Origin of the sequence: Bifidobacterium sp. wkB338 (genome assembly GCF_003688325.1) — a bacterium.
Lineage (GTDB): Bacteria > Actinomycetota > Actinomycetes > Actinomycetales > Bifidobacteriaceae > Bombiscardovia > Bombiscardovia polysaccharolytica.
In genome coordinates this window covers 1-57,671 of sequence record NZ_NPOR01000037.1, presented here as the reverse complement: position 1 = coordinate 57,671, position 57,671 = coordinate 1, and the positions used below count along the sequence as shown (strand labels likewise).

Sequence of the window (57,671 nt, the reverse complement as noted above, 5' to 3'; positions counted from 1 at the left end):
ACAGGTCCAATCCGCCCTTGAATAGCAGTCCATAAGCAACGGGTATAGGCATTCTTCCGGGAATCGCTGAACTTTCGCTTCTTTCCTGTTAGATTGAACCCCAACCCCAGACCGTTCGGTCCTGGGAAGAAGAGGTTGAAGGGGAGAGGCAATGTCGGAAACAAGTTGGGATTGGGCGGCCCTGGTAGTGGTCGTCATTCTCTTTGCGGGGCTGGCCCTGCTGAGCAGAAAGACCAAGGTCAACTTCAGTTGGCGGGTCATTATAGCGACGGTGTTGGGAATCCTGGTGGGTGTGGGCTTCTCCGGTCACACGACCTATGTGGGGGCATTCGGCAACGTCTGGTCCGAGGTCATTTCGGCCCTCGTGGTGCCCCTCCTGCTCTTCAGCATCATTGCCAGCATCAGCCGTATCGGTGGGTCTGGTCGGTTGAAGAACATCAGTGTGAAGACCATCGTTCTTCTCCTGGTCAACACCTTCACAGCCGCCGTGATCGCCCTGGTTCTGGGGTTGCTTTTCCAGGTCGGCAAGGGGTTCAATCAGGCCCTGCCCAAGGGGGCCAAGCCTCACGAGGTGCCAGGGGTGCTCGATACTCTGGTCGGTCTCTTCCCATCGAATCTGGCGGACAACTGGGCCCACAACCAGGTCATTCCTGTCGTGATCTTCGCCATCCTCCTGGCGGTCTCTCTGAACAAGGCCGCCTCAACACCGCGCGGGGAGCAGAGCGTGGCCCCCTTCAAGGCTTTCGTGGACGCCGGCAATGTGGTCCTGTCCAAGGCCACTCAAATCGTGGTCGGCTTCACTCCCTATGCGGTCCTGTCCCTGATCGCAGCCGCCATTGGTCGCAGCAACCTGAAGAGCCTTCTGCCCCTGCTTGCTGTTCTTCTGGTGGCCTACCTGGGTCTGGCCATTCAGCTCTTCCTGGTCCAACCCCTGATCCTGGCCCTGGTCGGTAGGGTCAATCCTCTGCCCTTCTTCCGCTCCCTTTGGCCGGCGGGCGTGGTGGCCTTCACTTCAGAAAGCAGCATCGGCACCATTCCTGTCACGGTCCGTCAGCTGCGCTCTGCCGGCGTTCCCGAAGAGACGGCTTCATTCGTCGCCAGTCTGGGAGCCAATCTGGGCATGCCCGGATGCGCCGGACTCTGGCCCGTTCTTCTGGCGGTCTTCGCCATCAATGCTCAGGGGATTCCTTACACCCCCCTGCGCTTCGCCCTCCTGATCGTCTTTGCTCTAGTGGTTTCCGTGGGGACGGTGGGTGTGCCCGGCACAGCCACGATCACCGCCACCTCCCTCTTCACGGCGGCTGGCCTGCCCGTACCCTTCATCGCTATCATGCAGCCTATTTCCCAGCTGGTGGATATGGGCCGTACGCTGGTGAACGTGGCTGGTGCCGCCAATACGGCAGTCATCGTGGCCAGAACCGAGAACGAGCTGGACCTGGATCTTTACCAGGGCCGCAAGGTCTTCGACGACCAGGACATTGAAGCGGACGAGGAGATACAACAGTCAGCAGACTAGGGCCGGACGCGTTCCATTCCTGCGCACATGAGCAGGAAGGCGCCCACCCCGTGCATGTCGTTGATGCTGGTGGGTCGCTGGCAGTATTCCTCGTAGCTGCCGGGGCCGGTTCCTATGCAGATGTCGCCGATGAGGAGGTCATCTCCCTGCCACTCGAGGCTCGTTATGACCCCCTCATATCCCTTGTTGGCTACTTCCAGATAGGTCTTGTCCAGAATGCCTTGGTCTACGGCCTTGCAGATGGCGGCCACGAAGAGACAGGTGCAAGAGTTCTCGGGCCAGTTGCCCGCCTGGCCGACCTTGTCGAGAACCTGCCACCAACGGCCGTCGGGGCCCTGATAGCGGCAGACTGCGGTCAGCAGGTCGCGGACCAGGTTTCGCAGATCCTCGCGCCCCGGGTGGCTCTGCGGCAGCAGTTCCAGTTCATTAACTACCGCCATGGGCACCCAGCCGATGGACCGCCCCCAATATTCGGGCGAGAGACCTGTTACAGGGTCGGCCCAGGGTTCCTTACGATCGGGATCATAGGCGTGCCGCCAGAGCCCGGTTTCAGGTACGCGGGTTTTCCTCTGCATCAGGAGGGCCTGTCTGACGGCCTCGTCCACCAGATTCCTGCGTCCGAAGCGGGTACCGTATTCCACCATCATGGGGCCGCCCATATAGAGCCCATCCAGCCACATCTGCCGCGGTACTCCGTCGTTGTGCCAGAATCCGCCCTCGTCGTTCTTCGGATAGGCTTCAAGGTCGTCGGCCAACTGGTCCAGGCCGGTCTTGTACCGGGAGGATCCGAAATGGTCATAAAGGGGGAAGAGGAGGATGCCTGGCTGGATGTCGTCCAAGCATACGGGATCGTGGTTGAGCACGTGGCCCTGGTCATCCAGGTTGGATTCAATCCAACCCCTTATGTACTCCAGATAGGATTCGTCATTGTTGATCAGATAGGTTTGGTGCACTCCAGACAGAAGGACGCCCTGATGGTAGTGGAAATGGCGGATCGGCGGCAGGTCGGCCGGGTTCGGATACGTGCGGCGGAGTGTGTCGACCGCTGCCTGGGCATACTCCAGTGGTGTTGACGGGGTCTGAACCATGGTGCCTTCCTCGTTGATGGGCTGGTTTCATCGAACATCCTACTGTTTTGCAGCCCGGCCGTCTCCCCTGGAATATCGGTCCGGAGTGTTGCACATACGAGGTTGAAAGCGCCTGCAACTTTCTTGTCGCAGAAGTCGTTGCCTGATAGTTTGAGGCCAATCCAGCGGTGGTGCTGTTCGGCCGTACATCTGCAGATGCGGCATGCCCTACATAGTTTCCGTGAGCGCAACAGTCGGTGATGAGGAGGTCATCATGGCAGAGTTTTCCATGTCGAGGTTCTCTCTGAAGGGGAAGGTGGCCTTGGTGACCGGCGCTGTGTACGGGATCGGGTTTGCAATAGCCTCCGCCCTGCATGAGGCGGGCGCGACCATCGTTTTCAATGCTTCAAGACGCTCATCGGTGGACAAGGGGACCCAGGCCTACAGGCAGGCAGGTATTCCGGCCCGGGGCTATGTCTGTGACGTGACCGATGAGGGTGCCGTGGCCGACATGGTCGACCGGATTGACAGGGAGGTCGGCACCATCGACATTCTGGTCAACAACGCCGGCGTCATCAAGCGGGTCCCCATGCTGGACATGACTGTCGAGGACTTCCGCAAGGTGGTGGATGTGGACCTCATCGGACCTTTCATAGTTTCCAAAGCCGTCCTGCCGGGGATGATCAAGCAGGGGCACGGGAAGATCATCAACATCTGCTCGATGATGAGCGAGCTGGGTCGGGAGACCGTCTCGGCCTATGCGGCCGCCAAGGGCGGATTGAAGATGCTGACCCGCAACATCTGTGCGGAATATGGCGGGTCCAACATTCAGTGCAACGCCATCGGACCTGGCTACATCGCCACCCCGCAGACCGCGCCTCTGCGTGAGCGTCAGCCCGATGGATCCAGGCATCCCTTCGATCAGTTCATCGTTTCGAAGACGCCCGCAGCCCGATGGGGGAATCCCTCGGACCTCCAGGGTCCTGCGGTCTTTCTGGCCTCGTCGGCCTCAGACTTCGTCAACGGGCAGGTGCTGTATGTTGATGGCGGCATTCTGGCCTATATCGGCAAGCAGCCTCGGTAAGGCCGGGGGATCACAAGCTTTCGGGTTACTTGCGCGAGGGGATGCAGGGGTTCAGACGGGTAGTGAAATCAATCAGTGATGAGGGAGAGTAGGCGGAGCATGAAAGTAGCGTTGATCAACGAGAACTCGCAGGCCTCGAAGAACGCCCTGATTTTCGCGACCTTGAAGGAGGTCTGCGATCAGAAAGGGCTTCAGGCCTTCAACTATGGCATGTACGGCAAGGAGGGGGAGAGCCAGCTGACCTACGTGCAGAATGGCCTGCTGGCTTCGATCCTGCTCAACAGCAAGGCGGCTGATTTTGTCATCAGCGGGTGCGGAACTGGTCAGGGGGCCATGACGGCCCTGAACAGCTTCCCCGGCGTGGTCTGCGGGTTGGCCGAGGATCCGACTGACGCCTACTTGTTCAGCCAGATCAACGGGGGCAATGCCCTCTCGATCCCCTTCGCCAAAGGGTTTGGCTGGGGAGCCGAGCTGAATCTGAAGTTGATTTTCGAGCGTCTCTTCGCCGAGCCAGCAGGTGGCGGCTACCCCAAGGAGCGCGCAGTGCCGGAGCGTCGCAATGCCGGAATCCTGCATGATGTAAAGAATCAGGTCTACCGTCCGTTGCCAGAGGTGCTTGAGCGGATTGACCAGGGATTCCTTAAAGAGACCATTTCCGGCGAGCATTTCGCAGAGTACTTCATGGCCAATGCGGAGGATGGGAAGATCAAGGAGATGATTGCCGCTCGCCTGTGAAAGCCGCTTGGCAGGCGAGATATAAAAAGACGCCGTCGACAGGGAGGATTCCTTGCCAACGGCGTTTTGTCTGGTGCGAACGGAGGGAGTTGAACCCTCACGAGCATCAGCTCACTGCCACCTGAAGACAGCGCGTCTACCATTCCGCCACGTTCGCAGACAACTGGAAAGGCTAGCACGTTTGTCTATGCGGCGCAATAATGGCGTGTTGGCTCAGCCCTTGGATCCGTGGGCGTAGAACCGGGCCAGCGTCTCCCTCTTGTACTCGTCGAAATAGCCGCCGTCGATGGACTGGCGGATCTCGTCCAGTAGCCTGACAAAGAAGCGTTCGTTGTGGATGGTGGCCAGCGTGTAGCCGTTGAGCTCATGGGCGCGAAGCAGATGGTCGATGTAGGCCCGGGAGTAGTGGGTGCAGGTGTAGCAGTCGCAGTCTTCTTCGATTGGTCTGAAATCGGTCTTGAACTGGGCGCGCTTGATGTTCCAGCGGCCGTCACGGGTGAAGACGGCCCCGTTGCGCCCGCAACGGGCGGGGGATACGCAGTCGAAGGTGTCTCCGCCGTTCTCCACGCCCGCAAAGATATCGTCCACAGCGGCGATGCCCAGCACGTGTCTCGGCCGGGATTCGGGCATTTCGTCGCAGATCCAGGCGCAGGTCTGCCCCAGCAGCCGTTTCTCTATGGCACCCCCGATGCCCACGCCGTCGAAGTCCAGGGAGGCGATCTGGCGGGCGGCACGTCGGCGCAGATCCTCATAGTTGGCCCCCTGCACCACGCCGAACAGGGCCTGGTAGGGCTTGCCGGTCCGTGCCTGGGTCAGCCTCTGGTGCTCGTCCACGCAGCGTTTGGCCCAACGGAATGTGCGCTCCACCGACTGCTCCTGGTAGGTTCGGGTGTTCATCAGGGTGGTCAGCTCGTCAAAGGAGAACATGATGTCGGCGCCGATGCGGTGTTGGATGCCCATGGAGATCTCAGCCGAGAAGCGGTGCCGGTCGCCGTTGAGCGGGGACTTGAAGGTGACTCCGTCCTCGTCCACAAATGCCAGGCGCTCCTTGCCTTCGGCGATTACCTGGTCCGACTTCATGCCGGTCACGTCCATGGCCAGGGTCTTCTTGAATCCCGCTCCCAGCGAGAGGACCTGGAAGCCGCCCGAGTCGGTGTAGGTGGGGCCGTCCCAGTTCATGAACCGGGCCAGGCCTCCTGCTTGGTCCAGAATGTCGGGGCCGGGGCGTTCAAACAGATGGAAGGCGTTGGCCAGAAGGACCTGGGCGCCCAGCTGCCGCATTTGCTCGGGCAGGACGGCTTTCATGGCCGCCTGGGTGGCCACGGGGATGAATGCGGGAGTGTGGATGTCTCCGTGAGGAGTGTGGATGATGCCGGTGCGGCCGTAGCGGCGGCCATTGTGCCCCAGGCCATCGGGGCTGTCAGGCAGGCGGTTCAGGGTCTCGAATGAGAATGCGGCGCGGTCGCCGGGTCGGCCCGGCGTGGCTCCCAGCGGGTTGGTGATCAGGCTCATGGCTCCACTGTATCCAAGACATCCAACCGTCCTGTTGGCGTCCTGTGTACAGTCGATGTGACTTTCATACAATGTCCAGACAACATTCAGCATTTCGCCTCTAGACTTGGAAGCAATGCACGCGAGGACCCGCTTCGCCTGTCAGCCGGAAACAGCAAAAAGCGCGGGCGACGGGGTAGATTGACAAGCGTGACCGAATAGCAGGCAGCGGCATCGATCCGAAGGAGCAGAAATGGCTGAAGAGCACAAGGCCGACCCTTGGAGGGGCGGCGATGACGATCAGTCCTGGCAGCCAAGCCACATCGAGCGCGGGGCCGCCAGTCAAGAGCAGGAGACGGGAGCTTCCACAGACCAGACCGGCCCTGCTCAAGTCCCCGCGCCAGAAGAAGGGGATCAGCAGACTCAGGATTGGGACCAGAGGCCCACGACCCCTATTGCCATGCCTGGCGGCGATGCACGGCCCGCGACTACGGAAAACGGGTCGAATGGCGATAGCGGCACCGGCGCTTCAGCCTCCGCCTCCAGTGGCTCAGCCACGGGGCAGGATGCGCCGACGCAGCGGCAGCCTTATTATCGGCCTGCGCCCGAGTATGGAGCATACGCGCCAGCAGGCTCGCGTCCGCCTGCCAACAATCAGGGTCAGCAGCAGCCCAATCAGCAGCCTAACCAGGGATATGGCTCAGGTCCTCAGCAGGGCTTCTTCGGGCAGTACGGCCAGCCAGGCCAGTTCGGTCAGAACGGCCAGCCACGTCAGAACGCCGGCCAGAACCCCCAGGGCGGCCAGCCTTCCGGCCAGGGCCCCTATGTGCCTTTCGGATCCGGCGGCCTCAACGGTCGGCCTGGTCCCGCCCACAACGCCAGCAGCAACATGAGCGGCACGGGCAAGTACGTCTTCACCGCCGTGGTGGCTGCCCTGGTGGCTGCAGCTCTCATGCTGGGCCTGGGCTGGGCGGCTCTGTCCAACGGATGGATCACCCTGCCCTCGTCCTCCTCGCTGAGCGGAGTCTCCTCCAACTCCTCGGGCCAGGGCACAGCCAAGGTCGAGGGCGGGCAGGCTCCTGACTGGCAGGGCATCAGCAAGCAGGTCTCCGAGTCCGTGGTCTCCATCCAGGTGCAGACCAAGAGCGGGGTCGGGGCCGGATCAGGCGCGGTCTTCGACACCCAGGGCCATGTGGTCACCAACAACCACGTGGTCGATGGCGCCCAGGAGATTCACGTCACCCTCTCCAACGGGCAGATGTACACGGCCAAGGTGGTCGGCACCGACACTACTGCCGATCTCGCCATCCTCAGCCTGGATCAGGCGCCCTCCGACCTGAAGCCTGTGAAGTTCGCCGACTCCGAAAAGCTGGCCGTGGGCGAGAACGTCATGGCCATCGGCAACCCCCTGGGCTACGAGAACACGGCCACCACCGGCATTGTCTCGGCTCTGAACCGCCCGGTCTCGGTCATGGACGAGAGTAACAACAACCCCATCGTGACCAACGCGATCCAGCTGGATGCGGCCATCAACCCCGGCAACTCGGGCGGCCCCACCTTCAATGCGGCCGGCGAGGTCATCGGAATCAACTCCTCCATCGCATCCATGGCTTCCTCCAAGTCCGAGGCGGGATCCATCGGCATCGGATTCGCCATCCCATCCAACCTGGTCAAGCGAGTTGCTGATGAGATCATCAAGGACGGCAAGGCCAAGCACGTCTCCCTGGGCGTCACCATCCAGAGCAGCACGGCCCAGGCCGACGGGGTCACCCGCGGCGGCGCCAAGGTCACCAATGTGGTTTCGGGCTCCCCGGCTGACAAGGCCGGCATCAAGGTCGGGGACACCATCGTGGCCTTCAATGGCCATGCTGTCAACAACAACTACTCCCTGCTGGGCTTTGTCCGGGCTGCAGCCTTCGGCGACTCGGTCAAGATCACCGTGGTGCGTGACGGCAAGACCGCCGAGGTGAACGCCACCTTGGATAGCGAAGAGCAGAACGTTCAGGGCAAGCCCAGGACCAACAGGAAGAACTCGGGCGGCAGTGGCCAGGACGGCGACTCCGACCAAGGCGGTTCGGGCGACGACGATGACTCCATGGATCCCTTCCGCTTCTTCTTCGGGCAGTGATCCAGGACTGAACCCAGGGGCCGCATCCGTCACTTTGGCGGGTGCGGCCCCTTGTCATACTCGCCGACCATCGCTGGTCCTGGCGCGGTATAGGCTTGAAATGTCAAGAGCAGAAGAGAGCCGTGATCCGGCTACGGCTGTCAGGTAGACAAGTCCGGAGCGGGGAAGTGGTCATGTCAAGAATCCTGGGTTTCGCCAAGAAGGTCCCCATGCTTTGGGTGGTGCTGGTCTGCGGGCTGGTCATGGGCCTGCTCTGGCACCCCTATCGCCAGGCTGCCCAATGGCTGGTCGCCGTCCTGGTGGCCGTCTCGTTGGTGGATACCCTCAAGGGGATGATCGATGACGTGCGCCAGGGCCACGTGGGCGTGGACATCCTGGCCGTGGTCGCCATCCTCTCCACCCTCGCTGTGCAGCAGTACTGGGCTAGTTGGGCCGTGGTCCTCATGCTCTACTCGGGCGATGCCATCGAGCAGTACGCCGGGAACAAGGCGCAGAACAATCTGACCGTACTAGTCCAGGCCGCCCCCCAGGTGGCCCACGTGGTCCAGGCAGACATGCCAGAGGGGGAGCATGCCCTTCCCAAGGAGAGCGACTGGAGCACGGTGGATGTCGATAAGGTCCGTCTGAACGACCTCCTGGTGGTCAAGCCCGGCGAGACCGTGCCCGTTGATGGCGAGCTGATCAGCCCGACCGCCACCCTGGACATGTCCACCATCAACGGCGAGCCCATGCCCCGCAGGCTCTACCAGGACGCCCAGGTCATGTCCGGAGCGGTCAACGGTTCGGGCACCTTCCTGATGCGGGCCCGGCAGCTGGCGCGGGACTCCCAGTACCAGCGAATCCTCAGCCTGGTGCGCTCCGCCCAGAACTCCCGGGCTGCAGTCGTCAGAACAGCCGACCTGATGGCGGTCCCCTTCACCGTGGTGGCCTTCATCATCGCCTGCGTGGCCTGGATCATCTCCGGCGTGCCGACCCGGTTCGCCCAGGTTCTGGTTCTGGCAACCCCCTGCCCTCTGTTGATTGCCGCCCCTGTGGCCTACATGGCCGGGACGGGAAGGCTGGCCAAGGCGGGGCTGCTGATCAAGACCCAGGATGTGATCGAGAATCTGGGCCGGGTCTCGCACATCTTTTTCGACAAAACCGGCACGTTGACCGTAAAACGTCCCCAGGTGTCCAAGATTGACCTGCCAGACGGTGGGAAGCAGAAGGTGGATACGGACCGGATTCTGGCCATGGCGGGTGCTGTGGAGTCCTACTCGGTCCACATCCTGGCCAATGGAATAGCCGAGGCCGGGGCCGCCGCCCAGGAGCGACTGCGGGCACAGGGCAAGGGAGAGGCCCATCTGCATGCGCGGGAGGTTCAGGAGGACTCCGGCAACGGGGTACAGGGCCAGGTCGACGGCCACCAGGTCAAGGTGGGCAGGGCCCAGTTCGTGGCTGACGGGCATTCAAGTGATTTATTCGGCCCCCTGGCGCCTGATGAGATGGCCTCCTACGTCTCTATTGATGGGGTCTTGGCCGCCAGGGTAGTCATGAAGGACGTGCCCAGGTCGGATGCCGCCCAGACCATCACCCAGCTACGGGAGTTGGGCATCACCCGTCTTTCCATGGTCACCGGCGACAAGGAGGACTCGGCCCGGATCATCGCCGACCAGGTGGGCATTACAGACGTGCATGCCGGCCTCTTCCCCGAGGACAAGGCCAATCTGATCGCCAAGGCTTCCAGGGAGGAGCCCAATCGGCAGCCATTCTGGGACATCTGGCTGTCCAAATTCCTTGGTGAGTCAGTGACCAAATCCATCACCCTGATGGTGGGGGACGGTGTCAACGATGCCCCGGTCCTGGCCGCCGCCGACGTGGGCATGGCCATCACCGACGGGACCACTACGGCCGCCTCCGAGTCCGCCCAGGCCGTAATCATGAACGACGACATCGCCTGTCTGTCCAGGTCGATCACCATCGCCCGCAGGACCAAGCGGGTCATGCTCCAGGCGGTCATGCTGGGGCTGACCCTGGCCACGGTGGGCATGCTCTGCGCCGCTTTCGATCTGATTCCGGTGGTTGTGGGTGCCTTTACACAGGAGGCCATCGATGTGGTTTCCATTCTCTGGGCCCTGACTGCGCTGATGGACCGGGACTGAGGCCATTCGCGACGCTTGGTGAAAGTCCCGGGGATGGAGCCCGATCGACCCTGTTTCCGACCCTTGCTTTGCGTTAGGCTGACAAGCATGAGCGATAATACTGTCAACGATTCCACCATGCCCGCACCGGCCCGCGGCGAGGAAGCCGGCTCCCCCCTGCGCGTGGCCGTCATAGGCGCGGGGCCTGCAGGGGTCTATGCCTCTGACATTCTGCTGCGGCAGCTGCGGGAGAAGGGTGCCGACCTGGGTCTGGGCGACCGGGCCCGTATCGATTTGTTCGAGAAGTTGCCCGTTCCCTTCGGCCTGGTCCGCTACGGCGTGGCCCCGGATCATCCCAGCATCAAGTACATCGCCGGCGCCTTGGAGAAGACCCTGGACAACCCCGAGATCCACCTCTATGCGGATGTGGAGTTCGGCAAGGACGTCAACCTGGATGATCTGCTTCAGCGCTACGATGTGGTGCTCTTCGCCACCGGCGCCGTGGACGACCGCCCTCTGGAGATCGCCGGCCATGAGCTTGATGGCGTTCACGGGGCCGCCCACTTCGTCGAATGGTATGACGGCTATCCCGAAGCTGACCAGGAGTGGCCTATGGATGCCAAGCAGGTGGCCGTCATCGGAGGCGGGAACGTGGCCATGGATGTCTCCAGAATCCTGATGCGCCGGGCCGACGACCTGCTGGGCACGGACATCCCCGATAATGTCTACCAGGGGATCCAGGGCAACCAGGCCCGCGAGCTGCACATGTTCATCCGTCGTGGCCCGGCCCAGGCCAAGTTCTCGGTCCAGGAGCTGCGTGAGCTGGAGAAGCTGCCTGGAGTGCAAATCGTCATCGACGAGGAGGACTTCGACCTGGATCAGGAGACCATCGATCGAGCCGGTGCCGACAAACTGACCCGGCAGATGCTGGAGGAGCTCTTCACCATCAGGGAGATGGCCGAGGACATGGCTGAGGACGGCGGTGTCGACTTCGAAGGCAATCCCGCCGACCGCCATTTCTATATGCACTTCTACCGGATGCCTGCCGCAATCATCGGCCAGGACGGCAAGGTGACCGGTATTCGCGTGGAGAAGACCAAGGTTACGCCCGAGGGCACCATGGAGGAGACCGGCCAGTACGAGGAGTACCCGGTACAGGCCGTCTACCACGCCATCGGCTACAAGCCTGCCGAGGTTCCTGGCGTTCCTTATGACTTCTCCGGCTACACCCTTTCCAACGTCCATGGTCGCGTGACCACTGCTCCCGAAGGGCAGGACGGCCGACCCATCGACCGTCTTTACGCAACGGGCTGGGCCAAGCGAGGACCTGTGGGGTTGATCGGATCCACCAAGTCCGATGCCCTGGAGACCATCGGCAACATGCTGGATGACCTGGCAGCCAGCCCGACTCGCGGCCGCTTTGCCCAGGACCGGGACGACGATTCAATTGACCGTTTCCTGGCGGGCAAGGGCATCCAGCCTATCGACTTCGCCGGCTGGAAGCGGGTGGATGCCTACGAGCGGGCTGAGGGTGCCAAGGTAGGCCGCGAGCACATCAAGGTCATCGATCCAGACCAGCTCCGCCAGCTCGCCCACGGCGAGTAGGCGATCGGTCTTAGATCGGCAGTGGCGGGGCCTGGATGAGGATTCATGAAAAATCCTCATCCAGGCCCTGTTTTCTTGATCTGCACTAGCATTACTGGGTGCTCACAGTAGGCGGATAGATCCGGCCCAGCTATCATTGTCGTTAGAGCCCCTCACGGAATCGAAGGAGCGTGGCATGGCTAATCTGACTCTCTATCCGGCAACCCTGCAGTGGGCCGTTGAGGAGAGTGATGCCGATCCGATGGCCCTGTCCCGGCGCCGGGGGCTTGGCCAGTTGCCGGATTGGCTGGAATCCAAGGAACCCGTGTCCGTATCCTTCAACAAGGTTGAGCAGCTCAGCAGGGCCCTGCATGTGCCTTTTGGCGCCTTGGTCAGGTCGGTTGTGCCCCAGCGTCGCCTTGAGCCCCTGGTCCGGTACCGTACCGTAGGCAATACGTCTGTGCAGCCGAGCAAAAACCTGCAGGACACCATCGACCAGATGCGATTCAGGCAGGAATGGGCCAGGGATGAATTGCTTGAATCCGGTTTGGACGCCAACCCGCTGGTCGGGTCGGTAGGGGATGCAGAGCAGGGCGATGCCCTGGCCGATGCGCTTCGCTCCACCCTAGGACTGAATGGGCGCTCTGCCTGGGAGGGCGGCAATTCCAGCGACCGCTTCCGTCAGATCAAGGAACGGGCATCTAATGCGGGCATTATGATTATGCTCAATTCCCAGGTGGGCTCCATGAGTTCTCGAAAGCTGGATCTTCAGGAATTCCGGGGATTCGTGCTGATCGACGACATGGCTCCGCTGGTGTTCATCAACAGAAACGATTCCTTTGACGGCATGATCTTCACCTTGATTCACGAGGTGGGCCATGTACTGCTGGGCACTCAGGAGCTCTTCGACGGCATTGGCGGCCAAGGGAATCGCAAGGCCATGGAGCGCGCTATAAACCGGGCAGTGGTAAAGGCCGTGATCGACGATGAGCGCTTCCGACAGGTGTGGCGAGAGCAGCTGGAAGAGGGGCAAAAGCCGGCCGATGCCGCCGAGTCCATAGCTGATGACTTCCACCTGAGTGCCTTGGCTATGGGCATACAAGCCCATCAGTTCGGCTTGACTGGCGAAGATACGCTTGAGGAACTGCAGACACGAATGGATCGGCATCTTCAGGACAAGGCAACTCGCCATCAGGATCGGGAACCCCATGGCAATGGCAACAGGACCAACGCCTCCAGGGTCGATACCGGTTTCGTCCGCCTGGTCAATGCCGCCATGGACGGGGGCAGATTGGCCCCGACTGAAGGCTTCGATCTGGTGGGGGTGCGTTCTCCGCAGTCTTATCAGGGTTTGATTCGTGAAAAGAAGCTGATATGACCGCTACTCTCTACCTGCCTGATTCCAACATCTTCATCGCCTCCTACCGGCTCAACCATCCTTTCGACTACAAGGAGTTCCACCCCTTCTGGCGATGGATGGAAAAACTGGCTGAGGACAGGTCGATTGCCATGGTGGATGTCGTCTACGACGAGCTGGTCAACGAGCAGGCTGCCGATCCCGATATGTTGGATCTTTGGGTGCGTGCAGTGTTCAAAGGCCGCCAAATAAGCCACAAGGACGACAGGTATGCGCAGGTATATGCGAAAATCCAGGATTATCTGGTCACCTGCGGGCAGTATACGGAAGGCTCGCGCCAATACTGGGAGTCAGAGGGCAAGGCGGATCCCTGGCTGATTGCCGTGGCCAAGGTCGAAGGGGCGGTCATTGTGACGGATGAGGCCCGAGTTCCGCTGCAACAGGGGCAGCACATGAAGAAAGAGCCCAAGATCCCTAACATCGCAGACCAGTTTGGGGTGAAGACCATCAATCTTCGCCGATTCTTCGATACCAACGGGAGGTTGAAGAAGGCCCAATATGTTCCTAAGCCTCGTGACAAGAAGAACGTAGATCCAATCGTATTGTTCTGAATAAAGAGGGTGGCATTGGCAGCTTCATCTTTTCAGCGGTCGTTCAGCAAAAATTCAGCGGCATTGTCTACCATGGAACCCATGAATGGCAAGCTGAAGGTTCACGGACATTTCAACGGCCTGAAAACGACGCTTTTGTTCGCCCTTATGTGGGCCGTTATTATGCTCATCTGGTGGCTGACCGGCGGTCGCCAGGGGACGCTGGGCATCTATATCCTCATAGGCCTGGCCACCACTTTCGGATCCTACTGGTTCTCGGACAAGGTGGCGATCGCCTCCATGCATGCCCGGCCGGTCAGCGAGCAGGAAGCTCCCGACCTCTACCGGATCGTCCGGGAACTGTCGGGGAGGGCTGGCAAGCCCATGCCCCGTATTTACATCGCTCCGACCGACTCTCCCAACGCTTTCGCTACAGGCCGCAACGAGCGCCATGCTGCCGTCTGCTGCACCCAGGGGATTCTGCGCATCCTCAACGAGCGGGAGATTCGCGGGGTGCTGGGCCACGAGCTCATGCACGTCTACAACCATGACATCCTGACCTCTGCCGTGGCTTCGGCCATGGCCACGGTCATCACTTACCTGGGATACTCCCTCATGTATTTCGGCGGTGACAGCCGGGACAGGGATAATGATTCCGGTGTCTTCGGCCTCCTGGGCGTGCTAATTAGCTCGATTCTGGCCCCTCTGGGTGCCTCCCTGATCCAGATGGCCATTTCGCGCACCCGTGAGTATGACGCCGACGAGGACGGCAGCCGGCTGACTGGGGACCCGGCGGCTTTGGCATCGGCTCTGAACAAAATATCCTACGGGTCTCAGGCTGCGCCTATGCCGCAGACCGCCGGCACCCAGAGCGCCGCCGCCATGATGATCGAGAACCCCTTCTCGGTCAAAGGATTCAGCAGGCTCTTCTCCACCCATCCGCCCACCGATGAGCGCATCGCCCGCCTGATGCAGATGAGTCAGGAGATGGGGCAGACCCAGGTGAATTCCGGGCATGGAGCCCAGGTGGGGTACTGAGAGGCCAAGCAGCTTTGCGTCCCTGTTGATAGGAGATGATACCTGGGATGACGGAGACCATCAATCTGGCCATCGTCGACGATCAGGAGCTGGTCAGAGCAGGACTGGTCTCGATACTGGCTGATGAGGACGATATCAACATTGTCGCGGATGCAGCCTGTGCCCGGGAGCTTCTGGAGCACCCTCGCCTGAGCGATGTCGATGTGGCCCTGGTTGACTGCCGTATGCCTGACATTGACGGGATTCGCCTCATCGACATCTTGCGTAAGAGAGGACTGAAAGCCCGATGCATCGCACTGACGGCATTCGACGAGGATGAGAACCTTGTGGGAAGTATCAAGGCTGGAGCATATGGGCACCTGCTCAAAGATGCCGATGCAGAGGAGATCATCGGCACCGTGCATAGGGTCTATAGGGGTGAACGCGTCCTCGGGACTGCAGAGTCGGGTAGGCTGATGAACCTCATCAGCAGGGAAGGCGAACCGTCGCAGCCTGTCAAAGCGGCGGGAGGAGTCGACGTAGCCGACGACTTCGATCGGACTGACCGTCAGATCATCGACATGATTGTGGCTGGTTTAACCAACAGGGAGATTGCCGATCATCTCTGCCTGTCCCTGGGCACGGTCAGAAACCGCGTCAGTAGCATTTTCGACAAAACCGGCGTGCGCAATCGCACCGAGTTGGCCATGACCTCAAGGCGGTCATGAGCCCGTCAGAACCTGAGCCGTCTCAGGAGCGGAAATCGGGGTCCCTCCCATACGTGGGCCTGGTGGAGGTCGCTTCGTTCTGCTGCTCCTTCCTGTGGTCAAAATATGGCAATCCTCTCAACTTCTTCCTCTTCCAGACGGTCATGGTGTCGGCCTGGCTGGGTTATAGGCTGATTCGGCGACGTATTCCTGCCCTCATTTGTGGGGGCCTTCTCATCGCGGTTTGTCTGGCAGCCACTCTCTTCGACAATCCGCCGCAGATGTTTCTCACCACCATCGTGACCGTGGATGTTCTCTTCGCCTTTCCGGAGATCTGGACCTGGGTCGCAGTAGGAGGGGAAATAGGGGTCTACATTCTGCATATGGCATGGAGGGGAGAATGGCGACGGGACTCCTGGGGCGATACGGTCCTGAACCTGGCTCTGATCGTCTTCTTCGCGGTGGCTTTCCTCTTTTACGCACGGGCCAGCCGTCTGCTCATTGAAAAGAACCGGCAGCTCGCCAGGCAGTCGCTCACAATAGAGAGCCTGGCCCTAGCTAAGGAGCGGGCAGAGATGGCCTCGCAGATGCATGATTCGATTGGTCAGTACCTATCGGCCATGCACATGGAGCTTGAGGCGGCGCAAAGGACCCTGCACAAGGGTTCATCCATCGACCGGGCCCTCACCCATGTGATCAAGGCCGAAGACATCGATAAGAAGGCACTGGTTCAGGTACGTCAGCAGGCCAGGGCTTTGAACCCGGCTGCCTTTGGCGGGGAGCTGACCAAGGAGTCAATTGTCGGTCTGGCAGACTCCTTTGAATCCACAGGTCTGCATGTGACCGCTACGGTGAATGGGAGCCTGGAGGGCCTGTCATCGCAGAATAAGGTCCTTATCTACCGGGCCTTGCAGGAGACTTTAACCAACGTGGTCCGTCACGCCCATGCCTCCTCCGCCTCGATTGTCATTGATCTGGCACCGCGAACCCTTCGCCTGTGTGTGACGGACGACGGGGTGGGTCCTGGCAAAGGGTCTGGTCGGTTTGTGCCGGGCTTCGGCCTGTCCTCCCTTGAGCAGAGGGTAAAGGACTTGGGCGGCTCCTTGCAGGTAGGACCGGCAGAGACAGCGGAGTCTTCCCACGGTACCAGGGTGATGCTTTCCCTCCCACTGACCGCGAATTCTGGCAGGTCACCTCTGCAAGGCAGCGGGCGCAGTGACACTTGTCCTCCTGATGGTGACATCTGTCGGTAGCATTTCCAATGCCTGTCGATATAGCTTGGCCCTATGCAATGGGCAGCAATAGGCGGTGAAAGGAAAGAACCCGGAACGGAAAGGGCTGAGGGGCGGAGTATTAGGGTCGGGTACACCCGCCTGGTGAATTCCTTGTGGAGGGGAAACCGCGGCCTGCAAATCCTGAACATCCTGGCTGGAGCCTGTCCCATGGCCTTGATCCTCCTGGTTCTTGAGGCCATGGTCCGGGGAGGAGAGGGAGCCGATTCGACCACTCCGGTAGTCATGGTAGCCATCTTTCTGGCATCTTCAGCTTCTGTTTCCAAGACCATCAGCGACCATGCCTTCACTGCTCAATGGGACAGGCTCATGCGCATCCGTCTGCTGGGCGCCTCCCCCTGTCGGCTCCTGGGCTCGATACTGGCCGTCCAAGGTCTCATGGCTGCCTTCTCAGGCCTCATTGGCGTGGCTCTGGGCGAACTGATGACGCCTCTGGCAAGGCCAGCCATGGCACGGCTGGACATGCTTTTGCCGGAGCATGGCATCCTGCCAAACCTCTCCTCCATTCTTATGACGGTCCTGCTTTCCGTCCTGTGCCAATGTCTGGGCGCCATATTGGCTGCAGTGAGGGTCATCCGAGCTCGGCCCGATTTGCAGTCCATGCCCCGCTCTTCCGGGAGACGGCACCGCGCCCTGTCTACTGCGGTCATGCTCCTGGTGGTCCTTGCGACTTGCTTGATGATCTACCTAAAGGGGACTGGAGCGGCCGCCGGTGGTATGGGCATCTTTTTGATTCCTCTCTTGGCATGGGCCTTGATAAGAGTGGGCAGACCCCTATTGAACCGGGCAGCGGGCGTCATCATGGCGGGTTACCCCAAAGGTCCCGTGGTCACCTTGGCTTTGCGCATTCAGGAGACCACTAGGACGGCCTCACTCTTCACGATGGTGGTCGTCGCCACTGCAGTCGCCTGCGGGCTTTTCGGCTTCTTGGGATATAGCGATGCCAATGCGCGCGCCTCTCTGACCAGGGCTCTGGCAGGAGGGTCTGTGATCAGCCCGGTCGGCAGTGACCGAGGGGCCCTGGATCATTGGGCCGCCTATGTTCGGTTGCGCGATGCTGATCCTCTTATTCTGGCTCCTGCCACCGTAGTGCCTATGGCAAAGGACGGTGGGGGATGCGACCGGCAAATACGCCGGGCCGCCTCCTACTATCGTGGTGCCTCACGCCTTCAAATAGATGGCGATCTGAGTCGGATTTTTCCGTCCGCAGTCCTGCATCCTGCGCGGGATAGTACAGGATTGGACGGGCTCGATGGGGTGGTGGCTTCCAGTCCGGAGGTGGGTGCGGGTCTGTCCCTCGGCGCGCCGGTCTGTATTGATGATGGGAACGGACCAGCTCGACGGAGTCGGATTGCGGCTATAGCTGACCTGCCGGGTGGAATGGGTCAGTACTTCATCCCCTCGCATCTATCTACTTCTACCTCCCGAAATGCATGGGAGACCGGATATGAACGTTGGGGCGGGTACACTCCCCTGGCTCTGGTTTCGTCACAGGCGGGTGGCCGGGAGGTGCCGACAGGGGTCGTTGACCAGACGGCTGAAGCATGGGTGGCGAATCTGCCGACTGGCAAGATCTATGCACAGACCGGAGGGGAGGGGATGAAGGAAATGGCCGTCATCGTCTACCCGGTCTTGGTCATATGTGCCGTGGGCGTCCTGTCGCTGATCTTCACCATGGTTGAGGAGAGGCATAGGACCAGGGCCGTGGCCGTCCTTCTTGATTTGGGAGCCTGGCGGTACGGATGCAGTGGGACGTTAAGGTACCTGAGTGAAGTCTTGCCGGCCTTCCTGCTGGCCTGTGCCGGTTCGCTCCTGGTCGTCAACCTCTGCTCTCACCCGCAGTCAGTCGAACTCTATGGAGGCATCTCCTTTTACTGTCCCGCTGGGCAGCTGGGCCTGCTTCTGGCGGTGGTCCTGACGATGGGGCTGGTGGCCCTGGTCGCCCACATGGTTTCCTATGTTCGTCTGGCCTGTCGTCTGGCCTGTCAGGGATGAGCAAAGCAGCCCGTGGTGGCGTGGAAATAAGTGAGAGCGCCATGAAACGAGACGGAGTCTTGCATTCGGCGGTTGTGAGCGAATGTTTTAAAAATTGCGTGTAAGAAGGTCGGACGCGAGAAGGAGGGATGTGTGGAAACAGGACATGATGGATGGGATGCAAGAAAATCTCAGGTAACTGCCCAGGGTGCGGGCCCAGACGGTGGCGGTACGGTCTTGCGGGCCATGTCTGTTTGCTACGACTACTCGGAAAATGGACGACGCAGGCATCGTCTGCTGGGAAAGTCGTATGACAGGAATGGGTCGGCACCTCAAATCGGGCCAGTCAATATAGAACTGCAAGATGGCTGTATTACGGCCCTGATTGGACCCTCGGGATGCGGGAAGTCCACTGTGCTCAAGCTGCTTGCCGGCATCCTGACCCCCTTGCGAGGCCAGGTCTGGTATGGGCATCGGGATATTGCTCGGCAGTCGGATTTTCGCCGGGCAAGGCTTCGCAGGACCGAATTCGCCTTCATTTTCCAGGATTACATGCTGGTCGATTCTTTGACGGTCGCCGAGAATATCATCCTGCCGAGGTCCTTGAATGGTTCAGCCACCGATGATGGTGCTGTACGTCGGGCTCTGGCCTGTGTGGACCTGCCGACCGGTGTAATGGGGCGAAAGGTGGGCGAGCTGTCAGGAGGTCAGCAGCAGCGGGTGGCCATCGCTCGGGCCATGATCATGGATGCGCAGGTTCTCTTCGCGGATGAGCCCACCGGCAATCTGGATCCCAGAGCCCGTGAGGACACCCTTGATGCCATCCAAGCAGCCATGAGTGCGGGACTCAAGGCCAGCCTTCTGGTCACCCATGATGCCAGGGTGGCTTCCAGGGCCGACAGAATTCTGCATATGCGGGATGGGAGGATTTGCGGTTCCTATCCCCATATGGATCAAGAGGATATAGAGCGGCTCCTTCTGTCCGGGTCGGAGCAGGAGGAGCCGCTGAGGTCGATTCAGAGTTGAATTCTGCGCCCGTTACAGACCACGGTTTTGACGGACCAGTCAGCCGGGCTCAAGAGGAGAAGGTCGGCAGCATAGCCGGGTGCCAGCATGCCCAGCGGAGCGTCGGTGATCGGGTTGGAGCGGTCCAGTCCCAAGGCTCGGGCAGGTGTCAGCGTGGCGGCTTCCACGGCCTGGGGGGCTGGCAGGCCGATGGCCTGGACAGCTCTGCCGACTGCCACATCCAGGGTCAGGGTTGAGCCGGCGATGGCCCCGTTGGAGGTCAGACGGGCGTGGCCGCCCTTCACTGTTACATCCAGGGAACCCAGCTTGTAGGTGCCGTCCTCGCAGCCGGTAGCCTCCATGGCATCGGTGACCAGGGCTATCCGATGGGGGAAGAGCCTGAAGGCCAGGTCGACGCAGGGGTCCTGCACATGGAAACCGTCGTTGATCAGCTCGGCCGTGACCCGGCGGTCCTCCACGGCGGCCGGAATGGGACCCGGCTGACGGTGGTGGATGCCGTTCATGGCGTTGAAAACATGAGTGAGTATGCGGGCGCCGGCATCGAAGGCACGACGGGTCTGATCGTAGTCGGCATCACAATGGCCGACCGCAGGCACCACACCGGACTTGGCCAGGCGGGAAATGGCCTCGTAGCCATGGTCACGCTCGGGGGCCAGGGTCACCTGGCGTATGCAACCGTCAGCAGCCTCCAGGAGACTGTCAAGCACCGCTGGTTCAGGATTGCGCAGACACTTAGGATCGTGCGCGCCCTTACGGGAGAGTGCGATGAAGGGCCCTTCCAAGTGGGCGCCCAGCACATCGGGTCTGGAGTCCATGACTCGCCTGACCGAACGCAGGTTGGTGCACATCGTGTCGACCGGGTTGGTGATCAGGCTGAGCACCTGTCTGGTGGTTCCATGGACCATATGGCAGGCCCTGGCAGTGCGAATGGCCTCGTCCCCGTCATCGAAGGAGTGAACCCAGCCACCGTGGGAGTGGATGTCGATAAACCCGGGAGTGAGGATGAATCCGGCTGCATTGATGAACTCAGCACCGCCCGCACTCACGTCATGGGTATCTGATCCAGGCTGGAAGGAGGGCGGCAGGCTGGGCAGTCCAGCGGCCCTCAGGGCGGATTCCAGGCTCTCTCTGCCTTGCCCGACCTGCTCAATCCTGCCATCCAGGGCCAAAATCCAGCTGTCTTCCCTGATTCCTCGAGCGTCTATCAGCCTTGCGCCGGTCAGGACAAGGGGATGGGCCGGTCCGTGGAGGGATGATTCAACCGCGAGCCCCGCCGACTCGTATGCTTCCTTGGACATGTTTGGTTTGCCTTCTAGATGGACTGCCAGTCAGGCTTGTTGGCATATGCCCACTTGTAGTAGTCACGGTTGCGCAGGCGGGATGCGGCGGCCTCGTCCACAATCACGGTGGCATGGGGGTGCATCTGGAGGGCGGAGGCCGGGCAGAAGGACGATATGCCGCCTTCTACGCTCTCGGCAACGGCTTCTGCCTTACCGGCACCAAAGGCCAGGAGAACCAGCTGGCGTGCCTTGAGGATGGTCCCGATGCCCTGGGTGATGCAGTGAGTGGGCACCTGGTCCATGTCATTGTCGAAGAAGCGGGCATTGTCGATGCGGGTCTGCTCGGTCAGAGTCTTGATGCGGGTGCCTGAAGCCAGGGAGGATCCGGGCTCATTGAAGCCGATATGCCCGTCTGTGCCGATGCCCAGAATCTGCAGGTCGACGCCGCCGGCATCCTTGATTGCCTGGTCGTACACACGGCCAGCGTCCTTGATGGTGTCCAGGTTTCCATTTGGCACCCGTACCTTGGCAGGGTCCAGGCCCAGAGGCTCGACCACGGTCCGGTTGATGGTGGACCGGTAGGACTGGGGGTGGGCCGGATCCAGGCCAGCGTACTCGTCCAGGGCGAATCCGCGCACCTGGGAGACATCGATACCTTCCTTGTGGACCAGGTCGGCCAGCGCCTGGTATGCCGCCAGGGGGCTGGACCCCGTGGCCAGACCCAGCACGCAGTCAGGCTTGCGCCGGATCAGGTCGGCTGTGCAGCGGGCGTAGATTTTCCCTGCTTCCTCCTGGGACTTGACGATGATGATTTCGGTCATGATGCGATTTCCTTTCCAATAAGCTCAGATGGGCGGCTGTCGACGGCCATGCGTCCTGCCAAGGCGGCACCGATGGCTGCGATGGGCAGGTCGGCTGGGGCCAGGCGCAACCGGTCGGGTAGCCTCAGCGAGGCGATGAAGTGGCTGCAGGCCGCGCTCTTATTCAGATGCTCGGTGACCAGATTCAGCAGGGGCTGGCCGGTTTTACTCATGCCGCCGCCCAAGATGATGACTGCGGGGTCTATAGCCAGGGCCACTATCTGGACAGCCAGGGCAATGCCATGGCCGATGATGTCCTGGACTTCCTTGGCGTGCTGGTTCCCCTTGCTTGCCTGGGCAATCAGGTCGGGCAGGGGGTGGGCGATTCCCGGCCAAAGGGCTTCCACTGCCGCACCTGAGGCCACGGTCTCCAGACAGCCACACTGGCCGCACTTACAGGGGAACTGATGGGCATCCACTGATATATGGCCAATTTCGCCGATTGCCCCGCTAGCTCCGTGTTCGATTCGACCCTCACGGATGATGCCCGCTGCCAGACCAGTGCCTAGGTTGATGAAAGCCACTACGTGGTCGTCTTGGTCGGGCAGGGCCCTGGGTCCGTCACGCCCAGGCTCTGATGCGGGTCGTCGGACCTGGTCCCGGGCAGCTTCGGAGTGGGGTGTGGTTTCAGGGGCTATCAGGGTGTTGTCAGCCTGCGAGGCGGCTCCCAGAGCAGCGATGTTGACATCGTTCTCGACGCGAACGGGCAGACCGGTCGTCTTGGCAACGGCAGGGCCCAGAGCCATGTGGCGGATTCCCAGATTGACTGCGTCGTCCACTATTCCATGGTTTGCATCCACGCGCCCCGGGATCCCCAAGCCTACGGTGACCGGACCCCGATTCGGGCCAACCGGATCCAGTAGGTGGCGGATAAGTGTCACGGTGTCGTCATGAACCGCTTGGTTACCCTTGCGCGTGGGTATTCGGTGGCAAGCCAGCAGGCGCTTGTCGCCGTCTATGGCCACGCCCTCGATTTTGGTGCCACCAATGTCAATTCCTAGGCTGATCGGACCGGCCTGGACGCTATCTGTATCCGCCTCGGGATGCGGGGTCGATGCTGCCATGGATTTCAGCGGGCCTGATCCTGCTCCGCCTGCCCCTGTCCGCAAGCCTTCTTGATGGCCGTAGCAATGGAGACCGCCGGGTCGTTGTAGGGGATCAGGGTGGACTGGAAGGCATGGTAGAGGTCGGACTTGCCGGGCCAGACCGTGCCGATTACGTGGTTGTCGGCATCCAGCTGATGCCACCAGGACCCGCCTTGGTGGTCAATCAGGTAATGGTCTACATAGCTGCAGAAGGTGGAGTACCAGTCAGCGTAGGTGGTCTTGCCTGTGGCTGCGTAGAGGGTGGACGAAGTGTTCAGGGCTTCGGCCAGGGTCCAGTGCATGCGGTCGTGAACCACCGGGCGGCCCTGCCAGTCCGTGGTGTAGACCAGGCCCTCGGCCCCGTCGGCGGCCCAGCCATCCTCAACAGCCCTGGCGAACAGGTGCTCGGCTGCCTCGATGTAGCGGCTGCGGTCGGCCTCCCGATCGAACTTGCTCAGGGCGTACTGGGTGATTAGCCTGGCCCATTCGATTCCGTGGCCCGGCGTGGCCCCGTAAGGCTTGAACTGGTCGGCCTTGTTGTCCTGGTTGTAGTCCAGGTCGGCCTGCCAGTCGCTGTTGAAATGCTCTGGGATGCGCCACTGGTTGTTCTCTGCCCAGCTGATGACTTGGTCGATGATGCGGCCGGCGCGCTCGCGATAATCCTCCTTGCCGGTGGCATCGGCCACGGCCAGGAAGGCCTCGGTGCTGTGCATGTTGGCGTTGAGCCCCCGGTAGGGGTCCAGACGGGTGAAGCCGCTGTCCCAGGTGTCGACGGCCAGGCCCTTGTCGTCATCCCAGAAGTAACGGTTGAAGATCTCCAGCGCCTGATCCAACAGGTCCTGTCCGTCAGGATCGCCCGCCAGCATGGCCGAAGAGGCAGCCAGGACTACGAAGGCATGGGTATAGCAAGTCTTGCCGCTCTCGGGCTGGCCCTGCCAGGAGACCGAGGGGTACCAGCCGCCGTGTTCGTCGTCGTGCAGGTTGCCTTGAAGGGCCTGAACACCGCGATGGGCCAGCTCCGATGCTCCCGGGTAGCCCAGGAGGCTGCCGATGGCGTAGACATGGGTCATCCTGCAGGTGATCCATGTCTGGATTCCCTGCTCGGGGTCGATGCTGCCGTCGTCATTGAGCCAGCCGGCGCCGCCCTGCTCGGTGGGGAACCCCCGCCCGAAGTCCAGGAAGCCATAGGTCTGCGAGGCCATGAAGATGCGGTTGGCTTCGTTGCCCAGCAGATATCGGGGATTTATGGCGGACGGTGAGGCTCCCGAATGGTTCGGTGTCGTGGTCATGGCAATCGCTCCTTTGCTCAGCGAGGGGATGCAGCTGTTTCTGGTATCTGTTCATAGCCTAACACGTAATTGTTAGGAAACTGAACTTTTTGTTGACTGCCCCGTTGTCTTGTCTATGATGCTAGTGCGCAGTCTTGAAAAATGAACCGCTCTGGTGTCGCAATGACGAGGTCTGAGCTTGCCCGGAAAAGGGCGTTTACAATATAAGATGCAAGTATGGATGGGCGCGGTCACGGGGTTCAAGGCCCAATCCCCACGGCGGGTCCCCGTCCCCGCATTATTTATCGTCAGGTGAATCATGACCATCAATACCGGCAACCTGTCCAAGGCGTTGCCTGAGTCGGTGCGGCAACACAACCGAGCCATCCTGCTTAGGCTGCTCTATCCTGATGTCAGTATGACCAGGGCTGACCTGGCCCGAGCCTCCGGGCTGACCAGGGTCGCCATATCAGACATCGTGGCCGAGCTGCTGGGTGAGCATTTGCTCATGGAAGTTGGTTATAGCAAATCCACCGGGCCGGGCAAGCGTGGACGGCTATTGCGCATCAATCCCGACGGGCGAAGCATCCTGGCCCTGGACCTTTCCACTCCTTATGTCTTTAGGGGAGCGGTGCTCAACCTGACCGGACAGGTGGTGGCGCGTGAAGAGATCCCTCTGACCACTGACGGCAAGGTCCCTCTGGACTTGGTGGGGGAGTTGTCCGATTCGCTGATGCAACGGGCGGCCCATCCCATCATGGGCATCGGCGTATCTAGTCCCGGAATCGTCAGTGCTGAAGGCGTGGTGGACGATGCCACCAACCTGGGCTGGGTTCAGACCGACCTGCGCGGCTATCTGCACGAGAAGACAGGCCTGGAGGTGACGGTCAACAACGATGCCAACAACGAGGTCCTGGCCGAGCGGCAGTTCGGCTCAGGTCAATCCGACCTGCTGCTGGTCCACCTAGGCAACGGAGTCGGGGCAGGCTTGCTGGTCTCTGGCGAGCTGGTGACCGGTTGCAACCGTGCAGCCGGTGAGATCGGTCATGTAGTGGTGGACCCAACTGGTCCTCAGTGTCGCTGCGGCAAGCGCGGCTGCCTGGAATCCTTGATTAGCGTTCCCAGGCTGACTGCTGCGATGGATCGGGATCCTGACAATCTGGCAAGCATTCTGCGGCGGGCTGGTGAACTGCTGGGCCGCGTCCTGACCATGCCCGCCGGCCTTATGGACATTCCTCGCGTGACTGTTCTAGGGGACTCCAGGGTGGTCAACCGCATCTTCCTGAGCGCCATGGAGAAGACTATGAATGATGCCCTGGCCACTGATTTTCGGCGACCTCTTGTGGTTGACCGCTCGGCCTTGGGGGAGGATGCCGCCTTGCTCGGGGCCTGCTCCACAGTGGTGGCCGACCTGATTGAGCCTGACGGCACTGTCTGAAAGTGGATTGAAGACCTTGCTCGCAACCGTGCTCGGAGTTGGTGATTCGCGCACATCGCCGAGACCTGCTACCATGGTGACTCGCATGCGGTTGGCCGGGGCCTGACCCCGGTAGCCGGATTTGCGGGCGTAGTTCATTGGTAGAATGGAAGCTTCCCAAGCTTCAGAGGCGGGTCCGATTCCCGTCGCCCGCTCTCCTTTCTAGAAATTCACCATTGGTATTGACGTTTGGGTTTGGGAAGTTTTCAACTTTGGCAAAGATAAGCTCTTGAGTGCGTCTGGTGCTGATCGGCTTCCTGCCAAGGATGATGTAAATACCCGTACTCAAGCATATGCTGCGTTCCTTGCGAATCCATATAGTTAGACGTTAGATGAAACCGATTGACTTATAGTCGGTGGACAAGCGTCAGCAACGGCGTTTTCTCACTGGGGAATATCGCTGACATCTATCGAGAGAAACAGTATCTAAGCCAGACTATGCAGTGACGTTCACACTGCCTGAATATGCACCCACCCCAGACCTTGTATCCAAATGGGTTGCTACGCATCCATGGTTTCGTCCCACTTGAATCACCTCATAGGAATTGCTCTGGTCATTTTATTTTCTTGTCCATAATCGAATCTGCCGCATTCGGCCTAAAAGTTGCAAGCCTGACAACAATGGGGAACCCCCTTTTCTAGCTCCACCGTTGATGAACAATATTCCTGAAAATTCTGGAGTGTCGAAGCACGGTGCCTCAGGCCGGGCAGTGGAAGATGAGGGGGTACAGGGAAGTATGGAAAGGACGGCCATCATGGCTGATTATCACGTGCAATACGACGGGGATCGCGATCTCTGGACAGTCAAGCGGGCCGGTGCCTCACGCGTCTCTCGCACTTTCGCTACCAAGGCGGAGGCCACCAAGCAGGCCAAGGTCTTTGCAGACCGGTCCGGCGGCGGTGAGGTCAACATCCATAACAAGGGTGGCAACAAAATCCGCGACAAGCGCACTATAGGCAAGAAGGATCCTCGAGACATCAAGGGCTGAACGCCAACTGAGCTCTGGGACTTTTCGCCGTCATCGGGCCTGTGCTGGTGCCGAACGTTGCGGCGATAAGTAACTATGCGCTTCTGACTAGGTCCATTTATCAGCCCGGCAGGATGTTGGGATGGTGAAGCATTGGCCGCCGTCGCTGGTCTGTATGTGTCCGTCCCCATAGACTGAAACCAACCGTGAAAGGTGGCGAAGTCGATGGCCGATGGATTCAACCAGCTGGATCAGCGGCTGGCGGACAGCGGGTATGACGAGGGTCTGCCAGCCTCCTACCCTCCCCACCCCGGTATGGACGAGCGTCCTATTCAGATAGCCCATGCCAACATCTGGAGTCGGTTTGCCGCGGTTACGGGACTGGTCTCAGCCCTGGCGGGCGCGGCCTTGCTGGCCCATGCCATAGCCCCCTCCAGACTGGGAGTCATAGGTCAGGTGGGCATTTCGGCCTGGGTGGGTGTCTCCGTCGCCTTTGCCTTGTTGACCATAATCCTGGTCGTCATAGCCCGTCATTCCGGACCAGTCCCGAATCGGCCATCGGTAGGCTCGGCGGGCATCATTCTTTTGGTTTGCGGAATGCTCTTGACAGTGGCAGGCCTGCTTATTGCCAACTCTTCCCCCAAGGGCATCATCAAGGCTCCTGCGCGTGACGAAGCGCCCATCAGCTCGCCCCAGGCCATGACCGGCGGTATCGACAAGGCTGCTGGCCAGTGCGCTTCAGGTTGGCATGACATCGGCTTGGACGGGTATGTGGGCATCTCCCAAGCCCGATATTGCACGGATACGACCATGGCCTACGTGGTCTTCGACAACGATTCAGCGGCCTCCTTGGCCAAAGGGCCTATCCGCGCTCGCGTGCCTGATCTGATCTCCCGCTATGGAGGCGGGTTGCAGCCCCAGGATCTATGGCTGCTGACCGGCAAGCGTTGGATGGTGGTGGGCAGCAAGGCCCAGGTGACCGGACTGCAGAGCCAGTGGGGTGGCCAGGCCGAGCCACTCATAAGTCAGCATTGAATGACCGGGCCGGTCGACTATCGTGGCAGATATGGATCAAGCACAAAAGGATAACGACGGATTGGTGGGTCGGCCCTCCACGGTGGTGCCCGGACGTTTTGGGCAGGAGCTCAAGGTCGAGCAGGTCCTTTGGTCCCGCAAGCAGGGCACAGCCAACCCCTCGCGGCCCATTTTTGTACTCATGCACGGTTGGGGCTCCAATGAGGAGGACATGGCTGACCTGATGCGCTACGTGGCTCCTTACAACGACTACGCCTCCTTGCGGGCACCCATGGTGGTGCCTGGCAGCGAGCGCGGCATGTTCGGCCCGGGCTACACCTGGTTCCACGATATGCGTCCCGAGCAGGAGGATCTGGATAGGGATGGCTATGCAGCAGCTCGGGCTGTGGATGCCTGGGTTTCAGCCAACATCCCCGAGGACCGACCTGTAGTGGCCATGGGCTTCTCCCAGGGAGCCATGCTGGCTGTTCACCTGCTTCGGGTCAATCCTGAGCGCTACCGGGCCTCCATATGCCTGTCCGGGTTCCTGGCTCCAGGCCTGGTGCCCGGTACTGCTCCTGCGGATGAGCGCCTGGCTGGCTTGAACAAGCCGGTCTTTCTGGGCTTCGGTTCGGATGACACCACGGTGCCCAAGTACGAATTCCGCGCCCTGGCCGCCTGGCTGGACGAGCACGTATGGCTGCACACCAACGAATATGACCACCTGGAACATGCCGTCGACATGCGCGAGATGAACGACCTTCGCCAGTGGCTGGGCGAGATTGACGTGACCTCGGGCCTTATGTAGATCGGCTCACAGGGCCGAGTCAGCGTCAACCTGCATGACGTAGACATTGCGGCGCATCTTCCGGGCTGTCGTGCGGGAGATTTCCCCGGATTCGACCATGTCCTGGATTTGGCTCAGTTCGATGGCGTAGCCCTCGCGCTTGGTCTCCTCCAGCTGATCCCTGATGGCAGGTATGCCCGCGTATTCGGTCTTTCCCTCCGCCGAGGATTCGATCATTTGGTGGTTGATGATGGTGTTCAGCAGATCCTCGGTCTTGAAGCGGCCCTTGCCCAGCTCGGAGTAGAGCTTTTCAATCAGGAAGTGGTTCATCTCTGCCTGCAGGTGGCGCCCGGCAACGAAGACCTGGTCCTTGTCGATTGGCTGGGTCAGGTGCTTCAGGCGGTGGAACTGGCTGTGCAACAGCCCTCTGAGTCGTCTGCGAGCCGTGTAGGCCCTCCAGCGCAGCTCCCCGCCCCTGTCCAAGTGGAAGAGGGACCCGGATATGGTGGACAGGATCCTGCGGGCGGCCTGTTCCTGGCTGCGCAGATTCAGCAGTTCCTCCTGGTCGTCTCCCCGTTCACTGCGCCGGTCGATCAACTGGGCATCGGCATCCCTGTCGGCTACGGTCTCGGCCTCGGTGCTGGGTTCGGCCTCGGTCTGGTTCCCGGTGGCAGACTGCGTTGATGCAGGTGTCTGTTCTATGCCTGCGTCTTCGCTTCTGAGCCGCTCCTCCAGCTGATCCTGGGCTTCTTCGATTCGGCTCAGCCGCTCCTCCATATAATCCTGTTCCCACTCCATGGTCTGCACCTGCAGGTCCTGGAAGTCCTTGGGGGAGTACTGGCCGATCTCTGACTTGAGCTTGGCGATGCGGTGATTGTACTGCTTGATTACCTGCTGGACGGCCAGCCGGTTCTCGTCTGTAATCCTGCTGGAGAGTTCCCGGACCGTGCCCCTGAGTACCTTGATGGATTTCTCGACCTGCTGGGCCGGTACCTCGCTGCTCTGTGAAGGAGCCAGCAGGGGCAGGGCGAAGTTGGCCAGCACCAGGGTGACGATGATGACCCCGGCGGCCACGAAGATCAGCTCGCTGCGCATGGGGAAAGCCGACCCGTCGTCGGTCATATAGGGGATGGTCAGCGCCAGGGAGAGGGTGATGGTTCCCTTGGGGCCACCGAAGGTCATGACGGCCGCCGACCTCAGGAGTTTGGATGTGATCCGTGGCCTGCTGCCGGTTTCATGGTCCTTGGTGAAGATCAAAACGCTGGCCGTCCAGAGGAAGCGCAGCACGATCACGGTCAGGCAGACCAGAGTGATGGTGGCTACCAGCATCCAGTTGCTGACCCGCCGGTCTCGCCAGCTGGTGCCCATGGCTGCCGGCAGCAGCATGCCCAGAAGGACGAAGACCGCACCGTTGAGGCTGAAGGAGAGTACCTTCCAGACGCTGGACGAGACGATGTTGGCCTTGGAGGTATTGGGTCCTACTCCGGTGTGGTCGAAGCGGATAAGCAGTCCGGTGGAGACCACGGCCAGGATTCCGGACACATGCAGGATGTTCTGCCCGAGCAGGTAAATCAGGAAGGGCAGGAAGAGCTCCAGCAGAATCCTGGTGGTGGTGGTTTCCCAACCCAGGCGACGAGCGGACTCAAAGAGCCAGTTGACCACAAAGCCCATGATCAGGCCGAAACCGATGCCACCCACGAACTCAACGAAGAACTCGCCCAGGGCATGGGGCAGGGAGAATGAGCCGGTCACGGTGGCCAGGATGGCAAACTGGAAGCCGATGACGCCGGTGGCGTCGTTGAAGAGCGATTCGCCGGCCAGGATTGAATGTTCGTCCGGTGTCAGGTCGGCGCTCTCGCCCAGGGAGGAGACGGCCACGGCATCAGTGGGTCCCAGGGCGGCGCCCAGGGCCATGGCTGCAGCCAAGGGGAACATGGGCCAGGCGGCATGCAGGATGACGCCCACCATGAGCATGGTCAAAGCAGCCAGGCCAATGGCCAGGGAAAGGGATGATCGCAGCCCCTTGAGCAGCTCCACCTTGTTGATGGTGTGGGCCTCGTAGTAGAGCAGGGGCGCGATGAAAAGGACCATGAACAGCTGGGGATCCAGCCGCATCCGCGGGAAAATGGGCAACAGGGCCATTACTGCGCCCAGGACGATCTGGACCAGGGGGGTGGAGATTCGGGGAATGAATCTGGAGATGAAGGAAGAGACGAGGACGGCAGCAAGTATGCACAGAATGAGGATGAATGTTTCCACGGGCTTCCTTTCCGCCACGCAATCCCGGACGGGCTGCCGCAGACCCGACTGCAGGGTTCGTTCGGCCAATGAAGGAATCTCCGAGTACAAGGTCGCATGAGGATCGACGTCGCACCGTCCATTATACGGAATCGTGATATCCAGGAACAGTATTAATGAACAATGTGTACTAAGTTGACACCTCAAGCCAAAACGGTGGACAGACTGCGCTCGCGATAGGCGAACATTTGTGAAAATCCGGTCCGGGCACTCCTCGTAAGCGCATGAAAACCGGCTTAATCGGTATACTCATGAAGACCGGGAAGGCTCCGAACCTCCCAGAGGTGCACCGCTTGCGGCGGCTACCATGGAGCCCCATCTCTTGACCCCGGGGACTTGCGCGCACGCTATTGTTTCCCCGATGCTTTTGGACATACCCCGGTCCAAAAGGAAGATTGCAAGAAAGACTGCAGAGGGTCGCATGCGGGGACAAATGACCGATCCGGTTTGGAAAGGCCAGGTTGACCGATGACATCATCCATCACATCTACAGATATTAAGAATCAGAACACAGCGGCAGCAGGGGCTGACATGCGTTTCGACGACACCGACTGGCATAGCCTGGAGACCTCGGCTGTGCTGGAGACCCTGCACACCGGGGACCAGGGTTTGGATACGCAAGAGAGCGCCCGCCGACTGGAGCTCTTCGGGCCCAACAGTCTGGCCGAGGCCCAGGCCAAACCCCGATGGAAGCTCTTCCTGGAGCAGTTTGCCGGCCCCCTGATCGCCGTCCTGATGGTCTGCGGCATCATCACCATTTTTCTGCAGCACTATGTGGACGCTGCGGCCATTTTCCTGGTCCTTTTTCTCAATGCCATCATCGGCTATGTGCAGGAGTCCAAGGCCGATAAGGCCGTGGAGGCCCTGACCACTTTATCTACCCCCAACACACGAGTGGTGCGTCAGGGCCGGATGGAGCAGATTGACGCCGACCAGCTGGTGCCAGGCGACCTGGTCCTCTTGGAGAGTGGCGACCGCATTCCCGCCGACCTGAGGCTGATCGAGGCCCTCCACCTGCGCATCGACGAGGCCATGCTGACGGGCGAGAGCGAGGATGCCAAGAAGAATACGGACCCCGTGGACCGTGATGCAGCCCTGGGCGACAGGCGCTGCATGGCCTTCTCAGGCACTATGGTCACTAGCGGTCGTGGACGAGGGCTGGTGGTGGCCACCGGTTCCGATACCGAGCTGGGCGAAATCAACGATCTGGTCCATGTGGCCAAGGGCCGCACGCCCCTGCAGCGGATCATCCACGGCACCGAGGTGGGCATCGCCATCGCCGTCATCTTGGTGGCCGTCTTCGTCTTCATCGGCGGAGCCATCCTCAATGGCGACGCTACGGGGGCCTTCCTGTCTGCAGTCTCCTTGGTGGTCGCCTCCATGCCCGAGGCCCTGCCCATCGTGCTGACCGTGGCCATGGCCTTGGGAGTCTCAAGGATGGCCGAATACCATGCCATCGTCCGCTCTCTGCCGGCCGTTGAAACCCTGGGTTCCATCACCGTCATCGGCTCGGACAAGACCGGCACGCTGACCCAGAACCGCATGACCGTGGAACAGTTCACTCTGGGCGGCGGCAAGCCAGTCCCCGTCGAGGGCATGGACCTGGGCGCAGAGGCTGTATCCGACGACGATCGTATGCGCGGTCTGGCCGCCCTTGCTCGGGCCGGGGCTCTGACCAATGAGGCCCACCGGCAGCCGAATGAACAAGGCGGCATCGAATACAGCGGCGACGCGGTCGATATGGCCATGGCCCGCCTGGCTGATCAGACCGGGGCTGTGACCACCGAAGATTTGGACGCTCCTATCGTCATGGAGACCCCCTACGAGCCGGAGCTGCTCCACTCCATGACCATCCGCCGCAGTCCAGACGGCACCTTGACCCAATATGTCAAGGGAGCCCCGGACGCGGTCATGGCCATGAGCCGAACCATGCTGGACCCGGATGGCCAAGTCGTCCCCCTGGATACCCAGGCCGTCCACAAGTCCTACGAAGCCATGGGTTCCCAGGGGCTGCGTGTCATAGGCGTGGCCAGCAGGGTCCTTTTCTCTGACCAGGATCCTGCTTCCCGCCGTCGACCTGACGACCTGACCTTCCTTGGGCTGGAGGGTATGCTCGACCCGCCTCGACCCGGCGTGCGCGAGGCCATTGCCGAATGCGCCGGGGCCGGCATCCGCGTGGTCATGATCACCGGCGATCACCCGGTGACCGCAGCTGCCATAGGCCGCCGCCTGGGTCTGGAGCACACCGACCAGGCGCTGACCGGCAGTGAAATGCTGGAGATGAGCGACGAGGTCCTCCGGGCCCGTCTGCGTGAGACCTCCATCGCTGCCCGCGTCTCCCCCCAGGACAAGCTGCGCATTGTGGAGGCCCTGCAGGACGAGGGCCATGTGGTGGCTGTGACCGGCGACGGCGTCAATGATGCCCCAGCTCTGAAGGCGGCTTCGGTGGGCATCGCCATGGGCCGTTCCGGCACTGACGTGGCCCGGGAGGCCAGCGATGTGGTCCTGACCGACGACAACTTCGTCACCATCACCCAGGCCGTGCGCCAGGGGAGGGTCATCTTCAAGGCCATCCGCGGGTCCGCCTACTTCCTACTGTCCACGGCTGCAGCCGCCATGATCGCCGTAGGGGTCAATGTCATTGCCGAGGAGCCCCTGCTCTTCCTGCCCCTGCAGATGCTCTGGATCAACTTCGTGACCAACGGTGTCCAGGACATCGCCTTGGGATTCGAACCGGGCAACGGCGATGAGCTGGAGTCGCCCCCGCGTTCGTCTGGAGAGGGTCTGCTCTCGCGGGTGCTTTGGGCGAGACTTGCCGTCTGCGGGCTCTGGATGGCCACCTGCATCCTGGTTCTATTCCGCCTCAACATCAACGCGGGGATGGATCTGGCCCACGCCCGGACCATGGCCCTGACTCTGCTGGTTCTCTTCAACTTCTTCGTCGCCATGTCGGCCAGGTCTGAGAACAGGCTGATCGTCCAGCTCAACCCCTTGGACAACACCTTCCTCCTGGTGGCCTCGTTCGTGGCCTTGGGCATTCATGCGGGGGCCATGTATCTGGCTCCGGTTGCAGGCGTTCTGGGTATGGCCCCGCTGAGCGCGAGCCAGTGGCTCATCTGCCTGGGGATTGGACTGACGGTCCTGATTTTCAGCGAGGGCGACAAAATGGTTCGTGCCTTCCTGGCCAAACGTGGCATCGACACGTCCGGGCGGCCCAAGGGCCATCTGCACCATGTGCGCCGCCGCATCGCAGGCATGATCAACTGAACTGACCTGTCGGGCTGGACTGCCAGACTGAACCCGTGCAAGAACGGTGGAAGGCACCCATGGAAGAGGCCCTGCGACTGGCTGGCATAGCCGGAGACCGTGGGGACGTACCCGTGGGCGCCTTGGTCTTGGATGCCACGGACCGGATCATCGGCCGGGGCTTCAACCAGCGGCAGGCCCTGGGCCGTCCCCTGGCCCACGCCGAGATGGAGGCCATCGAGAAATCCGAAGTGGGCTGGGATCTGGCAGGGTGCACCATGGTCGTTACCCTGGAGCCCTGCCCGATGTGTGCAGGAGCCCTGATGGCCTGCCACTTCAGTAGGGTGGTCTTCGGCGCCTGGGATCCCAAGATGGGAGCCTGCGGGTCTGTCTGGGATCTGCCCCGTGACCCGCACACCGGATCAAAGGTCGAGGTGCTGGGCGGTGTATGTGAACAGGCATGCGCCGGAATTCTTGCCGACTTCTTCGCCCGGCACCGCCAGAGTTGAGACTTCTTTTTTAGCGGCGACTGGCCCTGTAACGCTGGAAGGCCGGAGTGACTTGGAGGGCTGCCCAGATGCAACGCAAAACAATTAGGCATAGGTAGGCGGCGAACAGATTGGCTCCCACTCGCGCGCTGACCCCCGAGGCCGCCCAGGTGCCTACCGGTGTGGTCAGAGCGGCCACGATTCCCAGAAGCAGCCCCTGACCGGCATGGACCAGGTGGTGTCGCAGGTTGGTGAACGTCCCTGACAAGGAACTGGGCAGGATGGCCAGCAGAGAGGTTCCCCTGGCGATCAGGTCGCTAGCCCCTAGCAGGGCCAAGGCCGGCACTGCGATGGCTCCGCCGCCTACGCCCAACAACCCTGACAGTGTTCCAATCAGGACGCCGACCAGCAGAATGATCAAGGCCACCGCCGGGTTCAGCTGGATGCTGCTCTCCCTGGAGGGCGTGGACAGCAACTGCTGGGCAATGACTGCCATCAGGAAGCCTACGTATAGCCACCTGAGTATCACCTCTGGAAGCCGGTCCAGCAGCCAAGTGCCGATCTGCGCCCCAATGACCGTGCCGACGGCCAGCAGCAGGGCGGCCAGCCAATCCACATGCCCGCCCAGGGCATAGGAGGCCACCCCGGCTAGCGACATGGGGATCATTGAGGCCAGCGAGGTGGCCGAGGCCTGCCGTTGTTGCAGTCCGGTCCATACCAGCGCAGGCACGATGATCGATCCGCCGCCAATGCCGAACATCCCTGACAGGAATCCGCTGATCACGCCCACCAAAATCAGGATGGCCAGGGTCCGCCGGTCCAGTCTTCCGGCTCCTCTCTGCTCTTTCTGCATGGGTCCCAGCCTAGGTCGACGTCTTCATCGGGATGGCAGGATGTCCGCGTATGTGCCGATGGGCACCGACCAGACGTGGCGATGTCTTTTAAGGTGCAGAAATCCACGCATATTCCAGCCCTTATGTCCACCATGCGACCTTAGCCCAAGTTCCCCTCTGCCGCCTCGGCATACTGCTTGGTATCCCCCGGGCCGGTCCCTGGAGGTGCGTTGTCTATTCAAGAGAACAAAGAGGGTGTATTTCGATGCGATATACGGTCATCGGTGCCGGAGCCATGGGCTATCGTCTGGGTGTGCTGCTGCAGGAGCAGGCCGGCCTGCAGGTGGATTTCGTGGATACCTGGATGCCCAATATTGACAAGGTTCATGACCAGGGAGGCGTCTATGTCTCCCGCGATCATGAGAATCGGCATTTGGTGCCCGTCAACATTTACACCCCCGAGGATTACAAGGGCGACCCCGACGTCTGGATTATCATGCTCAAGCAGATGCAGCTGGAGGCCGTCCTGGAGCGTTGCGCACCGCTTTTCCGCGACCATCAGGTGGTCTACTCGGCCATGAATGGCTGGGGGCACTTCGACAAGCTGCTCAAGTACTTCCCCAAGGAGCGCATCTACGGCGGCACTGCCATGATCGGCACAGTCCTCAACGGGCCTGGCGACGTGGACTTCATCGGCAAGCCCGGGGCCGGCTCCGTGCATCTGTGCGCCATGACCGAGGAGACCACCGACTTGGAGCGCCGGATGGCCGAGGACTTCAAGGCCGCTAACCTCAACCCCATCCTGACCGAGAACTTCGAGGGCACCTGCCTGGCCAAGATCATCTTTAACTCAGTGGTCAACACTATCTGCACCATGTACCAGATCACCATGGGCCAGTTCGTCTCCTACCCGGGCGCCAAGGAGATGTCCCGCCAGCTGATCGACGAGGCCTACGACGCCTGCGAGCGGGCGGGCAAGCAGCTGATCCAGACCCGGCAGGAGACCCTGGACGAGGTGGACTATGTCAGCCGCGTGGGCAATCCCCTCCACTACCCCTCCATGTACCAGGACATGTCCAAGGGCCGTCCGACTGAGGTGGACTACATCAACGGCTATCTGGCGCGCCTTGGCCGCGAGCATGACTATGTCTGCCGGACCCAGGAGTTCTTGACCCACGGCGTCCATCTGGCCGAGCTGGCCTTCCGTGTCCATCATGAGGAGCAGTCCGTCCAGGGGTGATGCGAACGGCTGCTGAGTAGATTTCTGTGAATTACTTTCCCAAGTAAGAAAAACACGCCCTTCCAGACAAGTTAGCCGCGGGTCCCTAGCATGGAGCCTAATTATTCGGTGTCGGCAAACGGCACCGTCGGGCTTATGGCGGAGGTGTCATGGAGGATCATCGCGGCGGCCCAAGGATGGGGTCTTATCAGAGCAAATCGAACTTGGGGGTTTCCCTCAGGTTGGTTTACATGGAGCAGTCCGGTCTGTCCCTTGCTGTCCTCTTCCCGGGGAAGGGTCTGCCGAGGATGGTTCACTGGGGCGATCCAGTGGCCGATCCGCAGGCTCTTCTGGGAACCTACGATGCTCTGGCCCCGCAGCGGGTCTCAGGAGGACTGGACCTGACGGCCTGGCCCAGCATCCTTCCGACCCAGTCCGAGGCTTGGACCGGACAGCGCCGACTGCGCATCTGTCGCGGCGGTGTTGAGATCTTTTGCTGCTTCCAGGTGGAATCAGTCGATCTGGGCACGGCCCAGGTCCGTCCTGACGACTCTGCAGTTCCGACGCTGAAGGTTCAGGCCAGCGACCGAGACCAAGGTGTGGGGCTGACTTGGCATTGCCAAGTGCTTTCGTCCGGTCTCGTCAGGCAGCGTGCAGACCTGTTCAACCTGGATACGGCCAGAGATTTGGATGTCAATGGCTTGGAGCTGGCTTTTCCCTTGCCAGCCGAGGCAACCGAGATCCTGACCACCACCGGTCACCACCTGCGCGAGCGCAGTCCGCAACGTCAGCCCTTGACCGTAGGCCGTCTGGAGCGTTCAAGTCTGGTGGGACGACCGGATTTTGACTCCTCCCTGGTCATGTGCGCGGGCCGACCCGGGTTTGGATTCGAACATGATGAGGTATATGCGGTCCACTTGGGCTGGAGCGGCAATGGTCTGCTCAGCGCCGAGCGGATTCCTTCAGCTACCGCATTGCTGGGCGGCGGCGAGATTCTGATGGCCGGGGAGATCACGCTTCCTCCTGCTGATGGTCATTCCGACCAGCAGGCATATTCAACGCCCTGGCTCTATGGTTCCCGGGGCAAAGGTCTGGACCAGGCGGCCCACAGGTATCATGCTTTCCTGAGGTCCCTCCATCCTGGGTTGGCCTCACGTCCCAGGCCTGTCACCCTTAACACCTGGGAAGCGGTCTACTTCGACCAGTCCTATGACAAGCTGGCTGCTCTGGCCGAGCAGGCAGCCCGTATAGGTGTGGAGCGTTTTGTCGTTGATGATGGGTGGTTCCAGGGCAGGCGTTCGGAGGAGTCCGGGCTGGGGGACTGGTCCATCGATCGGCAGGTATGGCCCGAAGGGCCTAAGAGCCTGGAATCGCTGGCCGCCAGGGTGCATCAGCTGGGAATGGAATTCGGCCTCTGGTTCGAACCCGAAATGATCAGTCCAGACTCGAATGTCTTTCGCGATCATCCTGACTGGGTCCTGTCCCCGGGGCCTTCCCGGCTGCCTATCGAAGGCCGTAACCAGCAGGTCATGGATCTGACCAACCCCGATGCCTATGCCCATGTGTTCGAGGCAATGGACTCGCTCATTGCGCTTATGGGCATCGATTACATCAAATGGGATCATAATCGCTATGTGACCGAGGCCTGCTCTTCCCGGTCGGGACGTCCTGCTGTGCATGCGCAGACCGAGGCGGTCTATGGAATCATGCGCGACCTGAAAACCAGGCATCCCGGTTTGGAGATCGAGTCCTGCGCTTCAGGGGGCGCACGGATCGATTTGGGCGTATTGGAATTTGCCGACAGGGTCTGGGTTTCAGACTGCGTGGATCCAGTCGAGCGGGCCGACATCCAGCGGTACACGTCCCTGCTGGTGCCGCCGGAGATGTTGGGGGAGCATGTGGGTGATTCCCCGGCCCATTCCACCGGCCGCGCCACCTCGCTCGGTCTGCGTGCGGCCATGGCTTTCTTCGGCCATATGGGCGTGGAATGGAACCTGCTTGCCGTGCCCCAGGATCAGCTGGACGAGCTGGGGCGCTGGATCGATCTGTATAAGCAGTGGCGGCATATACTGCACACCGGTCACGTAGTACATGGCGACGCACCCGACCCGGCAGTTCGCTTGGACGGGGTAGTCTCAGCTGACGGCTCGCAGGCGCTCTACCGCTTCACCCAGTTGACCTCTTCGGTCAATTACCCTCCGCAGCCTTTAGCGCTTCCCGGCCTGGATACCAAGTCTGATTACCGGATCAGGCCCTTGGACATCTGCACTGACCTGGATTGGATTGGCAGTGGGCAAAGCCCTCTGGCCTGGTGGTGTCCCGAAGGTGCGGTCCTCTCGGGTGCGGCCTTGGGCGCTCAGGGAATCCGGCCGCCGGTCATTCATCCGGCGGAGGCAGTGATTTTTGAAGTGAGCCGCATCTGAATCTGTCCAGTCGTTTTCCGAGTCATTCGGGCTTATCGGCTTCTTCGGGACCCTGCAGGTACCGGGCGATTGCTCTGGCCGCCGGCGCTTGTGCCCAGCGGAGCCAGTCGCTGTCGATGATCTTCACAGGGACCTCGACCATCTGGCTGTGGCGGAATGAGGCTGTGCCCTTGCGTACGGATTCGATGCACCTCTTCATCAGATAGGAGGTCTCCCCGCCCACCAGAACCTTGTCAGGGAGGGCCACGTTGGCCACCAGGGCGATCAGCACCCCTAGCCGATAACCGGTCAGATTGAGCAGGGTCTCCGCCTGCGGCATGTCCTCCTCCAGGTCTTTGACCAACTTCTCGAGGCTGGCGGCCTGCCCGATGGCATGCGAGTACTGCTCAGCCAGGGAGCCTGTAGTCAGGCACTGGGCGCAGCCACGATGGCCCAGATAGCAGACTGGCCCATCCGGATCCACCAGCTGATGGTCGATCAGCCCAAACCCTTCATCCGGCGAGGAGACGGGCATGCCGTGCTCGCTCAAGGCATAGCCAATGCCGGATCCCATGGTGATCAGAGCGAACCGGTCCAGTCCGATGCCCTCGCCAAACCATCCTTCGTACAGGGCCAAGGCATCGAGATCATTGAAGATCAGGCAAGGCAGATCACATGTGTTCTCCATCTTGGTGGCAAGATCGACAGGTTCGCTCCAATGCAGGAATGGGGCGTAGGTGACGACTCTGTCTCCCTCCGCCCGGCCGCCCAGGGAGATGGCAATGCCGGAGGGGCTGGGCAGCCCGGCCTGGCTGATCTCACGCATGCACTCCTGAGTTAGGTTTGACAGCATCCTCACGACCTGGCCTGGGCTGCGTTGACGTATGTGATGACTGTGAGACTGGCCGACTGGTCGACAAGCCAGATCCGTCGCTGTGGCCAGCGCTGTGCCGCCGTGAAGATTGATGCCGATGAAGGTCTTGGCTTCCCGGCGGATGACCAGGGCCTGTTGAGGTCTGCCTACGCTAATAGGGCTATGCTTGCGGCTACTTTGACTCCCAGGGTCCTCGTCTGCCTGCGACAGCGTGCCGGCTTCTCTGATGACCCCGAGATGGGTCAGATCGTTGGTGATGCGTGATACAGCGCCCTGGGTCAGGTTGAATCGCCGCGCCAGAGCCACTCTGGAGATCGGGCCGTGCTGGAGGATCTCAACGGCAATGCGGTGGGTGTACCTGGAGGCCGTGAACCAGGCCGGGAACGGTCGTGCTTCCCCTAAACAGTCAGCATCTCCGTGTTGGTTTGATCTCAGGTTGTCTCTGTCGGCCACGGCGCCTCCTCACGGAAAACTGGTCCGACCTGATTGCGGACAAGCCCCCTATGCCGAACAGCTTATCTTAATTACTTTCTTAACGAAAGGAACTCGCCGAAGCTGGGAATGAAATATCCCGGTCCCCTAAGCTGATCCGCAGAATCATCTAGGTCATTGTTGCCCGTACGGATGGTAAAGGAGCCAAATATGAAGGATATCGGCAGTAGGAAAGGATCCGGGTTTGATCGAATGACGACCTGGGTTCGGAACGGAGTGGCCGCGCTCCTCGCTCTGTTGACCGTCGCGGCAATGGCGGGCTGCGGTTCTGCGAATTCAGGCGTGGTTACCCTGGACTTCTTCCAGTTCAAGTTCGAGGCAGCCGACCAGTTCAAGGCCATGGTGGCACAGTTCGAGAAGGAGAATCCTGGCATCAGGGTGAACATCAACAATTCGGCCGATGCCCAGACGGATCTACGTACCCGTCTGGTCAAAAACCGGGTGCCCGATGTCATCACCTTCAACGGCGATATCAGCTTCGGCATGTTCGCGGCATCCGGGGTCTTCCATGATTTCACTGACGATCCCCTGGTCAAGGAGCTGAATCCGGGCATGGTGTCGATAGCCAGGAATCTGGTCCAGACCAAGGATCCTTCGGCCAAGCGCCTGTATGGACTGCCCTTTGCCGGCAACGCCAGCGGGTACATATATAACAAGACACTTTGGCGAAAGGCAGGGGTAGATCCTGACAATCCACCGCGTACCTGGTCGGAGTTCACAGCCGTCATGGACAAGTTCAAGGACCAGGGCATCGAACCTGTGCAGGGCACCCTTTCCGATTCGTGGACCGCCCAGGCTCCCCTAGCTTCTCTGGCGGGAACCCTGGTCCCTGAGAGCAGGTACAGGGACCTTCTGGCTGGTAAAACCGATTTCAAGACCCTGTGGACACAACCGGCTCGGCGCGAGGTCGAGCTCTTCAGCCATTCCACTGGCGACAAGGGCGTCACCTACCAGCAGGGCACTCAAAACATGGCCAAGGGCAAGGTGGCGATCCTTCCTCTGGGAACATACGCCATACCGCAAATCAGGATGATTGATCCGGATGTGGACCTCGGATTCGCCCAGATGCCGGCCGATGATTCCCCGTCTCGGCAGATACTGACGGCTGGCGACGATGTCATGCTGACCATGGGTGCCACCACCAGGCATCCCAAGGAGGCCATGAGGCTAATCCGCTACCTGATGCAGCCCCGGCAGCTGCGCACCTATGCAAAGGCCCAGACTGCCTTCACGCCGACCAGAAAGGTGGAGGCAGGCGATCCGGCCCTGAACGGGGTTCTTCCCTTCTTCCAGCAGAACCGCCTGGCCGACTTCTGCGACCATTACATCCCCTCTTCCATCAATATCGGCGGCTACCTGCAGACCATGGTCACCAAGGGGGATGTGGATGGCTTCATCGGTTCCATGCAGAACGAATGGGACAAGGTCCAGGCAAGGAACTTCCAATGATGAAAGGTCAGGACTCAGACATGGCACAATCCAAGGTCGTCGGCATCCGTACCGCTGACGCAACAGCCAAGGCCGGAAAACGGCCTTCAAAGTTCTCCAATCGCAAGGTGGACCGCGCCTTCTACTGGATGGCGGTACCGGCCTCTCTGATTTTCGCGCTCTTCCTCTATGTGCCCTTCCTCCAGGGTGTAGCCTACTCCTTTACGAATTCCCAGGGGTACGGGCGCTTCTCATGGATCGGCTTCAAGAATTACGGAGCCCTCTTCCGTGACGGCCGTGTGGGCCACGCTTACCTGTTCACTCTGCTGATCGCCATTCTGATCACCCTGTTGGTCAACTTCATCGCCCTGTTCATCTCGGTGGCACTGAATGGAAAGATCGCCTTCAAAAACGGGTTCCGGGTCATCTATTTCATCCCCTATACGCTCTCGGTTCTGGTCATCGGCTATGTCTTCAAGTACATCTTCATGACGCCCCTGCCGGCTCTGGGGAAGGCCCTGGGCATCGGCTGGCTCTCCCAGTCCCTGCTGACCAGCGAGCACTATGCATGGATTCCCATCGTCTTCCTCTCGGTCTGGCAGGCAGTGGCCTATTCAACCTTGATCTATCTGGCTGGTCTGCAGACCATCGATTCTGAGGTCTATGAGGCCGCATCCATCGATGGCGCCAACGAGTGGCAGAAATTCTGGAGGATCACCTTCCCCTTGATTGGCCCATTCTTCACCATCAATCTGGTGCTGACCCTAAAGAATGCCTTCAACACCTTCGATCAGGTGGTGGCCCTGACCGCAGGAGGACCTGATTCCAAGACAGAAACAGTCACCTATCTCATCTACAAGGGCGGCCTTACCGGAGGCGAGTACGCCTATCAGACGGCCAATGCGGTCATGTTCTTCATCGTCCTGGCTGTGATCGCGTTTATCCAGCTGGGCATTTCCAGAAGAGGGGAGAAGATCTGAGATGGCACAGACAGCGCTTATGCAACCGCAGACACTGGCACAATCAGTAGGAAAAGGGGGAAGGCGGCGTTGGGGATCCCCGGGCTCGCGCCTCAAGAGAGTCAACTGGTGGCTGACGGCCACTGTGGCTGTGCTCTCCCTGACGATTCTTGTGCCGCTCTACTTCACCGTGGTCACGGCTCTGAAGACCCCTGCGGAGGCCGGAACCTTCAGCCTTCCCTCTTCCTGGCAGTGGCACAATTTCGCTGATGCCTGGAACAAGGTCAACTATCCCAAGGCTGCGCTGAATTCGGCCATCGTCACGGTCTGCGCAGTGGCACTCACCCTGCTGACCAACACCTTCGTGGCCTATGCCGTGGCCAGGAATATGGACAAGCGCTTCTTCCGCTTCCTCTACTACTTCTTCATCGCGGCCATGTTCGTCCCCTTCCCCGTGGTCATGCTTCCCATCGCCAAGCAGTTCGGCAGCTGGCACTTGGACAACGTGCCCGGTCTGATCCTGCTCTACGTGGTGTTGGGTCTGGGCACCAACCTCTTCATTGCCACGGGATTCATCCGATCCATCCCCACAGCTCTTGAGGAGGCCGCCCGCCTGGATGGCGCAGGCACCTGGAGGATATTCTGGACAATCATTTTCCCTCTGATGGGGCCGATCAATGCGACCATCGCCATCACCACAGCTCTCTGGGCCTGGAACGACTTCCTCATGCCGCTGATTGTCCTGACGGATCAGACCAGCCAGACCATCCCACTGGCGCAGTATGTCTTCAGCTCCCAGTTCGCCACCAACTACCCGATGGCATTCTCCAGCTATCTGATGGCCCTGGCGCCCATCCTGATCGTCTACTTGTTCGCGCAGAAGTGGGTCATCAGCGGCGTTATGAGAGGAGCTGTCAAGTAGCCCTGCCAGGACAGGCAGTTCTGGTCAGCCTATAGTAGAGGTCACAGAACAAGGAAGTCCCAGGAATCCAATCTTCGTGAGGAGGACCATGACCCAGGAAGAACGCATGCAGCTGCCCGACCAGGTACGGACCAACGGAGCCACCCCTAATCCCTGGTGGGCCAACGCTGTGGTCTACCAGATCTATCCGCGGTCCTTCCAGGACACCAACGGCGACGGCTATGGCGACCTGCCGGGCATCACGCAGCGGCTGGACTACCTGGCAGATCTGGGCGTGGACGTGATCTGGCTGAGCCCGGTCTACAAGTCCCCCCAAGACGACAACGGCTATGACATCGCCGATTACCAGGACATCGACCCCATCTTCGGCACCATGGACGATATGGATGAGCTTCTGGACCAGGCCCACCAGCGGGGGATCAAGGTGGTCATGGACCTGGTCGTCAATCACACCTCGGACGAGCATGCCTGGTTCCAGGCCTCCCGCAACAAGGATGACCCGCACGCCGACTGGTATTGGTGGCGCCCTGCCAAGGCCGGCCATGAACCGGGGACTCCTGGCGCAGAGCCCAACCAATGGGGGTCCTACTTCGGAGGCTCCGCCTGGCAGTACGATCCACAGCGCGGCGAATACTACCTGCACCTGTTCTCCAAGAAGCAGCCTGATCTCAACTGGGAGAACCCACAGGTCCGGCAGGCCGTCTTCGACATGATGAACTGGTGGATGGACCGGGGCATCGACGGGTTCCGCATGGATGTGATCGTCATGATCTCCAAGACTGTCGACTCTGAAGGCCGTCTTCCCGGCGAGGATGGATCGGCCATCGCTGACGGTCCCGTTGGGCCCGAGGGTTATTCATCCTCGGTGCCTTTCTGTGTGGATGGTCCCAGGCTGGATGAGTTCCTAAGGCAGATGCGCAGCCAGGTCTTCCAGGGTCGGCAGGGCTATCTGACCGTCGGAGAGGCTCCCAGTCTGGCACCTGCCCGCAGCGGGCAGATCACCGACCCGGCCAACCATGAGCTGGACATGCTTTTCCTCTTCACCCAGACCGAGGTTGACACCGGGGACAGCAAGTGGGACATCCGCCCCTTCCAGGTCTCCCGGCTCAAGGCGGCCATGGACGAGCAGCAACAGGCTGTGGCCAAGGCTGGGTGGGCCAGCCTCTACTTCGACAACCACGATCAGCCCAGGATCGTCTCCCGTTGGGGCGACACATCCAGCGAGGAGCTGCGCTCGCGTTCAGCCAAGGCCCTGGGGCTCCTCCTGCACATGCACCGGGGAACCCCCTACATATATCAGGGCGAGGAGTTGGGCATGACCAACGCCGGCTTCACCAGCCTTGACCAATACCAGGATCTGGAGTCCGTCAACCTCTACCATCAGCGGGTCGACCAGGCGCACGAGCAGGATCCGGAGTCCATGATGGCCGCCCTGGCTTATATGAGTCGTGACAACGCCCGCACCCCCATGCAGTGGGACTCCACCAAGTTCGCTGGCTTCACCGCTTCGTATGCTCCAAAGGAGCCTTGGCTGGCCGTCAACCCTAACCGGGACAAGGTCAACGTCAAGACTGAGCTGCGCGACCCGGATTCGGTCCTGTCATTCTATCGGGAGCTGATCCGCCTGCGTCATACCAATCCGGTCGTGGCAGCCGGCGACTTCACTCTTCTGGATCCGGACGCGGACCAGATTTATTCATTCACCCGTTCCCTGGACCAGGCTCCGGAACCCAAGTCAGGACCCGAGGCTGCCAGCGTTCTGGATGCCCTGCCCTGCCAGCGCCTGCTGGTTGTGGTCAACCTGAGCAGCCGCCCGGCCTCACTCCCGCCTCAGACCGCAGCACTTCTGGGCCTGGACCAGACCGGATTCACCTCCATGGCTCTTGGGGCAGTGGATCCCGATCGGATTCTCATATCTACCTATCGGCCCGAGCAAACCGCCAGTTCCCTGTTGACTGGCCGTCTCTCCCCTTGGGAGGGTTTCGCCTATCGACTCTGAGGGAAACCCCGCCGCCGAAGCGCGTTCCCGGCTAGAGTGGAAGTCAGCGATGCCCCGATGGGCCTGTGTGGACCGGTTGGGTCCCCGGGTCCAGGGGCGATGGGTCCGTGCCGTGGTCAATCCCGACGATTCCGGCGCGGACGGGAAAAGAAAGCGGGTTGCATGTCTCGTCTGATCATCGTCTCCAACCGTTTGCCCATGTCATTGCAAGCACGGGAGGATGGCTCCTACACCTTGCGCCAGAACGTGGGGGGCCTGGCCACGGCCATCGGCCCCTACCACCGTTCCCATAAGGACAGCCTCTGGATCGGCTGGAGCGGCATCGATCCTCAGAAGTATTCGGAAAAGGAGCTGGACCGCATCCGCCAGGCCTACCGGGAGAGCCGGTGCATTCCTATCTTCCTGAGCAAGGAGGAGCTGAACGGGTACTACGCCGGGTTCTCCAACAACACCCTCTGGCCGCTCTTCCACGACTTCTCGCATGAGGCCGTCTTCCGCCAGGAGGACTGGGAGATGTACCGCAAGGTCAACATGCGTTTCGCGCAGGTGGTGGAGCCGCTCATCCGCAAGGGCGACACCATATGGATCCAGGACTACCATCTGATGCTCCTGCCCAAGATGCTGCGCGAACGCTACCCTGACGCCTCCATCGGCTGGTTCCTGCACGTGCCCTTCCCCAGCGCCGAGATCTTCCGCTCCCTGCCCTGGAGCCGTGAGATTCTGGAGGGCGTCCTGGGCGCCAACCTGATCGGCTTCCATACGGTGGACTTTTCCGCCAGCTTCCTGGCCTCGCTGCACAGGCTGCTGCCAGAACTGCCGGTCAACCGGGACGGTGTGGTCGAGATGCCTGACGGCCACCGCGCAGCCATCGATGCCTTCCCCATCGGCATTGACTACAACCTCTACCGGCGTACCGCCCACTCCAGTCTGGCCCGGGCCATGCGTAGAGGGATCGACGAGGTCTGCGGCAAGTCACCCCGCCATCGCTACCGCACCTCGGTGACGGCTGAAGGGGTAGCGGCCAACGAAGCCGCCGCATCGGATGCCAACTGGTGGAGCCACTACATGAAGGAGGACATTCCCGAGTCCACGCTGGCCAAGCAGGCGGCCTCCTCGGTGGGTAGCCGGTCAAACAAGGTCATCGTTTCGGTGGACCGTCTGGACTACACCAAGGGTCTGCCCGAGCGCCTACAGGCCTTCGGTCGCATGCTGGACAAGTACCCTGAGTGGGTGGGCCATGTCACCTACTACCTGCTGGCCACCCCGTCGCGAGAGGTCGTCGAGTCCTATCAGCGGCTCAAGGCCCAGGTGGACCAGCTGGTGGGCGAGATCAACGGTCGCTACTCCCTGCTTGCCTGGACTCCCATCCACTACATCACCCGCTCACTGTCTATCAAGCCGGTCTGCGGCATCTACACGGCTGGCGACGTAGCTTTGGTCACCCCCCTGCGCGATGGGATGAATCTGGTGGCCAAGGAGTACCTGGCCTGCCATGACGGGCGCGACGGCACCCTGGTCCTTTCGGACATGTGCGGGGCGGCCGACGAGCTGACCGATGCCTTCATCGTCAATCCCTACGACATCGACATGGTCTGCGAGGCCCTGCACAACGCCCTGGAGATCACCCCCGAGGAGTCCAAGCGGCGCAACATCCGCATGCAGGCCCGACTCAAGGTGCGCACTGCAGCCAACTGGTGCACCTCCTTCCTCGACTCCCTGCGGCAGGTGTCCGCTCCTGGCATGACAGATAGGAGGCTGCGTATGGATCACCACAACGCCATCGTTCGTCAGTGGGACGGCGCACATCGTCGTCTGGTCCTGTGTGATTATGACGGGACGCTGACCCCGCTGGTTCGCCGTCCTGAGCGGGCCAAGCCCACCCAGGCCCTCCGCCGTCTGCTGACCCAGGTGGGAAGCAATCCTGATGTGGATTTCCTGCTGGTCTCCGGCCGCAGCCATCAGATCATGCAGGATTGGTTTGGCGACCTGCCGGTGGGGCTGATTGCCGAGCACGGCGCCTGGAACCGCAACCTGCCCGGCAGCAACTCGGGCGAGTGGCAGCGGGCGAAGGGGCTGCCTGACTCCGATACCTGGCAGAAAGTGATCCGGCCCATCATGGAGGAATCAGCCACCAAGGTCCCCCACTCTTTCGTGGAAAGCAAGTCCGATGCTGTGGCCTGGCATTACCGGATGAGCGATGTCCAGGTGGCCGAACAGGAGCGCCAGGATCTGCTCCATCGTCTGCGCGGCGTAGTAGTCGGCCTGGGGCTGATGATCATGGAGAATTCCAAGGTCGTCGAGGTCACCCCCGTGGCCACCAGCAAGGGCCAGGCCATTCTGCCTTTCGTCAACAGCGGTGACTACGACTTCATGATGGCTCTGGGCGACGATGAAACCGACGAGACCATGTTCGCGGTCATGCCCGATAAGGGCTGGACCATCAAGGTCGGGCCCGGCCAGACCAAGGCACGGCTGCGAGTCAACGATCCGACCGCGGTCACTCTGCTGCTGGCCGACCTGGGTGCCGGCGTGGCCCGTGGCTCTGACGAGCCTGCGGCCTCCCACGACTTCCGCGACGACCATACCGTGGTCGACGAGGCACATGCCCAGCTCACTGACGACAAGTAAGGCAGGTCACCGCTAACCGCTACCGGTGGCAGCTAGTGAATGACGGCAAGTTTACGAGCGGCTGGTGGAGATCACCACCCACCGGCGGCAGTCGGCAATGACCATGGTCGGTCTGGTGCGACCGTTGCCTTCTGTCGCCTGTCCTGTCTGTCGGGGCGACTGGTGAGGGATGTCGGCAACTATATTGGCCGCAGACGGACTTTTGTTCATCATGCCGACTTGTTTGTCCAGCTTGATCGCATTGGCGAACCAATCTGTCTGTTGGCACGCCGATCCGTCTGGTGCTGGTGACTCACCTGGTTATCGGTCTGGTTGTTTCAATCCTCTCTCATACTTGTCTGGTCCTCGGGTGCCCAAACGTCCGATTGCTCACATGTTTTGGTTTTCTGGCATGTTTGGGTGTCCACCATGTTGACGGCTGACCCCATTGGTCGGGCCCGGCCGACCATACTTGGAGCATGGATACTTCAACAATCACCGCCTGTCTTGAGGCCGATCATGCCGCCGACCTGCGTAACGCCGCCCAACGTCTGGAAGGTGTGGCCCGCCATACCCTTATCGAGGAATCCGATGACCTGGGTGCTCGGATAGGCCATCGCGTTCTGCTCAAGCCGGAGAATCTGCAGCTGACCGGATCCTTCAAGATTCGCGGAGCTTACAACAAGGTGGCCTCGCTGAATCAGGACGAGCTGGACCGCGGCATCGTCACCGCTTCCGCTGGCAATCATGCCCAGGGGGTGGCTTTTGCCGCACGCAGTCGTGGCGCCAAGGCCACCATCGTCATGCCCCGAATCACGCCGCCGCTCAAGGTCGATGCCACTCGGGCCTATGGTGCCGAGGTTGTCCTGCAGGGTGAGGTCTTCGATGAAAGCTCTGATTACGCCCTGGGGCTGGCACGTGATCGCGGCATGACCTTCGTCCCGCCTTTTGACGACTACGAGGTCGTCTGTGGTCAGGGGACCATCGCCATGGAAATTCTTCAGGACGTGCCCGATGTCACCGATATCGTGGTTCCCCTGGGTGGGGGCGGGCTGGGCGCCGGCGTGGCGCTCGCCGTAAAGACCTTCAAGCCTGAGGTCAGAGTCATCGGAGCCACCCCGGTCGGATCTCCGGCCTGGCGTGAATCTCTGACAGCCGGTCATGTGGTCGCAGCAGATCAGATGCGTACGGCTGCCGAGGGCGTAGCCGTCAGACGTCCCGGCGATCTGAACTATGCTCTGCTCAGCCGCTATATGGATGATCTGGTCCAGGTGACTGAAAGCGACATTTCCGAGATGATCCTATTCATGCTGGAGAAGCACAAACTAGTGGTCGAGGCAGCTGGCGCCGTCTCCCTGGCAGCACTGGGTCAGCTGGATCTACAATCCGATGTCTTCCGATCGGCCCCGGGTCCGCATGTGATCGTCCCCATCATCTCGGGTGGCAATATCGATACGGTCACCATGGGTGCAGTCATCCAACGGGGGATGATCTCCCGCGGGCGCATCATGCAGTTCGGCGTGGAGTTGCCCGATGTTCCCGGCCAGCTGGTCAAGGTGGCCACGGTCCTGGCTGACCTGCGTGCCAATGTGATCGAGCTGAACCACGACCAGTTCAAATCCTCTGGCCACTATGACAACGGCGTGCTCTTGGAAGTGACTGTGGAGACCAACGGCCCCGATCACATCACCCAGATTCTGGACACCTTGCGCAGCCACGGCTTCCAGGTCCATCAGAACTACTGAGCACTATGTTCCGATTGGATCCGGTGCCTGTGCCTGGCATCCGATGTTCGGGGACAATGATGGACGATGATTATTGCCGAGAGAACAGTCAGAATGGTCGACGCCTTTGCTGGGCTTGGCTGATGGGACTTGCTGGTTCTTAAAGGGCCAATCTATGGCGATTCTTGTGCTGCCTTGCGCTCATCATAGGCGGAGTCCCTTCCCCGGAGTCGTCACAGTCTGCGGGTGGAGGACGTGGGTGTATCAGCCTATTTCGATAATCGACGAACAGATTTGCTTTATTTCTTCATTGTGCGTTGAGATGATGACGGCGGCACCTTGTTGGGCAAGTTCGCACAGTATACGTATTACGACGTTAGCGTTGTCTTGATCCAGCGCAGATGTCGGCTCGTCTGCAAGAATGACACTTGGCTGCTTGAGCAGGAGCCTCGCGAGGGCGATTCTCTGTTGTTCCCCGCCCGATAGGGTGTATATCTTTTTCTTCTGTGAACCTTTCATCCCGACGATGTCAAGTACGCTGTCGATTCGTTCATCCCGTTCCTTGCGATGCTCGCGCTTCTTCATTTTGAGGGGAATCTGCAGGTTACGCGATACGTTCCACTGTTCGACAAGACCATAGTTCTGGAATAGAAATCCGATGTTTTCGCGAAGACACACTCGCTGCCCCTTCCTGCTCTTATGCAAATAACCAGAACGGAATGTCCCTTCGTTGTAAGTGACCGATCCTTCATCGAAGTCCTCCAACAAGCCGACGCAGTTGAGCAGGGTCGTCTTGCCTGCGCCGGACGGTCCGCTCACTGCGATTATGGAACCAGGTCCAGCGTCGAAGGATAGTCTCGACCATAACGTGTGTTCTGCAAATCTCTTGGTAAGTCCTTCGACTTTCAATGTCGGCTGCATGCCTGCGTCTGTCATATGCATCTCCCTCCGCACCGCGTTTCACGGGCGTTTGATGTCGTCGGCACGGAACCTTGATTCGTATGCCGATACGGTAATGGCCATGATGAGGCTGGATCCGGCGAAGAGCAATGCTCCAGCCACCAGATCCGCAACCTTGTTCATCGAGCCGATAATGCCGACTGCTATGAGGGTCAGCAGCACCCCGGTGTTCTGCATGATAAGGAAGCCTCCATGTCTTCTGAAAAACCCGTATCCATGGATGAATTGGACGAAGGAGAGCCTGCGTCGTCTTGCGCAATACGCGGCCGAGCACACAAGGATGGCCATCATGGCAGCGGCCAGACCGAACGATATGGCTATGATGTCCCCGCGTTGCTCGTTCCGGGATAATGACAACGTATACGCTACCGAGTCCTTGGCGTTATCAATCCCCTGGAAGTATCCGGAGATACCATAATGGTCCAGCTTGCTTTGCAGGAGTTCCGGATCGGAGAACAATACACTATCGCTTGATGTGTATGACAGGTATTCCATGGGGCTGATCAACCCCGACGATGGGGATGTGACGGCTACCACTGGATTCTTCAAAGACAGCCTCTGCTGATCCTCCGCAGGCATGAACTGCGTTCCCGAGAAGAGAGATATGTCCTGGCCCGAACGTGTGCGGACCAAGACGCCGTGAGGGTTGCAGGAATATGATTTCTGTTTCCGGGTGACATCTCCTTGGCACATTCTCTTGAAATATTCGGCGTATTCCTTCAACAAGGCCCCGGGGTCCCCTTTATATGATGAAGGCACCAGGAGTGTGAAAGCCCCGATATCTTTTCCAACCACCCTGACCGGTTTCCCATCAAGCCCGGCAATGGGTTGCTTGTCGAGATAGTTCGGGCTCACTATCATCGAATCGGATCCGTCCGGTTCATAAGGATCATCGTAATAATCGGAGCCAAATTTATTATACCCGACCAGCATCGCCTTCCCCCTGCCGTCAAGATCCTCGATCACTTTCATCAGGGGAGGCGCTGCCCGGAGCTCATCCTCCTGTGTGATGTTGATTGAAAACCTCAGGACATATTGATCCGAGATGCGAGACCACTGTGCCAAGGACCGGCTGGTGCTCTGTACCGCGCTGATTCTATTCAGAGAGCCGCTGATGGTGCCAAAGAGAACAGCCACCACCATGAACTGGGCGAAACCGGCGATGATGCCATCACGGAGTTCGTTACCCTCTCCGTTGAGAACGGCGGGTATTCGATCGCGGAATGTACTGGCACCACCCAAAACCAACGCCAGGAAGACAAGATAAGCCGTCAATACAGCCACGGCGATAAACAGCGCTCGAAGGAGTCGCCAAATCTGGTGGAAGTTATTGACAAACCAGAGGAAAGGTAATCCCACTAAGGTAATTATCACCAATCCCACGGCGAGTGTGGCGAGCAGTGATACCAGCTCGCCGACGAGTATCCTTCCGCTGGTATAACCGTGCATCGCCTTGATCGCATGTATCTTCCTGTTCCTGGACAGGGAATACGCGGTGGAAACCACCAATGTGATGGCGATGATAACGACTCCCGCCCAAAGGCCACCCCTCCCTAACGCGTATATCATCGCAGCTATCCAGAAGCCTCGTGACCAGAGGCTTTGTGATTCGTCAACCACTATCCGGGAACGTGACAAAGCCTTGGCGAGCTGTTCCATATGCGACCTATCCGCATTGGTCGCATAGCTTCCGCGCAAGTCCTGGGTGGTAATCTCTTCAAAAGAAACTACTTTCGTTGACTGGTCACGCGTTGAAAAGGAAGGATAATCGTACCCTCCATTTCGTTGAAAAGACTTTTGGTCACCCACAAAGGCCACGAGAACACGAGACTTCATTGAATCACGAAATGAAGGTTGGATCTTGAAGACATTAATCCCCAAAGTTTTTGAAGCTTGAGCAATCGCACGCACGGCATCCGCCTTCGTCGCGGTATCAACCCTCTCGACGGTGAAAGAGGTGCCGGTACCTGCCGGAAGCTCCTGGTCGATAGTGATAAGCATCTCGAATGTCACCACTATGGTGAGAATCAAGGAAGCCCAAATCGTCAACCGTTCAATCCAGTGAATTCGCAAATACCTCACCCAAACTTCCTCAAGTCTTCTCCTTTGAAGGCGAATATGATGGCGAAAAACCTTCCATCACGTGCTATCCTACCCCATAAATACAGCTGATTCATTCCGGCCTCTCACATATAGAGACCGTTCTTGTGCCACTGATACCGATGTGGAATCCGAACCGGTACGATGACGCTGGCTACTCCTGGAACAATATCCTTGCCGGAGTTCGAACAACAGATCCAAGACCAGTTTGCTTGGTTACACTCACACCATGAGCATGGGATGTTTTAGTGGATGTAGTGCGGAATCATGTAGAGAATGTCGCTGGTGATGACACTGGTAGGGATTGTGGCGGTCGGCCAGTTGCGAATTTGATGTCAGTCGAGCCGGTTGCCCATTCGTCTGATCTGCTCGCTGGCCTGTCTATCGAGTGAGGCCGGGGCCTCGTCGAGGTGTCGTGTGACGTCGTGGGCGCGCGAGTCGAGCCTGCTGTTCTGCCTGCTCTGCAGACTTAAGAGCTGCTCGTTCACGTGCCGCTGCTAGTCGTACATCTTCCTGAGCTGTGTTTCGTTACTGCTGGCCGTTTGCTCCACGCTCTCCTCGAACGCCTTGTAGCCAAAGAGGGTGACCTTCCTTGAGGCTTCGCTCTGCCTGTTGCCTGAGTCCTCTAATCACTGCAAGCTGGTCAACAGCATCTGGTTGGCCGGTTCCATCGTGGAGGTTATCGTCTCCAACTACTCCCTGAGGTTCACCTGGTGGCTGGTGACGAGCTGTATCTGCGCGCCCTGGTAGTTCCTGAGTTCCTCGAGCGCCTGCCTCGTCTCGCACAGTCGTGCACTCAGGTCCTCCTCGTTGCTCTGGTTCGGGTTCTTGTCCATGTCTCCTCGTTTCGTCCAGCAGCGATTGCAGTTCTCCGACCACGCTTTTAATCTGTTCGCGCAGCTTCTCAATGAGCGTCTCCCCAATGACCGCGAAGCGAAGTCATCCACCGTCAAAATCAAAATCAAAAATTCAAGTTTTCTAGTATACCTATATAGCTATATAGCTATATAGGTATATAGGGGATCTCTCATTAGCTTTACTGCGCGTGGGGCTAAGAGGGTTTGCTGCATTCAAAGTCCCTCAAATTACATTCAAGGTCCATCTCTTGAATTTGGTTTGATTGTGGCTTGTCTGGACGTGATTGCTGTCTGCGCTGGTTGGTGCACTTGGGGTGTGTTGCTGATGGTGGTTTCGTGATTGCTGGTGGGTCTGATGCTTGGGTGGTTACGTTTGGTGGGCTGTGATTGCTGGTGTTTTATGGATGTGGTGAGCTGGTTTCGGGCCCTTTCTGGGATAACGGTGAAATACTCGTTTCTGACTGCGGCGGTTCTTCCGGCGCGCACGTCCGGCTCTGTTCTTTCCTGCCGGCTCCGGCAGGCTTGTACCGCGTGCATGGAGGTGGAGAATCTGTCCACCAGGATGGCCCGGGACCGGCTGGCCGTCCTGGGCATGCCCTGCGGGATCAGCTGCGCGCAGCCGGCCGCATGACCGCATGAACGAAGGGCGCCCCCGGACCCGTCATTCATGGGTTCCGGGGGCGCCCTTGCGTCCTGGTGCGGTGGCCGTCAGGCGGTTGTCGGCTGCTTGTCCGTGTCCTGGACGTACCGGGCGACGGCCTTGCGGATGATGGCCGACTTGGGGATGCCCTCCTTCTTGGCCAGCCGGCTGGCCTTGTCGTCCAGGTCGTCGGGCACCCTGACCCTTCAGGTGCGTCGAGCGGTCCGTGCCTCGGCCCGCCGCTCCTCCAGCTTCTCCAGATTCGCCAGACTCTGGGCCATGAGCGATGCGGCCTGCTCGTCGGTCAGCAGCGGGGCGCCGGGGTCCCGCCGGATGGCGGCCTCCGTGTGGTGGATCAGCTCCCCCCGGTCGGCTGCGCGGATCATCGCATCGATGTCCTCCTGGTTCTCGGATGTGACTTGCTTGGCCATTTTGCGCTCCTTTCACCTCCTGCACGCCTGTCCCTCTCCGCCCTCACCGGGTGGCCTCGGCCCGGCGCAGGCGCATCTGGTCGAATTCCTCCTGGAGGTCGCGGAAGAACTCGTCCTCATCCACTCCGCGGTTCGGATCCTTGCGCCGTACGGAGCCTGGTATGACATCCAGGCGCTCCCCGCGTTCGGCCTTGGCGTTCATCTCCTCCATCTGCCGGCGCTCTTGTTCCGTCTTAGGCTCGTACTCGTATTCGTTCATGGCTATTCTCCTGTACCCAATAACATGGCTTTTTAAATTATTGGTTGGTGTTGTCTGGCCGTCTATCGGTCGTGCTTGTGCGGCCTGATCAGCCGCCGCTACACGTCGGTGACGGTCCTGGCGCGGAAGGCGATGAAATCCCCGGGCTCGGCTTCTGGAGTCGATTCGCTGTCCTTCTTCTGGGGTAGAGGTTCGCTTCCTGATGCAGAGTATCCGCGTGATAGGAGTGCCGGGGTTCCAAAACGACGCTGACAGGGGACCGGTACAGGCAGAGTCTGTCTGTAGCGAGACGGAAGACGGCTCAAGGATTGGCATAGTGGGCCCTGCAGGTTCTTGCAGGGCCCATCAGAAACCTGCAGATCGCAGATCTGTTCCAGTAATTGCGCGGAGCGATTGGGGAATCATCCTTGTCCGGCGATGGTTTTGTCGACGAGTTTGGGCAGTGCCTCTTCGATAGGTTCGTGGATGAGTCGGGTTGCCAGGGAATCGTATTGGGTCGAGCCCATGTTCATGATGGTGATTGGCACGCCCGCCTGGGCTGCCACCGGCACCAGCGAAGCTGCTGGATACACTTCCAAGGTGGAGCCAATCACCCAGAACTGATCGGCCTGGCTGGCCAGCCTCATGCTCTTCTCCATGGCTCCTTCGGGCAGGGCTTGACCGAAGTAGACCACATCAGTCTTGATGATGCCGTTGCATGGCATGTTGCCTTGGTAGGGCATGGGCTTGTGGCAGTGCGGATCGGGTTCCTGATCAAGCTTGGCCATGATGTCGGCCGTCCGATATGCCTGACCGCACTTCATGCAATGGGAGCTGCCGATGGTCCCGTGAAGGTTGACGATGACATCCTCGGAGTTGCCGGCTTTCTCGTGGAGGGCATCGAAGTTCTGCGTAGCCAGCAGGTTCAGCATGCCTGCCTGCTCCAGCCTGGCCAGTGCCTTGTGCGCTACTCCGGGCTGGGCCTTCCAGACTGGTGACTCCTTCTGCCACCGCCATGAATACTCCCGCTGCTTCCGGTCACTCATGAACAGGTCCAAGTCATAGACGTTCATCTGATCGGGATGCTTGGTCCAAACCCCGTCAGGTCCGCGAAAATCCGGTATACCGGCGGAAGTCGAGATTCCCGCCCCGGTCAGTACTGCAATTGTTGTGCTCATACACCCGTCTTACCATCCGTCAACAGAATCCATGACTCGCAGACCAACATAGTGCGCGAACATACATCTATATCAACATTTATATTCGTAGGCTGTGGATGACTGGCGGTCGAGAACGGGAGGTGAACTCCGCATTGGATACAGCCGACTATGAGCAGAGTTCAAAAGGACTATGAAGGGACTAAGCCGACACGCCAATTGCGCTGGGACCTGATCGTAACTTTGTGAATAAAATGTGTGCATGAAGCCGTGGCAATGCGCTGAAGTCCAATCTTCGCGACGTCTAAAGTTAAAAAGGGACATGCGACGACACGCCGTCTGAGGGCTTGTTATAGCTTGTTTTGAGGGTCTTCTCGGAGGGGCCGGGTTGCGTTTTGGCTGGCTCGTGGTAAGTTTATCTCTTGCTGCTCAACACGGCGGTTCTTCTTCCGGGAGGAAGATGAACGCTTGTTGGTGTGGTGGTGGTTTGAGAACTCAAGAGCGTGTTTGTGCTACTTATAGCTTTTTGATTGCCAGTCCGATGCCTTCCTTGTTTTGGGGTTTCGTGGGAGCGTGTAATTGGTGTCGGGGTTTTTCGTGGGTTGGTTTCCTCCTTATGGAAGCTGGCCCGTCAATTATTGATGTGAGTCGTTTCGGCTTCTTCATGGTTTTTTTGTGGAGGGTTTGATTCTGGCTCAGGATGAACGCTGGCGGCGTGCTTAACACATGCAAGTCGAACGGGATCCGCCAAGCTTGCTTGGTGGTGAGAGTGGCGAACGGGTGAGTAATGCGTGACCAACCTGCCCCATGCTTCGGAATAGCTCCTGGAAACGGGTGGTAATGCCGGATGCTCCGCATCATCGCATGATGGTGTGGGAAAGGGTTTACCGGCATGGGATGGGGTCGCGTCCTATCAGCTTGTTGGCGGGGTGATGGCCTGCCAAGGCTTCGACGGGTAGCCGGCCTGAGAGGGCGACCGGCCACATTGGGACTGAGATACGGCCCAGACTCCTACGGGAGGCAGCAGTGGGGAATATTGCACAATGGGCGCAAGCCTGATGCAGCGACGCCGCGTGCGGGATGACGGCCTTCGGGTTGTAAACCGCTTTTGATTGGGAGCAAGCGAGAGTGAGTGTACCTTTCGAATAAGCACCGGCTAACTACGTGCCAGCAGCCGCGGTAATACGTAGGGTGCAAGCGTTATCCGGATTTATTGGGCGTAAAGAGCTCGTAGGCGGTTCGTCGCGTCTGGTGTGAAAGTCCATCGCTTAACGGTGGATCGGCGCCGGGTACGGGCGGACTGGAGTGCGGTAGGGGAGACTGGAATTCCCGGTGTAACGGTGGAATGTGTAGATATCGGGAAGAACACC

At 60.1% G+C, this 57,671-nt stretch carries 43 protein-coding genes, 2 tRNA genes and 1 rRNA gene; 29 read left to right on the top strand and 17 right to left on the bottom strand.

What is annotated here, in order from left to right:
- The first annotated feature begins 151 nt into the window (after positions 1–151).
- The gene (locus CI603_RS06655; RefSeq protein ID WP_121913526.1) at positions 152–1,516 is read left to right on the top strand and encodes a dicarboxylate/amino acid:cation symporter; all 1,365 of its coding nucleotides are present in this window, start codon (positions 152–154) and stop codon (positions 1,514–1,516) included.
- Here the strand turns inward: CI603_RS06655 and CI603_RS06650 are convergent.
- On the bottom strand, positions 1,513–2,604 hold the full coding sequence (locus tag CI603_RS06650) for a glycoside hydrolase family 105 protein (RefSeq protein ID WP_121913525.1): 1,092 nt from the start codon (positions 2,602–2,604) through the stop codon (positions 1,513–1,515). The genes CI603_RS06655 and CI603_RS06650 overlap by 4 nt on opposite strands.
- A 253-nt stretch (positions 2,605–2,857) precedes the next feature.
- Between CI603_RS06650 and CI603_RS06645 the strand changes: the two genes are divergently transcribed.
- Both CI603_RS06645 and CI603_RS06640 read left to right on the top strand, forming a co-directional pair.
- The gene (locus tag CI603_RS06645) at positions 2,858–3,667 is read left to right on the top strand and encodes a gluconate 5-dehydrogenase (RefSeq protein ID WP_121913532.1); all 810 of its coding nucleotides are present in this window, start codon (positions 2,858–2,860) and stop codon (positions 3,665–3,667) included.
- Positions 3,668–3,766: 99 nt separating this feature from the next.
- Positions 3,767–4,402, top strand: coding sequence for an RpiB/LacA/LacB family sugar-phosphate isomerase (locus tag CI603_RS06640; protein WP_121913524.1), 636 nt, complete (start codon positions 3,767–3,769; stop codon positions 4,400–4,402).
- A 71-nt stretch (positions 4,403–4,473) separates the two neighbouring features.
- Here the strand turns inward: CI603_RS06640 and CI603_RS06635 are convergent.
- Positions 4,474–4,559, bottom strand: a tRNA-Leu gene (locus CI603_RS06635).
- Between the two features lie 56 nt (positions 4,560–4,615).
- Entirely contained in the window at positions 4,616–5,914 is a 1,299-nt protein-coding gene (tgt, locus tag CI603_RS06630) for a tRNA guanosine(34) transglycosylase Tgt (protein WP_121913523.1), read from the bottom strand.
- Between the two features lie 232 nt (positions 5,915–6,146).
- On the opposite strand from tgt, the gene CI603_RS06625 reads away from it, so the two are divergent.
- The 10 genes from CI603_RS06625 to CI603_RS06580 all read left to right on the top strand — a co-directional run bounded on the left by CI603_RS06625 (position 6,147) and on the right by CI603_RS06580 (position 19,688).
- Entirely contained in the window at positions 6,147–8,021 is a 1,875-nt protein-coding gene (locus CI603_RS06625; protein WP_121913522.1) for a S1C family serine protease, read from the top strand.
- A gap of 173 nt (positions 8,022–8,194) precedes the next feature.
- A complete protein-coding gene (locus CI603_RS06620; RefSeq protein ID WP_121913521.1) occupies positions 8,195–10,162 on the top strand; it encodes a heavy metal translocating P-type ATPase in 1,968 nt (655 codons plus the stop codon).
- Positions 10,163–10,279: 117 nt separating this feature from the next.
- Positions 10,280–11,746: an FAD-dependent oxidoreductase gene (locus tag CI603_RS06615; protein ID WP_121913520.1), complete on the top strand. Its 1,467-nt coding sequence runs from the start codon at positions 10,280–10,282 to the stop codon at positions 11,744–11,746.
- A gap of 175 nt (positions 11,747–11,921) precedes the next feature.
- Entirely contained in the window at positions 11,922–13,103 is a 1,182-nt protein-coding gene (locus CI603_RS06610) for an ImmA/IrrE family metallo-endopeptidase (RefSeq protein ID WP_121913519.1), read from the top strand.
- Positions 13,100–13,693 (top strand): DUF4411 family protein, encoded by a 594-nt coding sequence (locus tag CI603_RS06605; RefSeq protein ID WP_121913518.1) that lies wholly within the window; start codon positions 13,100–13,102, stop codon positions 13,691–13,693. The genes CI603_RS06610 and CI603_RS06605 overlap by 4 nt, the downstream gene beginning before the upstream one ends.
- A gap of 81 nt (positions 13,694–13,774) precedes the next feature.
- Positions 13,775–14,710, top strand: a complete 936-nt coding sequence (gene htpX, locus CI603_RS06600) for a zinc metalloprotease HtpX (RefSeq protein WP_121913517.1) — start codon at positions 13,775–13,777, stop codon at positions 14,708–14,710.
- A gap of 47 nt (positions 14,711–14,757) precedes the next feature.
- On the top strand, positions 14,758–15,417 hold the full coding sequence (locus CI603_RS06595; protein ID WP_183122273.1) for a response regulator transcription factor: 660 nt from the start codon (positions 14,758–14,760) through the stop codon (positions 15,415–15,417).
- A complete protein-coding gene (locus tag CI603_RS06590) occupies positions 15,414–16,649 on the top strand; it encodes a sensor histidine kinase (RefSeq protein WP_121913515.1) in 1,236 nt (411 codons plus the stop codon). Before CI603_RS06595 ends, CI603_RS06590 begins: the two co-directional genes overlap by 4 nt.
- A 189-nt stretch (positions 16,650–16,838) precedes the next feature.
- Positions 16,839–18,683 carry a hypothetical protein gene (locus tag CI603_RS06585; protein ID WP_147438293.1) on the top strand — a complete coding sequence of 615 codons (1,845 nt, stop codon included), beginning with the start codon at positions 16,839–16,841 and terminating at the stop codon, positions 18,681–18,683.
- A gap of 132 nt (positions 18,684–18,815) precedes the next feature.
- The gene (locus CI603_RS06580) at positions 18,816–19,688 is read left to right on the top strand and encodes an ABC transporter ATP-binding protein (RefSeq protein WP_121913513.1); all 873 of its coding nucleotides are present in this window, start codon (positions 18,816–18,818) and stop codon (positions 19,686–19,688) included.
- On the opposite strand, the gene nagA is transcribed toward CI603_RS06580, so the two are convergent.
- Genes nagA through CI603_RS06560 form a run of 4 tightly spaced genes read right to left on the bottom strand, consistent with a single transcriptional unit; the run spans position 19,679 to position 24,202 of the window.
- Positions 19,679–20,986, bottom strand: coding sequence for an N-acetylglucosamine-6-phosphate deacetylase (gene nagA, locus CI603_RS06575; RefSeq protein ID WP_121913512.1), 1,308 nt, complete (start codon positions 20,984–20,986; stop codon positions 19,679–19,681). The genes CI603_RS06580 and nagA overlap by 10 nt on opposite strands.
- A gap of 14 nt (positions 20,987–21,000) precedes the next feature.
- Positions 21,001–21,789 (bottom strand): glucosamine-6-phosphate deaminase, encoded by a 789-nt coding sequence (nagB, locus tag CI603_RS06570; protein ID WP_121913511.1) that lies wholly within the window; start codon positions 21,787–21,789, stop codon positions 21,001–21,003.
- Positions 21,786–22,892 carry an ROK family protein gene (locus tag CI603_RS06565; RefSeq protein WP_121913510.1) on the bottom strand — a complete coding sequence of 369 codons (1,107 nt, stop codon included), beginning with the start codon at positions 22,890–22,892 and terminating at the stop codon, positions 21,786–21,788. Before CI603_RS06565 ends, nagB begins: the two co-directional genes overlap by 4 nt.
- A gap of 5 nt (positions 22,893–22,897) precedes the next feature.
- Entirely contained in the window at positions 22,898–24,202 is a 1,305-nt protein-coding gene (locus CI603_RS06560; RefSeq protein ID WP_121913509.1) for an AGE family epimerase/isomerase, read from the bottom strand.
- Positions 24,203–24,500: 298 nt separating this feature from the next.
- On the opposite strand from CI603_RS06560, the gene CI603_RS06555 reads away from it, so the two are divergent.
- From CI603_RS06555 to CI603_RS06535, 5 genes are all read left to right on the top strand, one after another.
- Entirely contained in the window at positions 24,501–25,619 is a 1,119-nt protein-coding gene (locus tag CI603_RS06555; protein ID WP_046322207.1) for an ROK family protein, read from the top strand.
- 123 nt (positions 25,620–25,742) lie between these two features.
- Positions 25,743–25,813, top strand: a tRNA-Gly gene (locus CI603_RS06550).
- Between the two features lie 600 nt (positions 25,814–26,413).
- Positions 26,414–26,647 carry a DUF2188 domain-containing protein gene (locus CI603_RS06545; RefSeq protein ID WP_045934889.1) on the top strand — a complete coding sequence of 78 codons (234 nt, stop codon included), beginning with the start codon at positions 26,414–26,416 and terminating at the stop codon, positions 26,645–26,647.
- Positions 26,648–26,851: 204 nt separating this feature from the next.
- Complete coding sequence (locus CI603_RS06540) at positions 26,852–27,661, top strand: hypothetical protein (protein WP_121913508.1); 810 nt, start codon at positions 26,852–26,854, stop codon at positions 27,659–27,661.
- Between the two features lie 31 nt (positions 27,662–27,692).
- Entirely contained in the window at positions 27,693–28,448 is a 756-nt protein-coding gene (locus tag CI603_RS06535) for an alpha/beta hydrolase (RefSeq protein ID WP_183122272.1), read from the top strand.
- Positions 28,449–28,454: 6 nt separating this feature from the next.
- On the opposite strand, the gene CI603_RS06530 is transcribed toward CI603_RS06535, so the two are convergent.
- Positions 28,455–30,686: a sodium:proton antiporter gene (locus CI603_RS06530; protein WP_121913507.1), complete on the bottom strand. Its 2,232-nt coding sequence runs from the start codon at positions 30,684–30,686 to the stop codon at positions 28,455–28,457.
- Positions 30,687–31,193: 507 nt separating this feature from the next.
- Here CI603_RS06530 and CI603_RS06525 point away from each other — a divergent pair.
- Both CI603_RS06525 and CI603_RS06520 read left to right on the top strand, forming a co-directional pair.
- Positions 31,194–33,992 carry an HAD-IC family P-type ATPase gene (locus CI603_RS06525; RefSeq protein WP_121913506.1) on the top strand — a complete coding sequence of 933 codons (2,799 nt, stop codon included), beginning with the start codon at positions 31,194–31,196 and terminating at the stop codon, positions 33,990–33,992.
- A gap of 59 nt (positions 33,993–34,051) precedes the next feature.
- The gene (locus tag CI603_RS06520) at positions 34,052–34,480 is read left to right on the top strand and encodes a nucleoside deaminase (RefSeq protein ID WP_121913505.1); all 429 of its coding nucleotides are present in this window, start codon (positions 34,052–34,054) and stop codon (positions 34,478–34,480) included.
- Positions 34,481–34,490: 10 nt separating this feature from the next.
- On the opposite strand, the gene CI603_RS06515 is transcribed toward CI603_RS06520, so the two are convergent.
- Entirely contained in the window at positions 34,491–35,312 is an 822-nt protein-coding gene (locus CI603_RS06515) for a sulfite exporter TauE/SafE family protein (protein ID WP_121913504.1), read from the bottom strand.
- A 245-nt stretch (positions 35,313–35,557) separates the two neighbouring features.
- Between CI603_RS06515 and CI603_RS06510 the strand changes: the two genes are divergently transcribed.
- A complete protein-coding gene (locus CI603_RS06510) occupies positions 35,558–36,532 on the top strand; it encodes a ketopantoate reductase family protein (RefSeq protein WP_121913503.1) in 975 nt (324 codons plus the stop codon).
- Positions 36,533–36,681: 149 nt separating this feature from the next.
- The gene (locus CI603_RS06505; RefSeq protein ID WP_395947974.1) at positions 36,682–38,934 is read left to right on the top strand and encodes an alpha-galactosidase; all 2,253 of its coding nucleotides are present in this window, start codon (positions 36,682–36,684) and stop codon (positions 38,932–38,934) included.
- A 22-nt stretch (positions 38,935–38,956) separates the two neighbouring features.
- On the opposite strand, the gene CI603_RS06500 is transcribed toward CI603_RS06505, so the two are convergent.
- Complete coding sequence (locus CI603_RS06500) at positions 38,957–40,240, bottom strand: ROK family transcriptional regulator (RefSeq protein WP_121913501.1); 1,284 nt, start codon at positions 40,238–40,240, stop codon at positions 38,957–38,959.
- A 231-nt stretch (positions 40,241–40,471) separates the two neighbouring features.
- Between CI603_RS06500 and CI603_RS06495 the strand changes: the two genes are divergently transcribed.
- The 6 genes from CI603_RS06495 to ilvA all read left to right on the top strand — a co-directional run bounded on the left by CI603_RS06495 (position 40,472) and on the right by ilvA (position 49,939).
- The gene (locus tag CI603_RS06495) at positions 40,472–41,728 is read left to right on the top strand and encodes an ABC transporter substrate-binding protein (RefSeq protein ID WP_121913530.1); all 1,257 of its coding nucleotides are present in this window, start codon (positions 40,472–40,474) and stop codon (positions 41,726–41,728) included.
- Between the two features lie 20 nt (positions 41,729–41,748).
- On the top strand, positions 41,749–42,687 hold the full coding sequence (locus tag CI603_RS06490; RefSeq protein WP_183122271.1) for a carbohydrate ABC transporter permease: 939 nt from the start codon (positions 41,749–41,751) through the stop codon (positions 42,685–42,687).
- A 1-nt stretch (position 42,688) separates the two neighbouring features.
- Positions 42,689–43,588, top strand: a complete 900-nt coding sequence (locus CI603_RS06485) for a carbohydrate ABC transporter permease (protein WP_259465504.1) — start codon at positions 42,689–42,691, stop codon at positions 43,586–43,588.
- Positions 43,589–43,676: 88 nt separating this feature from the next.
- Positions 43,677–45,587: an alpha-glucosidase gene (locus CI603_RS06480; RefSeq protein WP_121913500.1), complete on the top strand. Its 1,911-nt coding sequence runs from the start codon at positions 43,677–43,679 to the stop codon at positions 45,585–45,587.
- A gap of 162 nt (positions 45,588–45,749) precedes the next feature.
- Complete coding sequence (gene otsB, locus CI603_RS06475; RefSeq protein WP_183122270.1) at positions 45,750–48,215, top strand: trehalose-phosphatase; 2,466 nt, start codon at positions 45,750–45,752, stop codon at positions 48,213–48,215.
- A 458-nt stretch (positions 48,216–48,673) separates the two neighbouring features.
- Entirely contained in the window at positions 48,674–49,939 is a 1,266-nt protein-coding gene (gene ilvA / locus CI603_RS06470) for a threonine ammonia-lyase (protein WP_121913498.1), read from the top strand.
- Positions 49,940–50,182: 243 nt separating this feature from the next.
- Here the strand turns inward: ilvA and CI603_RS06465 are convergent, their stop codons facing one another.
- The 7 genes from CI603_RS06465 to CI603_RS06440 form a co-directional block, all read right to left on the bottom strand.
- A complete protein-coding gene (locus tag CI603_RS06465) occupies positions 50,183–50,854 on the bottom strand; it encodes an ATP-binding cassette domain-containing protein (RefSeq protein WP_015021170.1) in 672 nt (223 codons plus the stop codon).
- A 24-nt stretch (positions 50,855–50,878) separates the two neighbouring features.
- The gene (locus CI603_RS06460; RefSeq protein ID WP_121913497.1) at positions 50,879–52,960 is read right to left on the bottom strand and encodes a bacteriocin-associated integral membrane family protein; all 2,082 of its coding nucleotides are present in this window, start codon (positions 52,958–52,960) and stop codon (positions 50,879–50,881) included.
- 710 nt (positions 52,961–53,670) lie between these two features.
- Positions 53,671–53,814 carry a hypothetical protein gene (locus CI603_RS09030; RefSeq protein WP_183122269.1) on the bottom strand — a complete coding sequence of 48 codons (144 nt, stop codon included), beginning with the start codon at positions 53,812–53,814 and terminating at the stop codon, positions 53,671–53,673.
- A 729-nt stretch (positions 53,815–54,543) separates the two neighbouring features.
- A complete protein-coding gene (locus CI603_RS06455) occupies positions 54,544–54,672 on the bottom strand; it encodes a ribbon-helix-helix domain-containing protein (protein ID WP_121913496.1) in 129 nt (42 codons plus the stop codon).
- A gap of 9 nt (positions 54,673–54,681) precedes the next feature.
- Positions 54,682–54,906 (bottom strand): hypothetical protein, encoded by a 225-nt coding sequence (locus tag CI603_RS06450; RefSeq protein ID WP_121913495.1) that lies wholly within the window; start codon positions 54,904–54,906, stop codon positions 54,682–54,684.
- A 43-nt stretch (positions 54,907–54,949) separates the two neighbouring features.
- Positions 54,950–55,165, bottom strand: a complete 216-nt coding sequence (locus tag CI603_RS06445) for a hypothetical protein (protein ID WP_110424717.1) — start codon at positions 55,163–55,165, stop codon at positions 54,950–54,952.
- Positions 55,166–55,566: 401 nt separating this feature from the next.
- Positions 55,567–56,322, bottom strand: a complete 756-nt coding sequence (locus CI603_RS06440) for a Sir2 family NAD-dependent protein deacetylase (RefSeq protein ID WP_046322234.1) — start codon at positions 56,320–56,322, stop codon at positions 55,567–55,569.
- A gap of 651 nt (positions 56,323–56,973) precedes the next feature.
- Here CI603_RS06440 and CI603_RS06435 point away from each other — a divergent pair.
- Positions 56,974–57,671, top strand: a 16S ribosomal RNA gene (locus CI603_RS06435); the annotation flags it as partial.

Coding starts and splice junctions, on each gene's coding strand:
- CI603_RS06615 (WP_121913520.1), top strand. CDS start 10,280: ATGCCCGCACCGGCCCGCGGCGAGGAAGCCGGCTCCCCCCTGCGCGTG.
- CI603_RS06605 (WP_121913518.1), top strand. CDS start 13,100: ATGACCGCTACTCTCTACCTGCCTGATTCCAACATCTTCATCGCCTCC.
- CI603_RS06645 (WP_121913532.1), top strand. CDS start 2,858: ATGGCAGAGTTTTCCATGTCGAGGTTCTCTCTGAAGGGGAAGGTGGCC.
- CI603_RS06540 (WP_121913508.1), top strand. CDS start 26,852: ATGGCCGATGGATTCAACCAGCTGGATCAGCGGCTGGCGGACAGCGGG.
- CI603_RS06640 (WP_121913524.1), top strand. CDS start 3,767: ATGAAAGTAGCGTTGATCAACGAGAACTCGCAGGCCTCGAAGAACGCC.
- CI603_RS06445 (WP_110424717.1), bottom strand. CDS start 55,165: ATGAACGAATACGAGTACGAGCCTAAGACGGAACAAGAGCGCCGGCAG.
- CI603_RS06625 (WP_121913522.1), top strand. CDS start 6,147: ATGGCTGAAGAGCACAAGGCCGACCCTTGGAGGGGCGGCGATGACGAT.
- CI603_RS06595 (WP_183122273.1), top strand. CDS start 14,758: ATGACGGAGACCATCAATCTGGCCATCGTCGACGATCAGGAGCTGGTC.
- CI603_RS06520 (WP_121913505.1), top strand. CDS start 34,052: ATGGAAGAGGCCCTGCGACTGGCTGGCATAGCCGGAGACCGTGGGGAC.
- CI603_RS06590 (WP_121913515.1), top strand. CDS start 15,414: ATGAGCCCGTCAGAACCTGAGCCGTCTCAGGAGCGGAAATCGGGGTCC.
- CI603_RS06505 (WP_395947974.1), top strand. CDS start 36,682: ATGGAGGATCATCGCGGCGGCCCAAGGATGGGGTCTTATCAGAGCAAA.
- CI603_RS06535 (WP_183122272.1), top strand. CDS start 27,693: ATGGATCAAGCACAAAAGGATAACGACGGATTGGTGGGTCGGCCCTCC.
- CI603_RS06620 (WP_121913521.1), top strand. CDS start 8,195: ATGTCAAGAATCCTGGGTTTCGCCAAGAAGGTCCCCATGCTTTGGGTG.
- nagA (WP_121913512.1), bottom strand. CDS start 20,986: ATGTCCAAGGAAGCATACGAGTCGGCGGGGCTCGCGGTTGAATCATCC.
- otsB (WP_183122270.1), top strand. CDS start 45,750: ATGTCTCGTCTGATCATCGTCTCCAACCGTTTGCCCATGTCATTGCAA.
- CI603_RS06565 (WP_121913510.1), bottom strand. CDS start 22,892: ATGGCAGCATCGACCCCGCATCCCGAGGCGGATACAGATAGCGTCCAG.
- htpX (WP_121913517.1), top strand. CDS start 13,775: ATGAATGGCAAGCTGAAGGTTCACGGACATTTCAACGGCCTGAAAACG.
- ilvA (WP_121913498.1), top strand. CDS start 48,674: ATGGATACTTCAACAATCACCGCCTGTCTTGAGGCCGATCATGCCGCC.
- tgt (WP_121913523.1), bottom strand. CDS start 5,914: ATGAGCCTGATCACCAACCCGCTGGGAGCCACGCCGGGCCGACCCGGC.
- CI603_RS06440 (WP_046322234.1), bottom strand. CDS start 56,322: ATGAGCACAACAATTGCAGTACTGACCGGGGCGGGAATCTCGACTTCC.
- CI603_RS06560 (WP_121913509.1), bottom strand. CDS start 24,202: ATGACCACGACACCGAACCATTCGGGAGCCTCACCGTCCGCCATAAAT.
- CI603_RS06480 (WP_121913500.1), top strand. CDS start 43,677: ATGACCCAGGAAGAACGCATGCAGCTGCCCGACCAGGTACGGACCAAC.
- CI603_RS06465 (WP_015021170.1), bottom strand. CDS start 50,854: ATGACAGACGCAGGCATGCAGCCGACATTGAAAGTCGAAGGACTTACC.
- nagB (WP_121913511.1), bottom strand. CDS start 21,789: ATGACCGAAATCATCATCGTCAAGTCCCAGGAGGAAGCAGGGAAAATC.
- CI603_RS06450 (WP_121913495.1), bottom strand. CDS start 54,906: ATGGCCAAGCAAGTCACATCCGAGAACCAGGAGGACATCGATGCGATG.
- CI603_RS06515 (WP_121913504.1), bottom strand. CDS start 35,312: ATGCAGAAAGAGCAGAGAGGAGCCGGAAGACTGGACCGGCGGACCCTG.
- CI603_RS06585 (WP_147438293.1), top strand. CDS start 16,839: ATGGCCTTGATCCTCCTGGTTCTTGAGGCCATGGTCCGGGGAGGAGAG.
- CI603_RS06650 (WP_121913525.1), bottom strand. CDS start 2,604: ATGGTTCAGACCCCGTCAACACCACTGGAGTATGCCCAGGCAGCGGTC.
- CI603_RS06490 (WP_183122271.1), top strand. CDS start 41,749: ATGGCACAATCCAAGGTCGTCGGCATCCGTACCGCTGACGCAACAGCC.
- CI603_RS06495 (WP_121913530.1), top strand. CDS start 40,472: ATGACGACCTGGGTTCGGAACGGAGTGGCCGCGCTCCTCGCTCTGTTG.
- CI603_RS09030 (WP_183122269.1), bottom strand. CDS start 53,814: ATGGACAAGAACCCGAACCAGAGCAACGAGGAGGACCTGAGTGCACGA.
- CI603_RS06510 (WP_121913503.1), top strand. CDS start 35,558: ATGCGATATACGGTCATCGGTGCCGGAGCCATGGGCTATCGTCTGGGT.
- CI603_RS06525 (WP_121913506.1), top strand. CDS start 31,194: ATGACATCATCCATCACATCTACAGATATTAAGAATCAGAACACAGCG.
- CI603_RS06545 (WP_045934889.1), top strand. CDS start 26,414: ATGGCTGATTATCACGTGCAATACGACGGGGATCGCGATCTCTGGACA.
- CI603_RS06610 (WP_121913519.1), top strand. CDS start 11,922: ATGGCTAATCTGACTCTCTATCCGGCAACCCTGCAGTGGGCCGTTGAG.
- CI603_RS06555 (WP_046322207.1), top strand. CDS start 24,501: ATGACCATCAATACCGGCAACCTGTCCAAGGCGTTGCCTGAGTCGGTG.
- CI603_RS06485 (WP_259465504.1), top strand. CDS start 42,689: ATGGCACAGACAGCGCTTATGCAACCGCAGACACTGGCACAATCAGTA.
- CI603_RS06655 (WP_121913526.1), top strand. CDS start 152: ATGTCGGAAACAAGTTGGGATTGGGCGGCCCTGGTAGTGGTCGTCATT.